The following is a 57,671-nucleotide window of genomic DNA, read 5'->3' on the forward strand; positions in this document are numbered from 1 at the left end:
CTCCTGGGCATCGCCACCACCAAAGGCCCAATCTCCTACGATATGTTGATCGCGCCGGAAGCAAAGGGATAAGCCTTCACCATTTTTCGTAACGATTCTTACAAAAGTTTTTCCCGAGAATGCCAAAAGGATTGCCATTCCGCCCATTGAGAACCCAAGAATGCTCGGAATCGCGTTTAGTGCGACTGGCACCCATAAGGGCTGTCCATTGTCGTACACAGCCCAATGATCACCTGACACAAGCGCTACAATCACAGCCCCCCAGAAAAAAGGAGATGAAAACAAAGAATTAAGACCACCATATACTTGCCAGTATATATACCAGCTTTTTTTCCGAATATTGTTCATGAAACTTCCTTCGCGACTCTTAGAATCTCAGTAGTGCTCAACTCCCCCTTTTCGACCTCAGCTTCTCTTATTAAAGGATAATCGGAAGTAGCCCCACGAAATCTTTCGCCTTCTTTATTCCGCCCGCTCACTTTAACAAATCCATTATTTTGCGCTACCCTTGCTCTTTTCATATTTTTTTCATTTATTCTTATAGTTTCGCTTTCTTTTGAGCGCTTCATATCTGTTTGTAGTTTCTGAAGCCCCTGTTCATCAAGCTCTTCCATTATTTCATGTATCTCGTCATCAATGCCATCACTCGGATTAGGCCGCTCCAAATGAATTTCAACGCTATCGATTTGAGGCATAGCAAGCAGGCGGTCCAACGTATCTTTTTCCGGGACTATTGAAACGTTTATCTCGTATATAAAACCGGCTTCCTCATTAAAATTATCAAATAGCCGCATAAGAGCTTTCCTGAGAAGATTGGGTGACAATTTTTTTCCATGTTGGTTTTTTCTCTCGTAATAAAGTCTATGAGTTTTTGGATCAAACAGAAACAAAAAAACTCGACCATTGTAAAGATGGGTCTTTGATAACCTTGCGTCTTCAGCGCTAGCCTCGGATGTAGTGTAGTCTGACCTATCAACAACAGGATCCCTTAGGTCTATCTCAGTTCCTAATACGATACTCGATTGGAGGAACCCGTCTCTTCTTTTTCTTATCTTTCGAATAGCGGCATTGGAATCTCCCCAATAATTTGCTTCTTTTTGAGAAACTTTCTCAAAAAGCTCCGCATATATATCTTCGCTATGCGGATGTGAAACCACGTTTAGCACACCAATTTCAATTGTGATTGGATTCGGCATATCAGACCTCCTGCTTCAATCGAATGTTCTTGCATTCGCTACCAGGAGTCAATAAGTGGCGGTCGGTGCGTTCGCACCTGCTTAGCGGTCTCCAAACGCACCAACCAACCAGAATACTAAGTCATGTTGAAGATGATGGTCTTCTTGTGGGTGAAGTGCTCCAGCATGGACTCCAGCGAGGCCTCCTTGCCCAGCCCCGAGGCCTTGACGCCGCCGTAGGACAGGTTCGGCTGCACGACCAGGTTCTGGTTGACCTGGACGAAGCCCGCCTCCAGCCGCTGGGTGGCATTCATGGCGGTGCGCAGATCGCGGGTCCAGATGGTGGCGGCGAGGCCGTATTCGCTGGTGTTGGCCTCCTCGATCACGGCGTCGTAGTCGCTGAACCTGAAGATGCAGGCGACGGGGCCGAAGACCTCCTCCTTGGCGGGCGGCGCGTCCGGGGCAATGTCGGTGAAGATGACCGGCTGCGCGAACAGGCCCTTCTTCAGGGCCGGGTCCTCCGGCAGCTTCGAGCAGGCGATGGCGGTGCCGCCGGCCGTCTTGCCGGCCTCGATGTAGCCCTGGACCTTCTCGAACTGCTGCGGCGAGATGATGGTGCCGATGTCGGTGGCCTCGTCCAGCGGGTCGCCCATGACCATGGCATCGACGCGCGCGCGCACTTTCTCGACGAAGGCGTCATGCACGGCCTCGTGCACATAGATGCGGGACGACGCGGTGCAGCTCTGCCCCTGGCGGGTGAAGCGCATGCCGGTGATGGCGCCCTCCACCGCGCGGTCCAGGTCGGCGTCGTCCATGACGATCATGGGGCTCTTGCCGCCCAGCTCCAGCGTGACCGGGATCAGCCGGTCGGCGGCGGCGCGGGAGACGATGCGGCCGGTCTCGACCGAGCCGGTGAAGCTGACCTTGGCGACCTTGGGGTGGGCGACCAGCGGCCCGCCGCACTCCGGGCCGAAGCCGGACAGCATGTTGAAGCAGCCGGCCGGCAGGATCTCGTTCATGATCTGGCACACGCGCAGCACGGTCAGCGGCGCTTCTTCCGCCGACTTCACAACCACCGTGTTGCCGGCGACCAGGGCCGGGGCGATCTTCATCGCCATCAGCAGCAGGGGCACGTTCCACGGGATGATCGCCCCGACCACGCCCACGGGCTCGCGCACGGTCACGGTCATCATGTCCGGGTTGAAGGGCACGGTCTCGCCCTTCAGCTCGGAGCCCAGACCGCCGAAGAACACGAACATGTCGGCGAGCACCCCCGCCTCGACCCGGCTTTCCGTGCGCAGGGCCTTGCCGGTCTCCAGCGCGATCAGGCGGCCCAGTTCGTCGGCGTGCTGCGCCAGACGGGCGCCGCACTCGGCCACCAGCTTGCCGCGCTGGCGCGCCGGCATCCGCTTCCAGTCCGCCTGGGCGCGGGCGGCGGCCTGGACGGCGCGGTCCACGTCCGTGGCGTCACCCTCGGCGGCCTGTCCGATGACGGCGCCGGTCGCCGGGTTGACCACGTCGAAGCTGCGGCCGGAGGCGGCGGCGACAAAGGCCCCGTCGATCAGGTGCTGACCACTCAGCGCCTGGGCGAGCGCGAACGGGTCGGTCTGCGGCGTGGTGTCGAGGGGCATGGTCTGGATCCTCCCATCAGGCCGGCCGTTGCGCGGCCGCGCCCTGTTGAATTGTTGTGCAGGCTGGCAGTCATGCCATGCGGGCGGGCGTCGTTCAAGCGCCCACCGCCGGCGCTCTCCCCAGCGCTCTCCCCAGCGCTCTTCAATGGATCCGGCGGAGCGCCTGTGGTTCGATGACGGGGCGACATCCGCGACAGGGAGAGGCGACCATGACCCGCACCGACGAGACCGGCGCCACGGCCCGTCATGTCCTCTGCGCCCGGCCCGAGGGCCTGAAGCGCATGGTCTATCGGGAATGGGGACCGCCAGCCACGAGTCCAGACCCCGCCTTGCCGCCGGTCCTTTGCGTCCACGGGCTGTCGCGCAACAGCCACGATTTCGATGAGCTCGGCCAGACCCTGGCGGAGGCCGGCGGGCGTCACACCCTGGCCTGCGACGTGCTGGGGCGCGGCCAGAGCGACTGGCTGGCCGACTCCAGCGGCTATCAGGTGCCGAACTATGTCGGCGACATGTCCGCGCTGATCGCCCGCGCGGGCACCGATCAGGTGGACTGGGTGGGCACCTCCATGGGCGGGCTGATTGCGCTGGTGATCGCCGCCAGCCCGCTGTCGCCGATCCGCCGGCTGGTGCTGAACGACGTCGGTCCCTTCGTGCCCAGGGCCGCGCTGGCCCGGATCGCGGACTACACCACGGCGCCGCCGCCCACCTTCGCGTCGCTGGACGAGGCCGAGGCCCACTTCCGCGACATCCACGCCGACTTCGGCCCCATGACCGATGACGACTGGCAGGCGTTCACGCGCAACTCGACGGTGCTGCTGGACGACGGGTCGGGCTGGGGGCGTCACCAGGACCCCGCCATCGGTGATCCCATGCGCGGGGTCGAACCGGCCGACATGGACCTGTGGATGCTGTGGGACATGATCCGCTGCCCGGTGCTGGTGCTGCGGGGCGCCCGGTCGGACCTGCTGCTGCCCGAGACGGTCGCGGAGATGAAGACCCGAGGCCCGGGCTGCACGGTGTACGAGGTCGCCGAGGCCGGGCACGCGCCCATGTTCACCACCGACGCCCTGACCGGCGTCGTGGCCGACTTCCTGGCGGGATGATCCCGGCCGAGGTCCGAGGGGCGAGGTTCAAGGGATCGGTCTTCCGGGCCTTTGCAAGGGGTTGGGACCTCATGCTCGAGATCCTTCAGCCGCGTCGCGGCTTCAGGATGACATCCTGTCATTCTATTGTGTCATCCCGCGTGAGCGAAGCGAGACGAGGGATCTCGGGAGGAACGCGCTGACCGCGAGGAAAGTGCTGTCATGGTCACCGGAGCCGTCGCCTGTTCCGGTCAGGTGTTCCGCTCAGGGCGGGTCTGGCGTGGGCGCGATCCTGTGATAAGCTGCCCGCCCCGCCCCGGATCCTTCAGACGAGCCCGCCCGATGCCGCCCCTGCCCCGTTTCCGCCTGCCCGTTCCGGCTCCGGCCGTGGCGCGCGCCCTGTGCGTGCTGATCCCCGCCGGCATGACGCTGGCCGCCTGTGGCGGCGGCCCGTCGTCGGGGGAGGTCCAGGATCACATGGAACTGTTCTGCCAGACCCACCGCTGTCTGTGCGTGGAGGACGGCCTGCGCCCCTTCGGCACGGCAGACAAGCAGGAGCCGGACTGGGCCCTGACCGGCGAGCCCAGTTGCCCGCCGGGCTACACCCTGGAAGAGGTGGACGACTGATCCCGACCGCGGCGCTCCGTCGTGCCGGACCGCCTGGGCCGGCGCCCTCGGCGCCGCATCGCGGCGCCTGTCCAAAGATGGCCGCTCAAGGGGCGGCCGGGGCGGCGGCGGCGACGACCCGGACATGTCCGGGGCGTCGCCGATCAGGATCAATCAATGACCCCCACAGCAGCCGTGACCGTGGTCATGGTCATGATCGTGGTTGGGGCCTTGGCCGTGCCCATGCCCATGCCCATGACCCTTCCCCTGACCGTGCCCACCGCCGCAGGAAACGGCCGTCGGCTGGCTGATGTCGATGCGCCCTTCGGCGATGCCGCGCAGCACGCTGGCGGGGTCGGTGTCCTCCGGGCTGGTCACGACGATCACGCCGCGCGCGCCCATGCGGCGCAGGAATCCCGCGCCGCATTCCTTCGTCACCAGCACATCCAGAGCGTCGATCGGATGCGGGCCCTGCCCATGGAATTCGTGCAGGGTCATCTCGGGCGGCAGGTCGATGGGCTCCAGCGGGGTCGCCGCGCCGTCCGCCGCCAGATCGTAGACCAGAAACCGGCGGGTCCGTCCGGCATGGGCGGTGATGGTCTTCAGGTTCTGACTGGTGAATCCGATCCGCATGATGGCTCCTGAGGCTTGGGACGGGCGGGGACATGGTCCACCCCCCGCTTTACGCGTCCGCGCCTCAAGGGCGAATAACAATTCTCAATCGCAGCGAAATAAAGTCCGCCCGGCTGTCGCACCACCCGGCCCATGGCTATTGTCCTGACGGGTCAGGACAATAGCCGGCCAGACCTACGTCCCCCACTCGCGCACCAGCACGATCAGCACGGAGCGCGCCACACGCGCAAACAGGCTGCGGGCCTCGCCGGCGATGTGGACCCGGCCCACCTGCTGCAGGTCCGGCGGCGGCCCGTCCAGCGCCACCCGCACACGGTAGACCGCCTGCTCGGGCACGAGGCCGCCCTCCGCCCGGCGCGTCGCCAGCGGCCCGCCATGGACCGAGCCGAGCACCGCATCGGGTCGCGGCAGCGGCCGCGCCGGCGATGCGGAAACGGCCACGACCCGTCCGGCGCGGGACGGGGCTTCGGTCCCGACGGGATGGAACACGGCCTCCGCCCCCACCGCGAACCGAGCCAGATCGCCCTCCTCCACATAGGCGTCCACCACCGGCGGTGCGTCCGCCCGCACCAGCGCCAGCCGGGTGCGCGGCGACAGCCACAGGCCCGGGCGCAGGTCGGGCAGCGGATCCAGCACCGTGCCCGCCAGGGGCGCGACCAGGGTCAGGCGCGCCGCCTGCTCCGCCAGGGCGCGGACCTCGGCCTCGGCCTGGGCGAGGCGCTCGCGGATCTCGCCGGTCGCCGCCCGCACCACCGGGTCGAGGGCGGCGATCCGCAGTTCCCGGCGGGCGGTGGCCCGGCGCGCCTCAGCCTCGGCCAGCCCCAGCGTGATGTCGGGCGCCGCGAACACGTAGAGCACATCCCCGGCGGCCACACGGTCGCCGCGCGCCGCCGCCACCCGCTCCAGGCGGGCGGGAAACGGCAGGTACAGCGCGGCCGTCTCGGCCCCCTTCAGCACCGCCGGCGCGGCGATGCGCGTGGTCCAGGGCACCAGACCGGCCACCACCAGCCCCGCCAGCACCGCGCCGGTGACCGCCGTCCGCCGCCGCCGCAGGATGCGGCGGCGCAGCCGGCCCCAGACCCGAAGCTCCCGCCAGATGGGCAGCAGGATCAGCCACACGATCTCGGCCACGAACAGCACCACGCCCAGCGCCTTGAAGGCGAAGGTGTAGACCAGCAGCGCGATGCCCAGGAACACCACCAGCCGATAGAGCCACGTGGCGATGCCGAAGGCGATCAGGAACCGACGCCGCCCGGGCGCCAACGGCTCCGGCGGCGGATCGCCCAGGCCGAACAGCCGCTCGCGCAGCCACCACCTGGCCAGCGCGAACGCGCGGGCGTGCAGGTTCGGCATCTCCAGCGCGTCCATGAGCAGGAAATAGCCGTCGAAGCGCATGAACGGGGAGGCGTTGATGGCCAGCGACGACACCCAGGTGACCGCCGCCAGCACGAACGCCGCCTGCCGCGCCGGACCCTCGGGCAGCAGGCTCCAGGCCAGCGTGGCCCAGGCCGCCACGGTCAGTTCAGCCCGCATGCCCGCCGCGCCCACCAGCAGCCGCCGCCGCCGCTCGCGCAGGGTCCAGGCCGCGTTGACGTCGGTGTACAGCATGGGCAGCAGCACCATGAAGGCGACCCCCATGGCCGGGACGCGACAGCCGAACGTCTTGGCGGTGTAGGCGTGGCCCAACTCGTGGACGGCTTTCACGGCCACCAGCGCGACCGCGAAGGCGACCAGCCCGGCCGGGGTGAAGGCCCGTTCGAACGCCGCCACGAACAGGTCCCCCTGCCGCACGATCATCACCAGCCCCAGCAGCAGCGCCGCCACGGTCGCCCCCAGGAACGTCCGCGAGCCCAGCCAGGCCACCGCCCCCCGGGTGGCGGACAGAAACCCGTCCGGCCGCACCAGCGGCACCCGGAAGAACAGGTAGCGGTGGACCAGCCACGCCCCCGGCGAGGGCCGCGCCGCGCGCGCCGCCTCGGCGAGGCGCCGGGTCCCGGCCGGGCTGGCGTCCTCGGTCAGTTGCTGGTCGCGCAGGAACACGGCCAGCGCGGCCACGTCATCCGGCGCCAGCCGCAACGTGGTCTCGCCCGAGACGGCGGCGGCCACCGCCGCAGGGCGCCCCAGATCCCAGCGCACGAGCATTTCGAACGCCGGCCAGTCGATGCGGACATAGCGGTTGCGGGCCGGGTCGCCGATGGTCCAGGTGGGCGCGCCGTCCAGGGCCGGCGGCCCGGAATGAAGGGTCAGGTCGGCGCGCAATGGCGGCAGAGCGGCGGTGGTCATGGCCTACCACCCAAACGTCCGGCGGGCGACCGCCAGTGGCTTGCGCAACAGCCAGTAGCCCAGGGGAACCGTCTCGCCGTCCAGGCGCGCTGTGCCCTTCAGACCCAGACGCGGCGGGGCTCCCTCTCCCTCCCCCGCCCCCTCCTCTTCCGCCACGATCGCCGCCCGCGCCCGATGGGCGAACAGGCCGTTGGGTTGCTCCGCCGCCGCATAGGACAGCGTGCGCAGGCGCGCCGGTACGGGCCGGACCGGATCCACGTTCAGGAACAGGGTCACGGGCGCGCCGGGATCCAGCGGGATCATGTCATCCGGCGAGACCCAGGCCTCCACCTCCACATCCGCCGGATCGGCGACGGACAGCACGCGCTCGCCGGTGGCCACCGGCCGGCCGATCCAGGTCGAAGGATCGTCGAGCACCGCCGTTCCAGCGCGCGGCGCGGTGACGGTGGCGCGATCGAGTTGGTCCTGCAGGCGAGCGACCTCGGCCCGGCGCTCCTCGATGCGGCTTTGCAGCACCGCCAGATCGGCCTTGGCGCGGGCATCGGCGAAGGCCTGCTGGGTGGCCCGCTCAAGCCGGGCCTGCTCGGTCGCGAGCGCCGTCTGCGATACCGCGAGTTGCCCGGCGAGCCGGGTCCGGTCCAGCTCGAACAGCACCTGGCCCTGGGCCACGGCCTCGTTGGGCTCCACCAGCACGCGGCGCACCACGCCGTCGAGCGGGGCGCGCACCACCGCCGGGTCGCGGGCCACCACCTCGGCCGGGGCGAGCACGGACAGGCGCACGGGCACGGCCATCACGGCGGCCACCAGCACCAGCGCCAGCAGACGCCAGCGCGGCACCCGCCGCAGACCCCGCCGGAAACGCGTCCAGAGGCCCGGCCGCCGCCGCCACGCCCAGGCCAGCCCATAGATCGCAGCCAGCCGGCGCAGCAGGTCCACGTGGGAGTCCCGCCACACCCCGTCGCGCACGAACAGCAGGGCCCCCAGCGGCCCGCCATCCGGGTCGCGCAGCGGCACGAACAGCCCGGCGCCGGGCATCCATTCGTCCCAGCCGGGGCGGAGTTTCTCAGGCAGGCCGGCGGTCTCCAGCGGGCCGGCATCCCGGTCCCCCAGGTGCCGGAACAGGGCCGCCAGCCACTGCGCGAACGGCCCGGTCCGGTCCGGGTCGGAGACCCCGGAGACCGCCACCAGCCCCTGATCGCGGGTGAACAGCGCGGCCTGACGGTAGCGCACCAGGGCGCGGCTCTCGTTGACCATCACGAAGCCCAGTTCGGCGGCCGTGGCCGCCGTGCGCGCCCGCGCCTCCAGGGTCAGCAGGGCCGCGAGCGCCGGTTCGGGGGCTGGCGCAGGGGCGGCGTCCGTCATTCGGCCCCGAGCCTGATCCGGCCCGTCATGCCGGCCAGCAGACCCCCGGTCTCCCCCTCGACGGTTGCCACCGCATCCAGCGAGTGACTGACCGGATCGACGCGCGCGCCCAGCCGGGTGATGGTGGCCGGATGGGTGCGGCCGGTCTCGTCCACGGTCAGGCGGACCCGCTGGCCGATGGCGACCCGATCGACCCAGTGGGACGGCAGGATGAACTCGGCCTCCAGCGCGCGGTCGTCCAGGATGTCCAGCACCGGCTGGCCGGCCTTCACGTACTCGTGCGGCCGGGCGAGGCGTTTCACCACGCGGCCGGCGAAGGGCGCGGCCACGGCGCACTTGGCGGCGACGGTGCGCGCGGATTGCAGTTTGGCGCGGGCCTGCGCCGCCTCGGCGACGGCGAGTTCCGTTTCCAGGGTGCTGGCGGAGTTCAGGTCCCGCAGCCGCCTGTGAACCGCGCTGGCGGTGTCCGCGGCGTGGCTGGCGGCGCGGGCCTCGTCCACCCGGGCGTCGTGGATGGCGCAGTCGATGCCGATCAGCACGTCGCCCTCGGCGAAGCGGTCGCCCAGCCGGACCGGCAGCCGGTCGATGCGGCCGGCGATCTCCACCGACAGCACGGTCTGACGCGCGGCCACGAGCTGCGCCGGCAGCGGCGTGTCCGCCGTCTCCCGCGCTCCCGACTGGGCCCACACGCCGGACGCGCCGACCAAGACCAGCGCGACGGCGGCAAGGCAGGGGGCGAGGATCCGCACCGGCTCAGCGCGGCGCAGGGGGCGGCCCCGCGTCATCCATGAGCAGGGCCACGGGCGCACCCTCGGCCGGGGTTTCGTCGGTCGCCTCTGCCTCCTCCGCCTCGGGGTCCGCCACCGCCGTCACGGGCGGGCGCGCCCAGTCCTCGCCGCGCGCCAGGGCGTCCAGACGCACCCGGATGGCCTCGGCCAGATCCGGCAGCGCGTGGCCGTCCACGGTCTCCGGAACGGGATCGACGCCCACCGTAGCCATCAGCCGGCCATAGGCCATCTGGGCCTCGGCGAAGGTCTGATAGCGCCGCAGTTCCGCGCCGATGGCGGCGGTTTCCGCCGTGATGCGGTCCACGGGATCGCCGGCCCCGCCCGTCTGGCGCCGCCCGGTGGCCTCGGCCAGCCGGGTCTCGATCCGCCACAGGCGGTCGGCCCGGTCGAACTGACGGGTGGCGCTGGCCAACTGATGCGAGACCACATGCACCTGCGCCAGCACCGCCATGCGCAGCGCGAGCCGGCGCGCGTCCGCCACCTCCTCGGCGGTCTCCGCATGGGCGATGCGGTCGGGGGCGGACACGATGTTCACCAGGTTCCAGGTGATCATCGCGCCCCAGTGGTTCCAGTGATTGTTCGCCAGGAAAGAGTTGCTGTTGTATTCGCGGCTGAAATCCAGGGTGATGCCCGGCAGCAGCTTGAGAATCTCCTTGCGGGTCTCGCCCGTGGCGATGCGGCCCAGATAGACCTGTTCGCGCAGGTCCGGGTTGTTCACCAGGGCGGCCAGTTCCAGGTCCTGGATGGGTACGGGCACACCCGGCACCGCCATGGTCTCCGGATCGGGCACGGCGATGGTGAACGGGCGGCCGGGCGGCAGGTTGACCAGCGCCGCCAGTTCCGCGCGGGCGGCCACCATCTCGCGCTCGATGCGCTCCAGTTGGCGGATGGTTTCCAGCAGGGTCTTCTGCCGCTGCAGCACCTGGGTGGGCGGGGCGAGACGCTCCCGCTCCACCTGCTCCAGGTCGGCGAGCGCGCCATCGGCCTGCCGGATCGCGTCGGCCACCCGGTCGCCCAGCACCTGGGCGGCGGCCGCGCGCCAGAAGGCGTAGCGCACCTCCTGCACCAGATTGGCGACCGCCTTGCGGCGGCGCTCGCTGGCGATCAGGGCGCGGTCGGCGTTCTGCTTGGCGGCGTACCAACTCACCCCGAAATCCAGGATGTTCCAGGTCGCGCCCAGGTTCGCCGTGAACAGGTCTCTGTCCGTCGAGGTGGTGGGGTTCGCGTCCGACAGCCGCCCGGTGATGATGTCCCGGCTGGTCGAGGCATTCTCGTTGCTGCGGCTGGTATAGCCGGCCCCGGCCGCCAGTTCGGGCAGCAGGTCGAAGCGGTCCACATCCAGTTGGCCGAGCGCGAGCGCCTCTTCCATCACCCGGGCGCGGCGGTCCAGGTTGAAGCGCAGCACGCGGGCCAAAGCCTCGTTCAGGGTCAGGGGACCGTCCAGGGCCGGCTGGTCGGCGAACATGGCGGCGCGGTCCTCGGCCGCGCGGGCCTCGAACTCCGCCTGGGTGAAGGGGTCGGGCGTCATGGCGCAGGCCGCCATGAGCGCGCAAGCGGAGACGGCCGACACGACCCGGACGAGAACGCGCCCGGCGGCAGGCGGACGCGGCCCCTGGAAAGGCCGCCCTGATGGCAACGAAACAACACCGCGACTGTCGGTCATGTTGGACTGCCCCTATCACAAAGACGGGAGATGCTATCATGCCTCTCGTATTGGGTCACATCCTTCTCTAGCGCCACCGATCAGCCTCCCGCGCCAGGGCTTCCAGTGCCGCCGCCTGCCGCACCGCCTGACCGGCCCGCGCCTCGCGCAGGTCGGCCATGAAGCCGGCCCGCCCTGTGGGCCGCGCCTCGGCCGGGTCGGCGTCGTTGGCGGCGTCGGGCAGACCGGAGACCCCCGCGAGCATGACGGGCGCTCCCTCGATCACCGGGACAGCCTCGGCCTGGGTTCCGGCGCGACTCAGATCGATGCGCACCAGCACGGCGGCCTCGCGGCCGGCCTGATCGCGGGCGATCACCCGCACCACGATCTCTCCCGTGGCCCCGGCCGGAACCTCGCCCACGAAGGTGCCGGTGGCCGGATCGAACGTCAGCCAGTCGGGCAGAGCCTCGCCGTCGGCCAGGGTCGCCGTGAGCCCGATCAGCGCGCCCGCGTCGGTGTGCGCGAACGCATTCGGCGGCAGCGCGTAGGAGAACCCGCCCTGCGCATTGACCGAAGGGGCCTCCACCACCGGCCGGGTGGCGAACAATCCATCGCCCGGACCATCCGCGCCACCAATCACGACCACGGGGAAACTGCCGCCGGCGGTGGACGTGGTGCCGATGATGGGTCCGGGCAGCGCGCCCGCTCCGACGCCGGCGGGGACCGGGACAGGCGCCGGCGCGGGCGGCGCCGGTCCGGTCGCGCCATCGCCATCGCCATCGCCATCGCCATCGCCCGCGCCGAACGCGCCGCTGCCCCCACCCGTCGGACGGATGACGGTGACGATCCCCGGAGCCGGGGGCGGGACTGGTGGTGGGTCCGGCGGAGCCGGGGGCGCCGCCACCGGGGTCGGAGGCGGAGGCGGCGGTGGTGGCGGCGCGTCAGTCCCGCCCTCCGCCGGGGTCGTTTCATCCACATCGGTCACGGAGACCGACAGCACGGTGTCCGTGGTGTTCCCCGCCGCGTCCGAGGCCCGCACGGTGATGTCGTGGGCGGTCCCGCTTTCGTGGTCCAGCAGGGTCCCGTTGGCCACGGTCACCACGCCCGTCGCGCTGATGGCGAAGCGGCCGTCGGCGTCGTCCGCCAGCGCGTAGGTGCTGGCGCCGGAGGCACTCACCGTGCCCACCTGGGTGCCGTTGGCGGCATTCTCGGCCACGCTCAACGCACCGGCGGTGGCGCCGGGCGGCTCGCCGTCCACCACCAGGGCGGCATTGGCCCCCAGGGAGCCCGCCGCGCCGGGCGTTGCGAGCGTCAGGGTGGCGTCGTTGCCGGCCGCGTCCTTGATGGTGCCGCCGTTCAGCGCCAGCGCGCCGGTGCCGGTGTAGTCCAGGTCCGCCGCCGTATCGCCCGCCTGCACCGTGTAGGTGAACGACAGGGTGTCGGTGCCGCTGCCGCTGGCATAGGTCGCGGGCCGATCCGTCGCGCCGGTCTCCAGCGTCAGGGTAGGCGTGCCGCCCGTGGTGTTGACCGTCACCGCTTCGTCGAACTGCACGGTCACCGTCACCGTGTCGCCGATGCCGTAGGCCCCGTCGGCGGTCGAGGACGCCACCCCGGCCACCGTGGGCGCCGTCAGGTCCACGATGGCGATGTCCTTGCTAGCGCCCAGCGATCCGGCCGCGCCGGGGCTCGGCAGGGTCAGCGTGGCATCGTTGCCGGCCGCGTCCTTGATCGTGCCGCCGGACAGAGCCAGCGCGCCGGTGGAGACATAGTCCAGGTCGGCGGCCAGATCCCCCGCCTGCACCGTGTAGCTGAACGACAGCGTGGTGGTGCCGCTGCCGCTGGCATAGGTGGCGGCGCGGTCGGTCGCGCCGGTCTCCAGCGTCAGGGCGGGCGTGCCGGTCACGGTCACGGTCTCGTCGAAGGTCACGGTCACCGTGATCGTGGAACCGGCCCCGTAGGACCCGTCGGCCGTGGTCGCCGAGACCCCCGTCACCGCCGGCGCGGTGCCGTCGATCGCCAGTGCCGCGTTGGCCCCCAGCGAGCCCGCCGCGCCGGGCGTTGCGAGGGTCAGGGTGGCGTCGTTGCCGGCGCCGTCCTTGATGGTGCCGCCGTTCAGCGCCAGCGCCGTGGTGCCGGTGTAGTCCAGGTCGGCCGCCGTGTCCCCCGCCTGCACGGTGTAGGTGAACGACAGCGTGTCCGTGCCGCTGCCGCTGGCGTAGGTCGCCGTTCGGTCCGTTGTGCCGGTCTCCAGCGTCAGGGTCGGCGTGCCGCCCGTGGTGGTGACCGTCACCGCCTCGTCGAACTGCACGGTCACCGTCACGGTGTCGCCGATGCCGTAAGCGCCGTCCGCCGTGGACGACGCCACCCCGGCCACCGTGGGCGCGGTCAGGTCGGTGATGACGATATCCGCGTTCGCCCCCAGCGACCCCGCCGCGCCGGGGCTCGGCAGGGTCAGGGCGGCGTCGTTGCCGGCCGCGTCCTTGATGGTCCCGCCGGCCAGGGACAGCGCCGCCGTGGAGACATAATCCAGGTCGGCGGCCAGATCGCCGCCTTGCACCGTGTAATTGAAGGTCAGCGTGGTGGTGCCGCTGCCGCTGGCGTAGGTGGCCGCCCGGTCGGTCGCGCCGGTCTCCAGCGTCAGGGTGGGCGTGCCGGTTACCGTCACGGCCTCGTCGAAGGTCACGGTCACCGCGATGGTGGACCCGGCGCCGTACGCGCCGTTCCCGGTGGTGGAGGCCACGCCGGATACCGTCGGGGCGGTGCCGTCGATCGCGACGGCCGCGTTGTCGCCCAGGGATCCGGCGGCCCCCGGGCTCGCCAGCGTCAGGGTGGCGTCGTTGCCGGTGCCGTCCTTGATGGTGCCCCCGTTGAGGGCCAGCGCGCCCGTCCCGGTGTAGTCCAGGTCGGCGGCCGTATCGCCCGCCTGCACGGTGTAGCTGAACGACAGCGTGTCCGTGCCGCTGCCGCTGGCGTAGGTCGCCGTCCGGTCGGTCGTGCCGGTCTCCAGCGTCAGGGTGGGCGTGCCCGTCACGATGACCGCTTCGTCGAACTGCACCGTCACGGTGACCGAATCGCCGATCTTGTAGGTCCCGTCCGCCGTGGACGTGTCCACCGCCGCCACGGTGGGTGCGGTCAGGTCGGTGATGACCAGATCCTTGTTCGCGCCCAGGGATCCGGCCGCCCCGGGCGTCGGCAGGGTCAGGGTGGCGTCATTGCCGGCCTGGTCCCGGATCGTGCCCCCGGCCAGGGCCAGCGCGCCGGTGGAGACGTAGTCCAGGTCGGCGCTCGCGTCGCCCGCCTGCACGGTGTAGCTGAACGACAGCGTGTTGGTCCCGGAGCCCGACGCGTAGGTCGCGGCGCGGTCCGTGGTGCCGGTCTCCAGCGTCAGGGTGGGCGTGCCGGTCACGGTCACGGCCTCGCTGAACTGGACGGTCACAGTGATCGCCTCGCCGGCCTCGTAGGAGCCGTTCGCCTTTGTCGAGGAGACATCCGAGACCGTGGGCGCGGTGCCGTCGATCACCAGCGCCTTGTTGGCGCCCAGGGACTCGGCATCGCCCGGGTTGGCCAGGGTCAGGGTGGCGTCGTTGCCGGCCGCATCCTTGATCGTGCCGCCGGCCAGGGCCAGCGCGGCGGAAGAGACATAATCCAGGTCCGCCGATGTGTCGCCCGCCTGCACCGTGTAGGTGAACGACAGGGTGTTGGTGCCGCTGCCCGAGGCATAGGCGGCCGTCCGGTCCGTGGCGCCGGTCTCCAGCGTCAGCGTGGGTGTGCCGGTCACGGTGACCGCTTCGTCGAACTGCACCGTGACGGTCACCGTGTCGCCCACGCCGTATGACCCATTGGCCGTGGTCGCCGACACGGTCGAGACCGTGGGCACGGTGCCGTCGATCACCAGCGCGGCGTTGGCGCCCAACGAGCCGGCGGCTCCCGGGGTCGGCAGGGTCAGGGTGGCGTCGTTGCCGGCGGCGTCCTTGATGGTGCCGCCGTTCAGCGCCAGCGCGGCGGTGGACACATAGTCCAGGTCGGCAGCCGTGTCGCCGGCCTGCACGGTGTAGGTGAACGACAGCGTGTCGGTCCCGCTCCCGCTGGCATAGGTGGCGGCACGGTCGGTGGCGCCGGTCTCCAGCGTCAGCGTCGGCGTGCCGGTCACGGTCACTGCTTCGTTCAAGGTGACCGTCAGCGTGAGGGTGTCGCCGGCCTTGTAGGCGCCGTTCCCGGTCGAGGATGAGACCGACGACACCGTGGGGGCCACGTCGTCGGTGACGTTGACCGTCACGGACACATCGGAATTCGTGGTGCCGTCGCCGGCCCGGATGCCGAGCGTGTAGCTTGGGATCGCGCTGGCATCCAATTGAGTGGTGTCGTTGACGGTGATCTGCCCGGTGCCGGCATTGATGGCGAAGGCGTTGCCGGTATTGCCCGACTGGATGGAGAAGGTCACCGAATCGTCGTCGCCGGTGGTGGCGACCGTCCCCAGCGCCGTGGTGTTGGCGTCCGATTCGTTGGCGGCGAAGCTCTGTCCGCCGGTGATGGTGGGCGCGACATCGGTGACCGAGATCGTCACGTCGTTCGTGGCCGTGCCGCCGCCGTCATCGGCCTGGATGGTCAGGGTGTAGGAGGACGTGGTTTCGAAATCCAGGTCATCGGCATCGTTGACGGTGACCGCGCCGGTGCCGGCATTGATGGCGAAAGCCAGATTGCCATCCCCGTCGCCGTTCAGGTTGCCGGCGGTGATGGAATAGGTGATGCCCACATCCGACCCGCCGCCGTCGCCGTCGTTGGCCTCCACATCGCCGTCGGCCAGCACGGTCGTGCCGTTGGTCGCGGTCTCGGAGACGCTGCCGTTGTTCGCGGTCGTGAACACCGGATCATTGGACGGCGTCTGGAGATTGGCCAGCACAAGCTCGTCGATCTCGAAGTTATTGGCCGCACCGTCTTGCGCGTTGATGTAAAGCTTCGAGATCCCCGTAAAACCTGTCAGATTGACCGTTACGGTTCCGTCGCCACCAACGGCGCTGGTCGTGTGCGTATCGCCCTTGTCGGATGTGATAATGAAGGTTTCGCTTGAGCTGTCCCAGTTCGTGATGCTGAAGCCGGAGATATCAAACGTCTTGCCGCCCTGGAAATAGAGGGTCCCCTGTGTCTCTCCGTTGGCGCCCCCGCCGAAGTTCACATACCCGTCGTAATCGGGGGTAATGTACGTGCTGTTCGTCTGGCCGTCCGCAACCAGAGTGTAATTGCCGCCGTCAAATGCGTACGTGGCGTTCGTGCCGCCCGCGCCACTGTCGAAGGCCCCTGAGACGGTCGCACTGCCAAAGGTCAGGGTGCCGTTGAACGCCAGCAGCCCGCCGAAGGCGCCCATGTCGCCCCGGCCGCTGCCCAGGGCGGCGGTCTCGATGACGCCCTCGCGCGCTTCCAGATCCCAGTCGCCGCCAAGACCCGCCGCGCCGGTGGCATCGTCGGAGGCGGCCACGTCGGCCCCCGTGCGAATGGCCAGGGAGTCGATGAAATCGCGGCCCGCGTCGCCCTCGCCCACCTCGCAGCCGTACAGCAGCAGGTCGCCGTCCGGCGCAAGGCTGCCCGACAGGATCGCCAGCAGATCGCCGGCCTGGTCCAGCGTGTCCGACGACAGCACCTCGTTGCCGATCCGCACCGCGCCGACGTCGCCGTGGGACAGGATGTGCAGGCCGTCGATGCCCGACCGCCCGTCCAATGCCCGGGCGACCGCGCCGAACCCGTCGTCCTCGCCCGCGACGACGATCACCTCCAGCCCGGCGGCCTCGGCGGCGGCGGCCAGGGCCTCGTGCCCCTCGACGCTGGAATCCACGAGGGCGACATCCGTCCGGCCGTCCCTGGTCGGCGCCGGGCCGGAGTCGCCTTCCGAATCGCCCCCCGAATCGCCCCCCGAATCGCCCCCCGAATCGCCCACGGCCTCGCCGGCGGTGGCCACGGCCGCGCCGTCGAACATCAGGCGCGGTTCAAGGGCAAGGGCATACGGCCGGCGCGACGCGGCCGGGGCGCGGTCGATGATCCCCATGGAACCTTCCTCCATCGTTGCGCCGGGGGCCCGCCCCGGCTCTCGGGCGCTAGCCGTTCTGATGCGCCACAGGGCGTACCGGGGCGCCGTCGCGGTGGGCGGCGATCACGTTCGCGCGACTTCCGGTCACGTCGTGCCAGAAATCCATGTCCCTGTATTTCCGGAACAGATCGGGCGGCAGGATGGTCCGCCGCTCCTCGAAGCTCACCCGGGGCCGCACCTGATGCAGGCCGCGCAGCCCCAGCGCCTCGTCGAAGGCCGGCGCGTCGAATGTGACATGCTCGACATCGTGGCCGTCGTACCAGGGTTCGTCCAGGAACCCGTAAACCAGCCGCAGCACCTGTTCGGGGGCGCGGCACAGATATTCGTAGTCCACCACCAGAAGGCGGTCGGCCTGGTCGCCGTAGAACGCCTCCTTGAGCGCGGCCCAGGGATACCCCACCAGCCGGTTCGGCCGGGTCAGGGTCTCCACCCGGCCGTAGACGGTGTTGCCGCCCCCATCGGTGCCGAACAGCAGCGTATTCTCGTACGGGTCGCGGCGGATCAGCCGCTCCAGGCTGTCCAGCACCCAGGAGACATCGCGGACACAGGCGATCACCCGCGCCCGGGGGAACAGGTCGGCGAGCAGGGGCAGACGCGCGCTCCAGGCCCGATTGGTGTCGAAGATCACCGGGCGGTCGGTCACGCCCTCGTAATACGACTCGAACAAGGCGCGCAGGATGCGGGGGCGCTGCTCCGGCTGTACCAGCAGCGAAGTCTCGCTGCCCGCGCTCATGAGCTGGAGGTTCGCCGACACCAGCGCGTGCAGACCGCTGGACATCGAGGCATGAAAGCGCGGGTTCTGGCGCAGCAGGGCGGCCAGCAGCGTCGAGCCCGACCGTGGCAGGCCCGAGATGAAATGCCGTGTGATGCCCGGTGTGCCCACGGACGCCCACTCCGAACGCTTCCACGCAAACAAATTGTGCGGGAAGCCCCGCTTGAAATCCCCCCTTGATAGCATGTGGCCGCGCGTTCGTCACCCCTTGCGGGCGCACCGCGAAGCGGCGCGCCCTTGGCCTGAGAGAATGGTCAGGGGTCAGGGCAGGGCTCCGAACCCGGATGACCGTTCTGTGACCCTGATGGGGTCGACCCCGCCTCTCGAGATCCCTCGTCTCGCTTCGCTCGCTCGGGATGACAAGATACAACTAATGGTTGTATTCCTGAAGCCGCGAAGCGGCTGAAGGATCTCGAGCTTGGGTCTCCGAACCGCTGCAAAGACCCGCAAGAGGGATGCCGTTAACCTGAGCCCGTCGCCCTGGGCGCACCGCGAGCCGGTGCGCCCAGGGCCTGCAGGATCAGTCAGGGACGGGGCGGATAGATCCCGTCGTGGGCAATGCAGGGCGTCAGCGCGAGTTGCGGCGGAATGTTGTAGTGCGGCTGCCCCCCACCGGCCGGCCCAGCCTGCAGCTCGGACGTATCGAGCGTCACGCCCCCGACCTGGGCCGGATTGCTGCCGGGGGTGGCGGGCGTATAAGGTCCCTCAAGGTTGCGCCCCGCCATTCCCCCGAGAAAATAGCCTGTCCCGGCGACCGGCTCGGTCACGCTGCCGCTGGCGGGCCCGCCAGGCACCACATCGATGGTCCCTTGCCCCGTGCCGCTCCCCGAGTCGGCGATGGGGTGGGTGTGGGTCGGCATCGTGCTCACATCGAGTGGCACGGTCTCCACGCCACGCTTGTCACCGAGCCTCACCGGGTTCAGCCCCGGCGCCGTGCCCGCGCCGATCATGGACCGGCCGCGCAGGTCCGGCAGTTGGAACGTTGTGGTGCCGTTGCCGCCGTACGTGGTGCCCAGCAGGGAGAACAGGGCCTGAAATTGCGAGATCTGGACCATGCCGCCGGTCGCCGACAGGTAGACCCCGTCGGGGCAGAACGTGGCGGCGGTAAAGCAGATCGACCCGATGAACGGGTCCGACGAACAGGCCTGGGCCGCGCGCGGGGTCAGGGCCACGGCGGCCAGGCCGACGGCGGCACCGGCGACGGCCAGCGTCAGGGGTTTGCGCAAGGTCATGGGGCGTCCTCCCGGTCCGGGGAGCGCGCGGGCACCGCACCCGCGCGCGGGGCCGTTCGATCCCGACCGGGGTGCCGCACCTCGGGCACGCCCAATCCGAACACCGAACGCCCTTTTATACCGGAAGACGCAGATTTTTGCACGTCTTTGATGTGTTGAAAAGACTCCGATAGGAATGACCGCAACACCGGGGGACCCGCAGTCCGCCTGACGTCCTCGCGTCAGGGGTCCTCGGGATCGAGCGGATCGAGCGGCTCGGCCGCCGCGTCGTCCGGTCCGTCGGGGTCGGGCAGCACACCGTGATCGGCCGCGCGCGCGCCATAGGCCGCGATGGCCGGCCGGGCATCCAGCAGGCCGGCGGCCTTCATCTCCTCCACCCCCGGCAGGTCCTTCAGGCTCTCCAGCCCGAAGTGGTCCAGAAACGCGTCGGTGGTGCCCCAGGTGAGCGGCCGCCCGGGCGACTGCCGCCGACCCCGGGGGCGGATCCAGCCGGCCTCCAGAAGCACGTCGAGCGTCCCCTTGGACACGGCCACGCCCCGGATCTCCTCGATCTCGGCGCGGGTGACGGGCTGGTGATAGGCGACGATGGCCATGGTCTCGACCGCCGCCCGGGAGAGCTTCTTCTGCTCCACGGACTCGACAGTCAGCACCGCGGCCAGATCGGGCGCGGTGCGGAAGGCCCAGGTGGCGCCCCGCCGCACCAGCCGCACCCCACGCCGGTCGTAGTGCGCCGCCAGCTCGGCCAGCAGCCCTGAAACGTCCGTCCCACCGGGCAGGCGCGCCGCCAGCGCCTTTTCGGTCATGGGCTCGGCGGCGGCGAACAGGATCGCCTCCACCATGCGCAGAAGCTGGAACGGCTCCGTCTCCGCCGATGGCCCCTCCGCCTCGGTCCGGTCCTCGGGCTCATCCGTCATGATCGTCCCCCGGCTCGCGACGGCGCACGTACAGCGGCGAGAACGGACCGCCGTCCTGGCGCACCTCCGCCCGGCCCTGGCGCGCCAGTTCCAGGGTGGCCACGAAGGTGGCCCCGATGGCCGAGCGCCGGTGCAGGTCGTCGGTCAGGTCCTCGGGCAGGAAGCGCATCAGCGCCGTCCACTCCAGGGTCGTGCCCAGCAGCGCGTTCAGCCGCGACAGGGCCTGTTCCACCGAGTACAGGTCGAAGGGCTCCACGGACAGCGCGGTGGCCTGGGTGCGCCGCTGAAGGTCGGCATAGGCCCGCAGCAGGTCGTGAAGGGTCAGGTCGAAGACCGCGTGATGAACGATGGAGACCGCTTCGGGCGCCCCCCGGGCCAGGGTCTCCCGGCCCAGGCGCGGGCGCTCGAACAGGGTGCGTCCGGCGGTGCGCATGGCCTCCAGCCGCTGCAACTGGAACTGCAGGGCGGCGGCCATCTCGGCGCCGCTGGGCTCGTCGTCGGCCTGGGGCACGGGCAGCAACAGGCGCGACTTCAGGAACGCCAGCCACGCCGCCATGACCAGATAGTCCGCCGCCAGATCCAGGTGCCGCTGACGGACGGCCTTGACGAAGGCCAGGTACTGTTCGGCCAGATGCAGGATGGAGATGCGGGCCAGGTCCACCTTCTGGTCCCGCGCCAGCGCCAGCAGCACATCCAGCGGCCCATCGAAGCCGTCCAGGTTCACCACCAGGGCATCGGGCACGGCCGGCGCCGCGCCCTCGACATCGTCGGCGAAGGGCGGCGCCCCCGTGGCGGCAGCGCCGCCGTCGTCTCTCGGGGGACCGCTCATGGCCGCGTCCTCCCTGCGGGGCCCTAGAGAAACGCCAGGGTCACGATCAGGTCGTTGACCCACGCCATGACGGGCAGCAGCACCGCCCGGAAGGGATCGAAGCCGATCCCGAACTCCGCCAGCAGGAACGGCAGCACCAGCAGCCCGCCGATCAGGATCAGCAGCCCGAAGCGCTCCAGCCGCGCCAGCCGCACGGCCAGGGGCCGGGGCAGCAGGCCCACGGCCACCCGGCCGCCGTCCAGCGGCGGCAGCGGGATCATGTTCACCACGGCCAGCAGCACGTTCAGCAGGATCATGTTGCTGAGCGTGCGCCACATCCACTCGCTCATCACATCCGGCGTGAAGGCGACCAGATGCAGCGACAGCGCCGCGGCGAAGGCCATGACCAGATTGCTCGCCGGCCCGGCGGCGGCCACCAGCACCATGTCGCGGCGCGGATTGCCCAGGCCGGCGAAGTTGACCGGCACGGGCTTGGCCCAGCCGAACAGGAACGGCGCCCCGGACAGGAACAGCATGCCGGGCAGCACCACGGTGCCGATGGGATCCACGTGCCGGATCGGATTGGCCGAGACCCGCCCCAGGCTGTACGCGGTGGAATCGCCCAGTTTCCAGGCGGCCCAGCCATGCGCGGCCTCGTGCAGGGTGATGGCCAGCAGCACCGGCAGGATCCAGGTGGTGGCCGTAACGATGAGTTCGGGCGTCATGACGCGAGCAGTGTCTCCAGTTGGGCGCGCGCGGCCCCGGCGTCGAAAGACGCCGGTGGCGTCAGCGCGGCCCGCGCGCGATCGGCCCGGGCCTGCCCCGCCGCATCCAGCGGCCGGCAGCCCGAAACCACGGCCCGCATCTCGTCCCAGTCCCCATTGCAGTGAAGCACCACGTCGCACCCGGCCGCGAGAGAGTCGCGCGCCCGATCGGCGAAGTCGCCATCAAGGGCCTTCATGGAGATGTCGTCGGTCATCAACAGGCCGTCAAACCCGATATGGGACCGAATGACCCCCTCCACCACATCCGGCGACAGGGTGGCGGGCCGGTCCGGGTCGATGGCGGTATAGACCACGTGGGCGGTCATGCCCATGGCGGCGTCGGCCAGGGCGCGGAACGGGGCGAAATCCACGGCCTCCAGATCGGCGCGACCGGCCGTCACCACGGGCAGGCTCTCGTGCGAGTCCGCGCGCGCCCGGCCGTGCCCCGGCAGATGCTTGACGACCGGCAGCACACCCCCGGCCAGCAGGCCCTCGCAGCACACCCGGCCCAGATCGGCCACGGACTCCGGATCCGCGCCGTAGGCCCGGTCACCGATGATGTCGTGCCCGGCCGGGTCCAGCACATCGAGCAGCGGCAGACAGTCCACATCGATGCCCAGCGCCGCCAGATCATGGGCGATCAGCCGGGCGTTCAGACGCACGGCCTCGCGCCCGCGCTCGGGGTCCCGGGCGTAGAGCGGGCGGAACGCCCCCTGCGGCGGATAGGCCGGCCAGTGCGGCGGCCCCAGGCGGCGCACACGGCCGCCCTCCTGGTCGATCAGCACGAAGGCATCGGGCCGTCCCGCGCAGGCGCGCAGTTCGGCCACCAGATCGGCGACCTGGCCCGGCGACTCCACGTTGCGGCTGAACAGGATGAACCCCAGCGGACGGACATCGGCGAAAAGGGCCCGCTCTTCCCGGGTCGGACGCAGTCCGGCGCAGCCCAGGAAAGCGGCCAGCGGCGCCTCACTCACGGACAATCAGACACTCCACGTCGCGTTGCTTCAGGGATTCGCACAGGGTCCGGGCCGCGTCGTCGCTGCCCAGCGGGCCGGCGCGCAAGCGGTAGAACTGCCCCCGGTCGCCCAGGTCGGCGAACACGATCACGTGCGGCACGTCGCCCAGCAGGTCGGGGTGGGCGGCGCTGACCCGCTCCCAGTGGCGCTCGGCCAGGGCGCGTTCGCGGAAGGCGGCAAGCTGCACCTGCGGCCCGTCCTGGACGGCGGCGACGACGTTTTCCGGCGCAGTGGCCGTCGGGACCTCGGGGGCGGGCGCGGGTTCGGCGGCCGGACCGGGCGGCGCTTCCGGCACCGGGGCCGGCTCGGGCGCGGCGGGCTCGGACGCGGATGCGGTCTCCTCCGCGTCAGCGCCCTCGGTTTCGGGGACGGGCGGCGCGGCGTCGGAGAACGGCGCGGGAATGCCGTCATCGGCGGCCGCGTCCGCTGTCGCGGGACCCGCATCGGCCGCCGGCTCGGGTGCGGTGGCGGGCTGTTCGGCCGGGGGCGTCACGGGGGGTTCGGGCGCCGGCTCGGGCACGGGCGGGGCCATCGGGCGCGCGGGCTCGGGCAGAAGCTGTTCCACCTCGGGCCCGCCGTCGGCCGGATCGCCGTCTTCCAGGCGGCCATAGATGAGCTTGTCCTGATCCTCGACGGTCTGGCCGCCGGGGTCCTCGGGACGCACCTTGTAGGGCTCCTCCTCCGCGCGGACCACGGGCAGGTCCGGCGCGGGCGCGGGCGCGGGGGCCGCCGGCGCGGGCGCGGCGGAGTCGGCCATCCCGGGCCCGCCGTCCGCGGACGGCGCGGCCTCGTCCGGCGCGGCGGGGGCGAGTACGGCGACAGAGGGGCCGGACCCGGCCTGCGGGGCCTCATCCGAGGGCGAAAAGATGACCCACAGACCGCCGCCCACCACGACCAGCGCGCCCAGCCCGGCCGCCATCAGCCACAGCGGCGGCCCGCGCCGCCGCGCGGGCGGCGGCTCGGCCACCAGATCGTCGTCGTCGTCATCCAGATCGAACGTGAACCCGCGCCCGGACGGATCCGTCCGGGCGTCCTCTCCCGACTCGGACGTCCCGTAGTCCAGGCCGTCATCCGGCAGGATCCGGAACATCTGATCGTCAAGAGCAACGGGTTCGTCCCGACCGCCCTGGCCGGGTTTCCTGACCCCTGGCATCAGCGAAGTTCCTCGACGGGCTGAACCCCAAACACCTGAAGGCCCGACGCTATCACCGTCGCAACACCCTGGACAAGCGCCAGACGCGCCAGCGACCGGGTTTCATCCTCGGGGATCAGGAAGCGCAACTCCGTATCGTCCTTGCCCTTGGTCCACAACCCGTGGAAGGCCCCGGCGACCTCGGCCATGTAATAGGCGACGCGGTGCGGCTCGTGCGCCTCGGCCGCGCTTTCCACCAGGCGCGGCCAGCCGGCCAGCACGCGGACCACCTCCAGGTCCTCGGGCGCGTCCAGCACCTCCAGCGGCCCATCGGCCAGCGCGGCCGGGCTGAGATCACGGCCCGGGAACACCTCGCCGGCGTGGCGCAGCACGGAACAGGCCCGGGCGTGGGCGTACTGCACGTACCACACCGGGTTGTCGCGGCTCTGCTCGGTCACCTTGGCGAAGTCGAAGTCCAGCGACGCGTCGTTCTTGCGGGTCAGCATGATGAAGCGGACCACGTCCTTGCCGACCCGGTCCACGACGTCGCGCAGGGTGACGAAGGTCCCCGCGCGCTTGGACATCTTCACCGGCTCGCCCCGGTCCAGCAGCTTGACGAGTTGGCACAGCTTGACGTCCAGCGTCGCGCGGCCGTCGCTGACCGCCTTCACCACCGCCTGCAGGCGCTTGACGTAGCCGCCGTGATCCGCGCCGAAGACGTTGATGAGTTCCTCGAAACCGCGCTCCACCTTGTCGCGGTGATAGGCCATGTCGCCGGCGAAGTAGGTCCATGACCCATCCGATTTCCTCACCGGGCGGTCCACGTCGTCGCCGTAGTCGGTGGCCCGGAACAGGGTCTGCGGGCGCGGCTCCCAGTCCTCCGGGGCCTTGCCCTTGGGCGGTTCCAGAACGCCGGTGTAGATGAGGCCCTGTTCCTCCAGCCAGGCAAGCGTACCGTCCACGCGGCCGGCCGCCACCAGCCCGCGTTCGCTGGTGAACACATCGAACCGCACCCCCAGGGCATCCAGATCGTCGCGGATCCTGTCCAGCATCATCTCCACGGCGAGGTCCCGGACGGGTTCCAGCCACTGGGCCTCGGGCGCGTCGGCGTATTGATCCTCCACCCGCTCGGCCAGCGCTTGCCCGACCGGCACCAGATAGTCGCCGCCGTACTCCAGGTCCTTGCGCGCGAGCATGCCCGCGAGGTCATCGTCGGACAGACGCCCCAGGGCCTGGAGATACCGGGCGTGCGCGGCGCGGGCCAGGGCGTCCACCTGCGCGCCGGCGTCGTTGATGTAGTACTCGCGGGTCACCCGGAACCCGGCCTTTTCCAGCAGGGCGGCGAGCACATCGCCCACCACGGCGCCCCGGGCGTGGCCCACGTGCATGGGGCCGGTGGGGTTGGCCGAGACGAACTCGACGTTCACCTTGCGCCGGTTGCCCATGCGGCTGTCGCCGTAGCCCGGGCCGGCGCGCAGACAATCGCGCAGGCAGCCGATCCAGATCGCCGCGGACAGGCGCAGGTTGATGAAGCCCGGCCCGGCCACCTCGGCCGCCGTCACGCCGGAAATCGTGGCCAGCCGCGCCGCCAGCCGCTCGGCCAGATCGCGCGGCTTCAGCCCGGCCGGCTTGGCCAGCACCATGGCGGCGTTGGTGGCCATGTCCCCGTGAGACGGGTCGCGGGGGGGCTCCACCGTCAGGCGGCCGGTGTCCAGCCCGTCGGGGAGGCTGCCTTCCGAAACCAGGGCGGCGACCTGCGCCAGGACGAGATCCTTGTAGACGGCGAAAATGTTCATGGGGTCGGGTGTCCGGCAAAAAGACCAGGAAGGGTGTCAGGGCTTGACCACGGGATCGAACAGGCGGGCGTGTTCGTCAAGGGCGAAGCGGTCGGTCATGCCCGCGATGTAATCCGCCACCACCCGCGCGCGCCGGGAGTCGTCGCCGCCGGCGGCCCGGGCGCGGGTGGACCAGTCCCCCGGCAGAAGGGCCGGTTCCGCCAGCAGCAGGTCGAACAGGTCGCGCACCACGCGGCGCGCCTTGCTGGTCATGCGATTGACCCGGTGGTGGCGGTACATGTTGGGGAACAGGAAGTCCTTGAACGCGCGATCGTGGGCCGTCATGGCGTCGGAGAACGCCACCAGCGGCCGGCCCAGGGCGCGCACGTCCTCCACGCTCTCCGGCCGGTCCTCGGCGAAGCGGCGGCCGGTCTCGGCGCACAGGTCCGAGACCATGGCGTCGATGATCCGGCGCACGGACTCGTGGATCAGGCGGCTGCGCTCCAGGCCCGGATGGGCGTCGGCGACGGCGGCGAACACCGGACCGGCCAGCGGCACGTCGCGCAGGTCGGACTCGGTGAACAGGCCGGCGCGCAACCCGTCGTCGATGTCGTGGGCGTTGTAGGCCACATCGTCCGCCACGGCGGCCACCTGCGCTTCCGGCCCCGCATGGGTGTGCAGCTCCAGGTCATGCGTCTCGGCATACTCCTGGATGGCCAGCGGCAGCGGCTCCGTGCGCCCGGGTCCGGTCAGGGGGCCGTTGTGCTTGACCAAGCCTTCCAGGCTCTCCCAGGTCAGGTTGAGTCCGTCGAAGGCGGCGTAGCGGTGCTCCAGCTTGGTGACGATGCGCAGGCTCTGGGCATTGTGGTCGAAGCCCCGATAGGGCGCCATGCAGTCCTTGAGCGCCCGTTCGCCGGCATGACCGAAGCACGTGTGGCCCAGATCGTGGGCCAGCGCCAGGGCCTCGGCCAGATCCTCGTTCAGGCCGAGCACGCGGGCGAGCGAGCGGGCGATCTGCGCCACCTCCAGGCTGTGGGTCAGCCGGGTGCGGTAGTTCTCGCCCTCGTGATAGACGAAAACCTGCGTCTTGTACTGGAGGCGACGGAACGCGCCGGAATGAATGATCCGGTCGCGGTCGCGCTGGAAAGGCGTGCGGGTGGCGGACTCAGGCTCGGCCACCAGCCGGCCCCGGGTCCGCGCCGGATCACTGGCGCAGCGGGACAGGACCCCCGGCACAGGCGCGGGCGGCGACAACGAGGCCGGAGGCGAAACCGGGGCGGCGACAGGTGTGGACGGCATCATGGCCGCACCCTACCCCCCGCCCGGTCCGGAGGCAACGTCCGGCGTCGGCCGCGCCCGCCCCTCCGGCCCGCGCCGAAGGGACGAGAGGACGGCCCGCGCGGCGCCGGATCAGGCCTGCAGGGTCTCGAACTTGGCCTGAAGCTGCGCCGGGGTCTCGGCGTGCGCCGGATCCTTGACGATGCACTCGACGGGGCACACGGCCACGCACTGCGGCTCGTCGAAGTGGCCGACGCACTCGGTGCAGCGGGCCGGATCGATCTCGTAGATGATGGCGCCGGCCGTGATGGCTTCGTTCGGGCACTCGGCGGGGCAGGCATCGCAGTTGATGCACTGATCGGTGATCTTGAGGGCCATGAATTCAGTGTCCTGGTTGAAGGTGGCTCGGGTCCGCGCGGGCGCGGTCGACCGGCGGCGGCCGTGAGGGCGCCCGATCCCCGCCACGCTATGCCAAAACCGCGCCCCGGACGCAACCGAATGGCTCGGCCCGGTGCGCCAACGGCGGCGGCGGGAGCGGCCGTGCGTATCCGGAATACCGCAAGGCTGCATTGATCCGGGTCAATGGGGGACGGGCCACGAGTCCATTGAGGCGTCGCCAGAATGGCGCTATACCCCGAGGCTTCATGGCCGGGCGGAGCGCCGTCCGGTGGACGGGCGGCGGGCGCGACACGCCGCGACCTGAACAAGCGGGAGCAGGACAGATGGCGCTCTCTTCGGTCTCCATCGCCATGACCGGCAGTGGCGGTGCGGGCGTGATGACCGCCGGCCAGATCCTTCTGGATGCGGCCGCGAAGGCTGGCTACTACGGGCTGATGGGTCGCACCCTGGGCCCCCAGATCCGCGGCGGCGAGTCCGCGGCCCTGTTGCGGCTCAGCACCGAGCCGGTGCAGAGCCCCGACGACGGGTTCGACATCCTGGTCGCCTTCGACTGGGGCAACATCGAGCGCTTCCGCGAGGAACTGCCCATGAATCCGGGCGGCCTCATCATCGCCGACCCGCATGCCGGCGATGTCCCGGCGCTGATGCTGGACGCGGAACGGCGCATCGAATACGTGCCGTTCCACGCCATGTCCAAGGACATTCACGGCGGCCGCGTCAACATGGTCGCCCTCGGCCTGATCGCGGAACTGGTCGGGCTGGACCATGACTGCCTGGTCGAGCGCGTGACCACGCAGTTGTCCGGCAAGGGGCAGACCGCGCTGGACTCCAGCCGGGCCGGCCTGGACGCCGGGGCCGAGGCCGTGGTCGGCGTCAAGGGCGTGCCCCGGCTCGACCGGCCCAAGCCGCGCACCGGCGACCGCTGGTCCATCACCGGCAACGACGCCGCCGGCCTGGGCGCCATCCAGGGCGGCGTGCGGTTCTGCGCGGCCTACCCCATCACCCCGGCCACCGACATCCTGGAGTGGCTGGCGCCCAATCTGCCCAAGGTGGGCGGCACCCTGGTCCAGTGCGAGGATGAACTGGCCTCGGTCAACATGATCCTGGGCGGCAGCTACGGCGGCGTGCCCTCCGTCACCGCCACGTCCGGCCCCGGCCTCGCGCTGATGACGGAGAGCATCGGGCTCGCCGTCGCCTCCGAAACCCCGGTGGTCATCATCGACGTGCAGCGCGGCGGCCCCTCCACCGGCATTCCCACCAAGTCCGAACAGGTGGACCTGAACATCGCGGTGAACGGGCTGCACGGCGACGCCCCGCACGTGGTCACGGCGCCCCTGTCCATCGGGGACTGCCTGTTCACCACCCAGTGGAGCGTGCATCTGGCCGAGGCCATGCAGACCGCCGTCATCGTGCTGTCGGACCAGACGGTGGGACAGTCGCGCACCATCATCGACAAGCCCGCCGAGATCGCCTTCATCGGCCGCCGCAAGGTCGCCGAGACCGTGCCGGGCGAGCGCTACCTGCGCTATGCGCTGACCGCCGACGGGGTGTCGCCCATGAGCCTGCCGGGGACGGACGGCGGCGCCTACATCGCCGAGGGGCTGGAGCACGACGAGACCGGCCGCCCCTCGACCCAGGGCGCCCATCACACCGAGCAGCTCGCCAAGCGCCAACGCAAGATCACGGACTTCGACTACGGCGACCACTGGGCGCTGGTGGACGGCGATCCCGACGCCGAGGTGGCGGTGCTGACCTGGGGGTCCACCGCCGAGGTGGCGCGCGAGGCCGTCAACCGCGCCCGCGCCCGGGGCGTCAAGGCGCGTCTGGTGGCGGTCCGCCTGATCGACCCGGTTCCGGCCGACCGGCTGCGCTACGCGCTGGCCGGGGTGTCGCGCACCGTCGTGGTGGAGCAGAACCACGGCGGCCAGTACCTGCGCCACCTGCGCGCCCACATGGACCTGCCCGGCCGCGTCGAGGCGTTCCATCGCCCGGGGCCGCTGGGTCTGCGTCCCGGGGAAATCCTCGCCCACATCCTGAGTCAGTAAGGAGCGCGCCGCCATGGATGCCGTCGTTGCGAAGCCCCAGGACTACAAGTCGGACCTCAAGCCGATCTGGTGCCCGGGCTGCGGGGACTTCTCCGTGCTGGCCGCGATCACGCGGGGCCTGGCCGAGCTGAACCTGCCGCCGAAGGACGTGGCCCTGGTCTCGGGCATCGGGTGCTCGTCGCGCCTGCCGGCCTATTCCACCCTCTACGGGTTCCACAGCGTGCACGGCCGCGCGCTGCCGGTGGCCAGCGGCCTGAAGCTGGCCCGGCCCGACCTGACCGTGCTGTCCGTGGGCGGCGACGGCGACGGGTTCTCGATCGGTGGCAACCACTTCGTCCACGCCTGCCGGCGCAATGTGGACCTGACCTACATCGTCATGGACAACAGCGTCTATGGCATGACCAAGGGGCAGGCCTCGCCGACCACGCAGGCGGACTGGACCGGCTCCAAGCTCACGCCGGAGGGGCCGGGCGTCGCCCCGTTCCGCCCGCTGGAAATGGCGCTGTCGTCCGGCGCGACGTTCATTTCGCGCGCCTTTTCGGGTGATCCCATGGAGCTGACCCGGCAGGTCTGCGCCGCCGTGCAGCACAAGGGCTTCTCGTTCGTCCATGTGCTCAGCCCCTGCGTGACCTACCGGCCCGAGCAGAAGGGCTGGCGCGAGCTGGTCCACGGCGACTTCACCGAGCCGTATACGGATCGGCGGGACGCCTTCCTGCGCCTGCTGGACGACGACGGATTCACGACCGGCATCCTCTACCAGGGCGCCGCCGCGCCGTTCCAGCCCATGCCGCGCGCCACCCAGTCCGTGGCGGACCTGGGCGACCAGTTCGTCATCTGACGAGGCGGCCCCGCCTCCCGTCTTCTTCTGCCGCGAGATCAAGGATGACCATGGACAGCCTCGAAGAGTTCATCGCCCATGCCGTGGCCCTGGAGGAGGACTCGGCCGTCCGGTTCGACGACATGGCGGACTCGCTCGACGTCCACCAGAACCACGAGGTCACGGACCTGTTCCGCAAGATGGCCCATTACTCCCGCCTGCATCTGGCCGAAGCCCAGAAGCTGGCGGAGGGGATGACGCTGCCGCACATCAAGCCCTGGGAGTACAAGTGGCCCGACAAGGAGCCGCCGGAAACGCCGGGGATGGACGCGACCCACTACCTGATGACCCCGCACCACGCCCTTGTCATGGCCCTGGACAGCGAGAAGCGCGGCCACGACTTCTATGCCGCCCTCGCGGCCACGCACGAGAACCCGCGCATCCGCGAGCTGGCGCAGGAGTTCGCCGAGGAAGAGGCCGAACACGTCGCCCTGTTGCAGGCCATGCTGCTGCGCTATCCGGCCCCGCCGCCGGACTGGGACGAGGACATGGACCCGCCGGTGAGCGTGGATTGAGCAAGCCCGATCGCCCACCCTGAAAGGACCTGCCTCATGACCGACATCCCGGAGACCATGCGCGGCGTCTGGCTGACCGCGCACGGCGACCTGGACTGCCTGGACTATCGCACCGACATCCCCACGCCCCGGCCCGGACCGGGCGACGTGCTGATCCGGGTCACCGCCGCCGGGGTCAACAACACCGACATCAACACGCGGGTCGGCTGGTACTCCAAAAAGGGCAACGCGGCCGAGGATGCGTCGTGGTCGGGGTCACCGCTGTCCCTGCCCCGCATCCAGGGCATCGACGCCTGCGGCCGCATCGTGGCCGTCGGCCCGGGCGTGGATGCGGCGCGGATCGGCGAGCGGGTGCTGGTGGAACCCTGCCTGCGCGAGGCCGGCGGCCGGACGCTGGATCAGCCCTGGTACTTCGGGTCCGAGTGCGACGGCGCCTTCGCGGACTATACCGTGGTCGCCGGCCGCCACGCCCACCGCATCGACAGCCCGCTGGACGACGTGGCGCTGGCCTCGTTCCCCTGCTCCTACTCGACGGCCGAGAACCTGCTGACCCGCGCCGGTGTGGCCGCCGGCGAGCGCGTGCTGGTCACCGGCGCGTCCGGCGGCGTGGGCTCGGCGGCCGTGCAGCTCGCCCGGGTCCGCGATGCCGAGGTGATCGCCGTCACCAGCCCCGCCAAGGCCGAAACCCTGCGCGGCCTGGGCGCCGCCCGCTGCCTGTCCCGCGACGACGACGTGGTGGAGACGCTGGGCAAGGACAGCGTGGATGTGGTCGTGGATCTGGTGGGCGGGCCGCGCTGGCCGGCGCTGCTGGACGCGCTGCGCCCCGGCGGACGCTACGCCGCGTCGGGCGCCATCGCCGGGCCGATGGTGACCCTGGACCTGCGCACCCTGTACCTGAAGGACCTTACCCTGTTCGGCGGCACGGCCTTGACGCCCGACATCTTCCCGGCCCTGATCGCCGCCATCGAGAGCGGCCGGGTCCGGCCCCTGGTCGCCGAGACCTATCCCCTGGCCCGCATCCGCGAGGCCCAGACCGCCTTCCTGGCCAAGGGCTTCGTGGGCAAGATCGTGTTGACGCTGGACGCCTGACGCCGTCACAGTCGCGGAACCCGAGCGATCCCCCCGCCCACCCGCTGCGCGAGGACCTGCCCATGACCGATGCCGCGCCGCTCGACGGCCCCGCCGCGCCGCCCGCCTCAGGCGGCCCGGCCCGCCGCCTGATCCTGCTGCTGCACGGCTACGGGGCCGACGGCACTGACCTGATCGCGCTCGCCCCGGTGCTGGCCCCGCTGTTTCCCGACGCCGCCTTTCATGCCCCGCACGCGCCCGAGCCGTGCGAGGTCATGCCGTTCGGTCGGCAGTGGTTCAGCTTCACCCGGCACGACCCGGAGATGTGGCGGCGCGATGCCGCCAATCTGGAACCGGCGCTGGAGATGATGACGGAGGGCGCCGCCAGTGCCGCCCCGAGCCTCAACGCCACCATCGACAGCCTGATGTCGCGGTACGGCGTCGGGCCGGCGTCCACCGCCCTGGTCGGGTTTTCCCAGGGCACCATGATGGCGTTGCACGTGGCGGTGCGCCGCCCGGCCCCGCTGGCCGCCGTGGTCGGCTTCTCGGGCGCGCTGACCGGGGCGGCCCGCCTCGCGGACGAGATCACCGCGCGCCCCCCCGTCACCCTGGTCCACGGCGAAGCCGACCCGGTGGTGCCCTTCCCCGCCCTGGCGCACGCCGAGGCCGCGCTGCGGGCCGCCGGCGTGCCGGTCGCTGCGCACGGCCGGCCGGGCCTGGAACACGGCATCGACGAGGCCGGGCTGGAGATCGCCGCCGCCGCGCTGGAGGCGGCGTTCGCCGCGGCCGACGTCCAGTAAATCCGACCATTCTTCTCGGAAATGGCAGGCCGACATGAGGCCGCCACCCGGTCGCAGTGAGACTGGGCGGCGCCGCCTTCAGTGCGCTCAAGCACACACGGCCCCTGTCCTTTTTGCGGATATTTGGGTAGCATGGGCTCAACCTCTCTTGGGCACCCGCACGACCCCGTGCCAGACTTGCCCGCGCATCGGCGTGTTTGAACCTCCACTCGGATGATGGCGTGGCGGGGCCGACACGCCCCGACCCAGAGGCGCCCCCGCCGCGCCCAACCGGAGCGTACGCGATGACGATCCTGGCCCGTCTCGTCCTGGCCCTGTGCGGTCTCGCCATGGTGACCGCGATCCTGATCTCGCTGATGTTCACGCAGGTGCTGGAGCGCCTGACCCTCCAGGCCGAGGAGGACCAGCTTGCCGGGCTGTTCGAGAACCTGAAGGCCGATCTGTCGGCGGAGGGCTACCGGGCCCTGACGCTGGCCACCCTGGTGGCCAGGAACCCGGTGGCCACGGCCGCCTTCGCCGCCGGCGACCGCGACGCCCTGCTGGCCATGTACCGCGACGGGTTCGAAACTCTGTCCGCCGAGTTCGGCGTGCGCCAGTTCCAGTTCCACGCGCCGCCCGCCGTCTCCTTCGTCCGCATCCACAAGCCGGAAAAGTTCGGCGACGACCTGTCCGGCTTCCGCAAGACCGTGATCGCCGCCAACCGGGTGCGGGCCACCATCCAGGGGTTGGAACGCGGCGTGGCCGGTCTGGGCATGCGCGGCGTCACGCCGGTCTCGCACGAGGGCGAGCATATCGGCTCGGTCGAGTTCGGCCTGTCCTTCGGCCAGCCGTTCTTCGAGTCCTTCGCCGAGACCTACGGGGTTGAGGTGGCGCTGTACCTGCGCACCGACGCGGGCGGGTTCGAGCCGTTCGCCAACACGCACGAGGGCGTCCAGTTCATCCCGGAGGACCGGCTTGCCACGGCGCTGAGCGACGGCCAGGTGATCCAGGACTACGAAGCCGAAGACCTGAACCTCGCCGTCATGGCCCAGCCCATCCACGACTACGAGGGCCGCTCCATCGGCGTGGCCACCATCGCGCTGGACGCGGCCCCCTATCACGCCCGGATCGCCTCCGCCCGCTGGCTGGCCGTGATCGCGACGGGGGTCACCCTGGTGGTGGCCCTGATCGCCGGCTATCTGATCGCGCGCGGCATCGCCGGGCCGGTCAAGCTGGTGACCGAAGCGCTGACCCGGCTGTCGGCGCGGGACTTCTCCATGGACCTGCCGGACCGCAAGGGTCAGGGCGAGATCGCCCGCATGCTGGTCGCGCTGCGGGCCTTCCGCGATCAGGCCATGAAGGTGGACGCGGCGGAGCGAGAGCAGCACGCCCGTCTGGCGCAGGTGGAGGCCGCCCAGACCCGCCTTGGCGAGCAGGCCCGGCAGAACCTGCGCGGCGTGGTCCAGGCGGCCATGCAGGCCAACGAGGCCATCGTGGTCCTGGCCTACATGATGCGCGACGTGAACCGCACCAACGCCCAGGCCCAGAGCATGGCCTCGGCCGTGGAGGAAATGGTCACCTCGACGCGCGAGATCTCGGAATCGTCCGACACCGCCGCCGAAGACGCGGAAGGGGCGCGCGGCGCCGCCGACGAGGGGGTCTCCAGCGCCAACCGGGCGGTGTCGTCCATGCAGAGCATCCACGCCGCGGTCACCCGCGCCGGCGAGCGCGTGGACGTGCTCGCCCAGGCCTCCGCCCAGATCGGCGAGATCGTCAAGCAGATCGAGGACATCGCCGCCCAGACCAACCTGCTCGCCCTGAACGCCACCATCGAGGCCGCGCGCGCCGGCGAGGCCGGCAAGGGCTTCGCCGTCGTCGCCAACGAGGTCAAGGGTCTCGCCAATCAGACCGCCCGCGCGACCGAGGACATCCGCGGCCGCATCGAGACCCTGCGCGCCGAGATGACCGACATCATCGACGCCATGGGCAGCGGCGCCACCGCCGTGGAGGACGGTCGCGAGGTGGTCACCGGCCTGGGCGGCCAGCTCGGCACCATCGCCGAGACCGTCGCCCACGTCACCGAGAAGATGCGCGACATCGCCTCGATCCTGAGCGAGCAGACGCTGGCCGCCGGTCAGGTGTCGGAGGGCACGACCGCCATCGCCGAGCTCGCCCGCATGAACACGGAGGAGATCGAGCAGGCCATGCATGCCATGGACGAGGCCACGGGGGAGTTGAACCAGCAGGTCAGCATGTTCGCGAACATGGGCGGCATTCAGGTGCTCATCGAGGTCGCCAAGAACGACCACGTCACGTTCAAGAAGCGGATCGTTGACTCCGTGATCGGCCGCATGCGCTGGGCGGAACAGGACATCCCGGACCACACCACCTGCCGTCTGGGCAAGTGGGCGGCCGGGGTCGATGACCCGGCGCTGCGCGACCACCCGGCCTTCCGCGCCCTCGAACAGCCGCACAAGGACGTCCACCGGCTGGGCAAGGACGCCGCCCGCAAGGCCGCCAACGGCGATATCGACGGCGCCATCGAGATGATGGGCGACCTGAACGACGCGAGCCACCGCGTGATCGAGGCCCTCAACGCCCTGGGCCGCGCCGTGGAGGGGATGGAGAAGCAGTAGGGGGGAGCAGAGGGGGTCGTATGCCGCTGGTTCTCTACTCGGCGTCAAGGGTCTGCCGTCCTGGTCGTGCTGAGTGTCGGGGTCGCAGGAGGGGTCCCCCATCTGGTTGAGGCGGCGGGGATTGCCAGACGAGACGCGAAGGCGTAGGCGTGCACGGCGCCGGTATCACAGGGCGCCCGCATCGCCCCCTTGGGAGACCCCCGCCGTGTCCTCCGTATCCCCGAACCCTCCGGCCTCCGCCGCCGGACCGGGTCTGCCCGACCCCCTGGCCGCCGCCCGCCGGATCCGGGCCGGCTATGCCGCCGCCATCGGCGCCTATGTGTATTGGGGCCTGTCGCCGGTCTTGTACCACCTGCTGGGGCATCTGCCGCCGCTGGAGGTGATGGCGCACCGCATCGTCTGGGGGCTGGTGTTCGCGTTGCCGCTGGTGGCTTGGTTCGGCCAGACCGAGGCGCTGCTGCGGATCCTGCGGCGGCCCCGCCTGCTGGCCGTGTTCCTGGGCAGCGGCGTGGCGATCGCGGTCAACTGGCTGACGTTCATCTACGCCACCGGCAGCGGCCAGAAGCTGGACGCCAGCATGGGCTATTACATCTTCCCGCTTGCCAGCGTGATGCTCGGCGCGATCTTCCTGCGCGAGCGGCCGAGCCGCTGGCAGTGGGCGGCGGTCGGACTGGCGGTTGCCGGCGTGACGGTCATGCTGGTGGGGCTGGGGCGGCTGCCCTGGATCGCCCTGGTGCTCGCCGCCAGCTTCGGCACCTATGGCCTGCTGCGCAAGATCGCCCCGGCGGAGTCGCTGGTCGGCTTCACGCTGGAGGTGCTGCTTCTCGCTCCCGTCGCGGTGCTGTGGCTGGTCTGGCTGGGCTGGACTGGCGCCGGCAGCATGCCGCACGGCGGCGGCCTGGACATGGCGCTGCTGCTGATCTCCGGCCCGTTCACGGCCGTGCCGCTGCTGCTGTTCGCCATCGGCGCGCGCCGCCTGCCGCTGGGCACGGTGGGGATGCTGCAGTACATCAACCCGACGATCCAGTTCGGCATGGCGGTGGCGGTCTACGGCGAGACCTTCACGCCGGGCCACGCCGCCAGCTTCGCCCTGATCTGGACGGCCGTGGCCATCTTCGCCCTGGAGCCGATGCTGCGGCGGCGGCGGTTGACAAAGGCTCGTTTATAGACGAATTTTGTGTCGGATGTTGGAGCGCTTTTCCGATGTCCCCATGCAATTCAACCAAAGCCAAAGTCTTGTTGGGATCTGGCGTCGGTCGCGCTTTAAGGTTAGGGTCCGTGGCTTTTTGTTCGAATGGGTGTGGGGAGAGGACAGCGTGATCGCACCGCAAGGCGGGTGCTCCTATGCGATCCGCCACTACCTGACGCCGGGCGACGGCCGGGATCTGTTCGCGAACTGGCTGGCGAAACTCCGGGACCGGACGTCGAAGCTGGCCATCCTGAGGCGGGTCAACCGGCTCGAACAGGGCCAGTTCGGCGACTGCAAGCCCTGTCGCGATGGCGTGTGGGAACTGCGGGTGGATGTCGGCCCCGGCTACCGGGTGTATTATGCGCTGGCGGGCGAGACCGTGGTTCTGCTGCTATGCGGCGGCACCAAGAAAACCCAGGACCGCGATATCGCGCGGGCCGTTTCCTGCTGGCGCGACTGGTGCCGGCGAGATGATGACGAAAGGTGATCGGCGGTGAAGGACCGAGCGCACGATGAGGCCGTAGCCGATCTGTATCGATCCGATCCGGCCCTTGCTGTGGACATGCTGAACGCCATTCTGGAGGATGGCGATCAGGCGGAATTGCTCATCGCCCTTCGCCAGATGACGAGGGCTTTCGGGGGTGTGCCCCGGGTGGCCGAAGAGGCCGGCCTCAACCCGACCCAGTTGTACCGGACCCTGTCGGAGGCCGGGAATCCCGAGTTGCGGGGATTCCAGGCTATTTTGCGGGCAATGGGTCTCAGGCTGGCCGTGCGCCCCCTCGACAAGGCCTCCTGACCCTGGTGCCTCCTTTACGCCGCCTGCGGCCGTTCTGCCTGCCCCGGAGCGTCCGTCTCCGCCGTCCGGCCGTCCTGAACCGCGCGCAGGAACGCGGCCACCTGCCGACGCAACGCGGCCGTCTGGGCGGCGACGCTTTCCGATGTCTCGGCGATGACCCGCGCGGTGGTGTCGGAGCGTTCCGCCGCCGTGCGCACATCGTCGATGGAGGCCGACACACCCTGGGTGCCGGTCGCGGCCTCCTGGACGTTGCGGGCAATCTCCTGGGTCGCGGACCCCTGCTGTTCCACGGCAGCCGAGATCGACGAGGAGATGGCCCCGATCTCGCGGATCACGGCGGTGATGCCGGCGATGGAATCCACCGCGTCCCGGGTCGAGGCCTGGATGCGGCCGATCTGCGTGCCGATCTCGTCGGTGGCCCGCGCAGTCTGCGCGGCCAGATCCTTGACCTCGGTGGCGACGACGGCGAAGCCCTTGCCGGCCTCGCCGGCGCGCGCCGCCTCGATGGTCGCGTTCAACGCGAGAAGGTTGGTCTGGCTGGCGATGTCGTTGATGAGGGCGACGATCTCGCTGATGGTGCCCACGTTCTCCTGCAGCACGCGGATGCTCTCCGAGGTCCGGTCGGCCTGCGTGTTGGCCTGTCCCGAAACGCCTGTCGCCTGCGAGACCTGACGGGCGATCTCGCGGATCGACGACGACAACTCGTCGGCCGCGCTGGCCACGGTTTCCACGTTCGCCGTCGCCTGATCGGCGGCGCTGGCCACACTGACCGCCTCGGTGCGGGTGTGCTCGGCGTTTTCGCGAACGTCGCGCGAGGCGGCGCGCATCTCCTCCTCGGCCTGTTGCAGCCGCTCGAACACCGCCATCACGGCGCCGTCGAAGTCCGCGATCAGGGTCCGGACCCGCTCGGTCTCGCGCGCCTTGCGGGCCTCTTCCTCGCGCTGTTCGGCGGCCATGCGCTCGGATCGCACGAGGCCGTCCTTGAACACCGCCACCGCCTGCGCCATGTGGCCGACCTCGTCCCGACGCTCCAGGGCGGGCACGTCCGTGGTCAGGTCGCCGGCGGCCAGGGCGTCCATGGCGGCGGTCATGCCTTTGATCGGGCGGATCACGGTGCGGCCAACGAACACGATCAGGGCGATGGTGCCGGCGATGACGGCGATGGTCAGCGCCATCATGATCGCCTGGGCCTGGGTCACGACCGAGGTGGCGGCGGCATCGGCGGCCGCCCCGCGCGCCTCGGCGCTGGCGACGACGGTGGACAGCGCCGCCGCGACGGCGTCGCCCTGCCGGTCGAGCAGGGCGGCGGCGTCCCGCGCCTCCTGGCGGGCCCTCAGCATGGCCTGCACCGTCTCGAACAGGTTGCCGTCGCCGGAGGCGGCCAGCGTCCATGTGTTGAAGGTCTCCCGGACGGCCGCGATCTCGGCTTCGTCCGCGTCAGTCTCGGCATGACGGGTGAGAACCTTGAAGGGCCGGGCGGACTCCGCCGCCAGGGCCTCGAATTCGGTCACCAGCGGCGTCAGGTGCTCCCGGTGGTCTTCCGCCATGAAGGCGCCCACGATGCCCTGCATCTCCAGGATGATGGCCTGCAGCCGCTGCGAGGCGGCATAGACCGGGAAGTCATCCTCGAACAACTGGCGCATCAGCTTGTTGATGTGCTGGGCCGTGGCGGCGGCGCTCATCATCATCATGTTGGCGTCGCGCTTGGCCTGGGCCATGTCGGCCTCGCTGTCGGAGGCCAGATCGTCCAGCATGTCGAACAGCACCCGCCCGGTCTCATCGAACGCGGCGTGCATGGCCTCGACGCTCTCGAAGGCCTCCAAGGCGGCGCGGCGGCGCGCGATGGCGATGTCCTGCTGTTCGACGAACTGGTCGTGGCCCGCATGGGCGTCGGCCAGCGCGTCGGCCGTCTCCGCGCTGTCCACCAGGCCCGTCAAGGTTTGGTAAGACTGCTCGAACCCGTCATTGAGGGTATCCAGGTGTTGCGACACTCGTGTGATTTGTTCGGGATCGACCTCTGAAAGAATGCCATGCGAAACGTTCGTCGAGATCAGAGTATTATTGACAAGGTCGTCTGCCGTGTTCGTGGCTGGGCTGGCGATCTCTGTAATCTGTTTGATTTTTCCTTGGATCTCGACAATGTAATATATGCCGGCAATGGCAATGAACACTGACATGACGGCAACAGCGATCAAGCCCATCATGATTTTTCTGGACATGCTGAGGCCAACTTTATTGGAATGATTTGAGTTAAAGAGATTGCCAGTGCTCATGGCGCGGAGTCCTTCTGCGTTTGGCCTGGACCCAAGCTCTTTCCGTCTTGGGTGTGACTGCGAACCTATTTAAAATGCCGCGAAAATCCCTGGATTTGCGCGGGCGTGATTATATCGAGTCTTTTGCGATACGGTGAGAAAAAATGAGGCCATTGTGATGGGTGACCATTTTTTATGCGCATGACACAGGGGGCCGTCCGGCAGGGCTCCGAATCCGGATGACAGGGGTGTCTTGGTTCGTGCCCCATCACGAGATTCTTCGCGCCCTAAGGGCGCTCCGGATGACACTCTCTATTAAAAGTGTGTCGTCCTGAGGGAGCCCCCGCGACCATCGTTCCGATGGTCGCGCTCCTTTGCGGCGACGCGACGCGTCGCCGGGGGCGACCGAAGGACCTCGTGAGGCGGGTTCGACCCCATCCGTGTCACAGAACGGCAATCCGGGTTCGAAGCCCTGGCCGTCCGGTGCGCGAATTGACTCCGCCCCGGCGGACGCGGTATTCCCGCCATCCCGTCGCCTCGGAACCGTCGCCCCGTGCTCAAACGTCAAATCGAGAAGGCCCTGCACGAGACCAGGGGCCGCGTCACCCTGGCCGGCATGCCGGAGGGCCAGGACGCCCATGTGCTCGTCGCCCTGGCCCGCGCCCGCAAGGGCCGCCCGCTGCTGCATGTGGCGCGCGACGACGTGCGCCTTGCCACGCTGGTCGAGCTGGCCCGCTTCATGGCCCCGGACCTGCGGGTGCTGGACCTGCCGGCGTGGGACTGCATGCCCTATGACCGGGTCTCGCCGCACGCCGACATCCTGGCCCGGCGGATCGACACCCTGGCCGCGCTGGCCGCCCTGCCGCCGGAGGGACCGGGCCCCGAGCCGCTGCTGGTGGTCACCACCGTCAACGCCATCACCCAGCGCGTGCCGCCGCGCGACTCCCTGGCCGGAGCCTCGTTCCCCATCCGCAAGGGCGAGAGCCTGGACATGGAGGCGCTGCTCGCCTTCCTGGGCCGGACCGGCTATGTCCGCGCGGAACAGGTCATGGAGCCGGGCGAGTACGCCGTGCGGGGCGGTCTGGTGGACCTGTTCCCGCCCGGCCTGTCCGATCCCCTGCGCCTGGACCTGTTCGGCGACGAGGTGGACGCCATCCGCGTGTTCGATGCCGTCAGCCAGCGCACCACGGGCGACGCCGACGGCGTCATCCTGAAGCCCATGAGCGAGCTGACGCTGGACGACGAGTCCATCGCCCGGTTCCGCACCGGCTATCGCGAGCTGTTCGGCGCGCCCCGGCGGGACGACCTGCTGTACGAGAGCGTCTCCGCGGGCCAGGCCATGCCGGGCATGGAACACTGGCTGCCGCTGTTCCACGCGGGCATGGACACGCTGCTGGCCTATCTGCCCGAGGCCGCGATCACCCTGGACGCGGACACCGAGGCCGCCCGCGTCTCCCGCTGGGAGCAGATCGAGGAATACCACGCCGCCCGGCGCGACATCGCCCAGTCCGGGTCGGGCGAGGGCGGCATGATCTATAACCCCATCCCGCCCGACCGGCTGTACCTGACCGAAGAGGACTGGGCGCGGATGCTGGCGGCGGCGCTGCGCGTGTTCGACCTGTCGCCCTATGCGCCGGCGGAGGTCGCACCCAACACCCTGGACATGGAAGGCCGGCCGGGCCGCGACTTCGCCGACGTGCGCGCGCGCACCGGCGAAAACGTGTTCGAGGCCGTCGCCACCCATGCCGCCGACCGCATGGCGCAGGGCAAGCGGGTGGCGCTGGCGGCGTACTCGCTGGGCTCGCGGGATCGTCTGGGCGGGCTGATCCGCGACCACGCGGGCCAGGGCGGGGGGGCCGCCCGGCTGGAGACCGTCGAGTCCTGGGCCGATCTGGCCACGGCGCCCAAGGAGGCGCTGGCCCTGGTGGCGCTGGGCCTGGACCGGGGCTTCGAGACGCCGGACCTGGCCGTCATCGCCGAACAGGACGTGCTCGGCGACCGCCTCGCCCGGCCGCAGAAAAAGAAGCGCAAGGCCGACTCCTTCATCCAGGATGCCTCGACCCTGGTCGAGGGCGATCTGGTCGTGCATGTGGACCACGGTATCGGCCGCTATGACGGGCTGGAGACCCTGCAGGTCGGCGGTGCGCCGCACGACTGCATCCGCGTGACCTATGCCGGCGAGGACAAGCTGTTCGTGCCGGTCGAGAATATCGAGGTCCTGTCGCGCTATGGCTCGGAAACCGCCGGCGTGCAGCTCGACAAGCTGGGCGGCGTGGGCTGGCAGGCGCGCAAGGCCAAGCTGAAGAACCGCATCCGCGACATGGCGGACAAGCTGATTCAGGTCGCCGCCGCCCGCCATCTGCGCAAGGCCGAGAGCTACGCCCCGCCGGAGGGCCTGTACGACGAGTTCGCCGCCCGCTTCCCCTACGCCGAGACCGACGACCAGCTCCGCGCCATCGGCGAGACCATCGAGGACCTGAGCAGCGGGCGGCCCATGGACCGCCTGATCTGCGGCGACGTGGGCTTCGGCAAGACCGAGGTGGCGCTGCGCGCCGCCTTCGTCGCCGCCCTGTCCGGCCAGCAGGTGGCGGTGGTGGTGCCCACGACCCTGCTCGCCCGCCAGCACTACAAGGTGTTCAGCGAGCGGTTCGCGGGGCTGCCGGTGCGGGTCGGCCACCTGTCGCGGCTGGTCACCGGCAAGGCCGCCACGGCCACCAAGAAGGAACTGGCCGACGGCACCCTGGACATCATCGTCGGCACGCATGCGCTGCTCGCCAAGAGCATTTCGTTCAAGAATCTCGGCCTGCTCATCATCGACGAGGAGCAGCACTTCGGTGTCGCCCACAAGGAGCGGCTGAAACAGCTCAAGAGCGACGTGCATGTGCTGACGCTGTCGGCGACGCCGATCCCCCGCACCCTGCAACTGGCGCTGACCGGCGTGCGGGAAATGAGCCTGATCGCCACCCCGCCCGTGGACCGGCTGGCGGTGCGCACCTTCGTCCTGCCGTTCGACCCGGTGGTGATCCGCGAGGCCATCCTGCGCGAGCGCTATCGGGGCGGGCAGTGCTTCTATGTCTGCCCGCGCCTGAAGGACATCGACGAGGTGGCCGAGCGCCTGGAGGCCCTGGTCCCCGAGGTCAAGGTGGCCATCGCGCACGGCCAGATGGCGGCCCGGCAGCTTGAAGACGTCATGACCGCCTTCGCGGACGGGCAATACGACATCCTGCTGGCGACCAACATCATCGAGTCCGGCCTGGACATGCCGCGCGTCAACACGATCATCATCCACCGCGCCGACATGTTCGGGCTGGGGCAGTTGTACCAGTTGCGCGGCCGCGTGGGCCGGGCCAAGGCGCGCGGTTATGCCTATCTGACCATCCGGCCGAACCGGACGCTGTCCAAGGCCGCCGAAAAGCGTCTGGACGTCATGCAGACGCTGGACACCCTGGGCGCCGGGTTCACCCTGGCCAGCCACGACCTGGATATCCGGGGCGCGGGCAACCTGCTGGGCGACGAGCAGTCCGGCCACATCAAGGAAGTCGGGATCGAGCTGTACCAGCACCTGTTGGAAGAGGCCGTGGCCGCCGCCCGCGCCGGCGAGGGCATGGAGGCGCTGGACGATGCGTGGTCGCCCCAGATCACCCTGGGCTCGCCGATCCTGATCCCCGAAGGCTACGTGCCCGACCTGGGAGTGCGGCTGTCGCTCTATCGCCGCATCGGCGACGTGACGGCGGACGACGAGATCGAGACCCTGGCCGCCGAGATGATCGACCGCTTCGGCCCGCTGCCGACCGAGGTGGAGAACCTGCTCAAGGTGATCCGCATCAAGGTTCTGTGCCGCGCGGCCAACGCCGAGAAGATCGACGCCGGGCCGAAGGGCGCCGTGATCGCGTTCCGCAACAACGACTTCCCGAACCCGGCCGGGCTGGTGCAGTTCATCGGCAAGAACACGGCGACGGTCAAGCTGCGCCCCGACCACAAGCTGGTCGCGAAACGCGACTGGGACGACCCCGCCCGCCGGCTGCAGGGCCTGCACCGGCTGATGAAGGATCTGGCGGCGGTGGCTGGCGGGGCCTCGTGATCAGCGGTTCATACGGCCGACGGAGAGGTTCATCCTTTTCGTTGGCCGGCCGGCCCGCCGCTGGCATCGCTGTGCGATGCCGGTTTTGAACAGGACTGGGGGTCGGCGCCCTCGGCGCCCTCGGCGCCATATTGGGGCGCCGGTCCACAGATGGCCGCCCCTGGGCGGCCGGGGCGGCGGAGGCGATGAGCCGGATCAGTCCGGTTCATCGCCGATCAGGATAAGAGAGCAGACCGGACGTGGCGGTGCGGCATCCCGCCTAGGGATAGCGGCCCCCGCTCCCCCGTTTCGCGAAATAGGCCACCACCTGCATCTCGATGTCCGCGGCCAGGATCTGGGCCATGTCGGCCTCGGTCTTGGCGCGGTTGCGATCGGTCGCGTATTGATTGTCCAGCACGTTGTAGACGGCGGACGACCGCGTCGAACCGTCGGCCACGCCAAGCGGACGCCCGTCCTCTCTCCGGGCCGCCAGCGACCAGTTGGCCCTCGCGTTCAGGTTGGCCAGGGTCGCTTCGTCATCGCGGCGAATGCCCAGATTGCCGGTTGTCACCGTCACCGTCACCTGCAGTTCGTACCGCGGGTTCGGCCCGGTTTGCAGACGGTGCAGCAGCGCATTGCGCAGAAGCTGCCCGACCCGTTCGGAAATCGGCCCCACGGCCACGGACGGCAGTTGGGGCCCGCCGCGGCCCCGCGTTCCGTACACCGGACGGAAGCCGCAGCCCGCCAGGGCAAGCAACGGTCCCGCCGCCAGAACCGCGCGGCGGGCGATGGCGGCGGGCCGGCTCATCCCGCCACGACGATGTTGACGATGCGATTCGGCACCACCACCACCTTGCGGATGGTCTTGCCGTCGGTGTGGGCGCGCACGTTCTCGACCGCCAGCGCGGCCGCCTCGGCGTCCTCCTTGGGGCAGTCCTTGGGCACCTCGATGTTGCCGCGCAGCTTGCCGTTGACCTGTACGGCCAGGGTCACCGTGTCATCCACGCACAGGGCGGGATCGGCCTCGGGCCAGTCGCTTTCGGCCAGAATCCCGTCGTGACCCAGCACGGCCCAGGCGGCCTCGGTCACGTGCGGCACCATGGGATTGAGCAGCCGCACCGCCGTTTCCAGCGCGAACCGGCAGACCGCGCCCGCGCCCTCGGTCTCCGCCTTGAGATCGGGGATGGCGTTGGTCAGCTCGCGGATCCGGGCGACCGCCGTGTTGAACCGGAACCGCTCCAGATCCTCGGTCACGCCGGCGATGGTCTTGTGCGTCCGCTTCAGCAGGTCCAGGGCCGGGCGGTCCAGGGCGGCCGCCGCCGGGACCGGCGCGCCCACCGGGGGCAGGTCCACGGGCGGTCGCGCCACCAGACGCCAGACGCGGTTGATGTAGCGCCACGCCCCTTCCAGGCCGGCGTCGGACCACTCCATGTCGCCGTCGGGCGGGTTGTCCGAGACGATGAACAGCCGCGCCGCATCCGCGCCGTAGGTTTCCAGGATCCGTTCCGGATCGACCGTGTTGCGCTTGGACTTGGACATCTTCTCGGCCCGACCCACGGTCACGGGCGCGCCGTCCGACAGCCGCCGCGCGGTGCCGTCCTGGCCGATCTCCACCTCGCCGGGCTCCAGCCAGTCGCCTTCAGGACCCTTGTAGACCTCGTGCAACACCATGCCCTGGGTGAACAGGCCCGCGAAGGGCTCGGCCAGACCCACATACCCGCAATCCCGCAGCGCCCGCGTGAAAAAGCGCGAGTACAGCAGATGCAGCACGGCATGTTCGACGCCGCCGATGTACTGGTCCACCGGCAGCCAGTAGTCCACGGCCGCGCGGTCGAACGCCTCGGACTCGCTCCAGGGCGCGCAGAACCGGGCGAAGTACCACGACGATTCCATGAAGGTGTCGAACGTGTCGGTCTCGCGCCGCGCGGGCTTGCCGCAGGTGGGGCAGTCCACATGCTTCCAGGTGGGGTGCCGGTCGAGCGGATTGCCCGGCGCCTCGAAGTCCACGTCCTCGGGCAGGGTCACCGGCAACTGATCCTCGGGCACCGGAACGATGCCGCAGGATTCGCAGTGGATCACCGGGATCGGGCAGCCCCAGTAGCGCTGGCGGGAGACCCCCCAGTCGCGCAGGCGGAACTGCACGGTGCCCTCGCCCCGGCCCAGGCTCTCCACCTTCTCGATCGCGGCGCGCTTGGCGTCGGTGACGGAGAGCCCGTCCAGGAACCCGGAGTTGACGGCCACACCGTCGCCCACGAACGCCTCGTCCCCGGCGGCCAGATCGGCCGAGAACCGGGCCACATCGGCGTCCTTGGGCGCGACCACGGTCAGGATCGGCAGGCCGTACTTCTTGGCGAAATCAAAGTCGCGCTGGTCGTGCGCCGGACAGCCGAAGATCGCGCCCGTGCCGTATTCCATCAGCACGAAGTTCGCCACGTAGATCGGCACCGTCCACGACGGATCGAACGGATGCACGGCCTTCAGGCCGGTGTCGTAGCCCTTCTTCTCGGCGGTCTCGATGGCCTCTTCGCTGGTGCCGATGCGGGCGCACTCGGCGACGAAGGCCTTCAGGGCCGGGTCGCGCTCGGCCAGTTCCAGGGTCAGCGGATGGTTCGGCGACAGGGCGCAGAACGACGCCCCGTACAGCGTGTCCGGCCGGGTCGTGAAGACCTCCAGGCCCGCGTCGCGGCCCTCGATGTCCCAGCGCAGACGGGCGCCCTCGGACCGGCCGATCCAGTTGGTCTGCATGGTGCGGACCTTGTCCGGCCAGCGCTCCAGGTCGCCGATGGCCTGAAGCAGGTCGTCGGCATACCGGGTGATTCGGAACGACCACTGGGCCAGCTTGCGCCGCTCCACCACGGCGCCCGAGCGCCAGCCCTTGCCGTCGATGACCTGTTCGTTGGCGAGCACGGTGTGCTCGACCGGGTCCCAGTTCACCCAGGCTTCCGTGCGATAGGCCAGCCCCGCCTTGTAGAAGTCCAGGAACATCTTCTGTTCATGGCGGTAGTATTTCGGCTCGCAGGTCGAGATTTCGCGCGTCCAGTCGATGGACAGGCCCATGGGCTTGAACTGCTCGCGCATGGCCGCGATGTTCTCGCGGGTCCACTTCGCCGGATGCACGCCGCGCTGGATGGCCGCGTTTTCCGCCGGCAGCCCGAAGGCGTCCCACCCCATCGGATGCAGCACGTTGAAGCCGCGCGCCCGACGGAAGCGGGCCACCAGATCGCCCATGGTGTAGTTGCGCAGGTGGCCCATGTGGATGCGCCCCGACGGATACGGGAACATCTCCAGCACGTAGTACTTCTCGCGGGACGGGTCCTCGACGGCGCGGAAGCAGTCGCGCTCGGCCCACACCTTCTGCCAGTGGGCCTCGGTCTCCTTGACGGAATAGCGTTCGGGGACGGAATAGCGTTCGGGGGCGGCCATGTGCCAACGGTCCTTGTGGTTCTGTCGTCTGCCGGTCTCGGGAGGGAACGGGATGGCGCGAGCGCCTTATACCAACGGCATCTGACGATGACCGTCGGAGTCCTTCGCCGGCCCTCTCCCCCACCCGGCCACCCAACGCCAGTATCCTGTGGGTGGCCGGGTGGGGGAGAGGGCCGGTGCCGCTCGGCGGGTGAGTCACACTCACCCGCCTCTGGTATTACTGCCCGCGCAGGGCCGCCATGCGAAGCTGACGGGCGCGGGTCAGGATGGCGTCCTCCAGGTCGGTGCCCACCTGCTCGTCCACCGGCACGTCGGTCCAGGCCTCGCCGGGCACGCTGTCGTCGCCGGTCATGCGCTCCTGCTTGAACACCGACACCTCGATGCCGTCCGCGCGCAGGGCCTTGGCCAGGATGTAGACGTTGACCTTGAAGCGCTCGGCCGGGGTTTCCGGCGGCGTGTACCAGTCCGTGATGATGACGCCGCCGAACGGATCGGCCGAGGTCAGCGGCATGAACGCGATGGTGTCGAGCGAGGCCCGCCACAAAAAGCTGTTCACGCCGATGCCGGGGCCGCCCTGGGACGGGCGGTTGTCGTCGCCGCCGCCGAACAGTTCGATGCCGCCGGGGCCGAACACGGTGTTGCGCTGATAGGGCTTGCTGAGGTCCCGGCGAACCGTCGTGTCCGACCCGGGCGGGCGATCGGGATAGATCGGATCGGCATACTGGCAGGCGCCCAGCACGCCCGCCATCGCCACCGCCACACAGACAGATCTCGTCAGTCCCATGCCATCCCCTTCCGACCGGACACCGGATCAGCACGGCGTTCCGCGCCGCCGCCGCTAGTTCCGGTCCTTTCTTATAAGAGGCGCGGCCCCCAAGCAACAGGGCCCGCGCGAAAGCCGGACCCCGGACACACGAACGCCGCGCCCGCCCCCTGGAGGGCCGGCGCGGCGTCGCGGGTCGGGACCCGGCCTATTCGGCGCGCAGGTTCACGGCCGAGGACTTGCCGCGACGGCGGTCCACCTCGATCTCGTAACTGACACGCTGGCCTTCATTGAGGGTGCCCATGCCAGCGCGCTCAACGGCACTGATGTGAACAAACACGTCCGCACCACCCTCGTCCGGGGCGATGAAGCCGTAACCCTTGGTGCTGTTGAACCACTTCACGGATCCGCTGCTCATGGGAGTCTCCTTTTCTTGAGCGTCAGCGTTTCTGGGGAAATGCCGGTCGCGGGGTCATGCCCCACGCCGGGCAACGGAACGATCGCGCTAATCAGGCGTCGGCGGCGGCGGCGACGCGGGGGCGACCCGAATGGGTGCCTCCGCCCCGACCGCCATTGCCGCCCCGGCGCGAGCGCTTGGGGCGGGATGCCCCGGGGCTCTCGGTGCCGGCGATCATGCGGGTGAGCCCGTCGGTCGGGGTCTCGGCGCCCGGCCGGGCCTCGCCATGCCGCGTGGCGGCGGCGGGCTTGGCCGGACGATGAGACGCAGCGGCGGGACGGGCTTCGTTGGCGGGGCGCTGGCGCCCGCCGCCGGACGGCCGGCGGCGGCCCTCCTTGCGGGCCGGGGCCGGCTCGTCGGGGGTGCCGTCCGGCGCATCGATGGACCGCCCGATCAGGCGTTCGATATCGCGCAGCAGGCCGCGTTCCTCGCGGTCGCACAGCGAGATGGCCGTGCCGCTCTTGCCGGCGCGGGCCGTGCGCCCGATGCGGTGCACGTAGGATTCGGGCACGTTGGGCAGTTCGAAGTTCACGACGTGCGAGACGTCGTCGATATCGATGCCGCGCGCCGCGATGTCCGTGGCCACCAGGACCGAGACGCCCCCTTTGCGGAACGCGGCCAGGGTCCGCTCGCGCTGGCTCTGGCTCTTGTTGCCGTGGATGGCGTCGGCGGCCAAGCCGGCCTTCTGCAGGTGCTGACTCACGCGGTCCGCGCCCCGCTTGGTGCGGGTGAAGACGATGGCGCGTTCCACCTCGGGCACGGCCAGCAGGTCCACCAGAATCTCGCGCTTGGCGGCGCCGTCCACATGGACCACCGTCTGCGCGATGCGCTCGATGGGCCGGGCGGCCGGAGCCACGCTGATTTCCGCCGGATCGGTCAGGAAGTCGGCGGCCAGGGCGCGGATGGGCTTCGGCATGGTCGCGGACAGCAGCACGGTGCGGCGCTCTTTCGGCAGCGCCGCCATGACGCGGCGGATGGCCGGCATGAAGCCCAGGTCGAGCATCTGATCGGCCTCGTCCAGCACCACGGTGTCCGTGGCGTCCAGCGAGACCGCGCCCGTGCTCATGTGGTCGAGCAGCCGGCCCGGCGTGGCGATGACGAGGTCAACGCCGCCCGCCAGGGCGCGGATCTGCGGCCCGGGGCGGGCCCCGCCGATGACGACGGCGACGGACGGACGGGTGTGACGGCCATAGGCGCGCACGCTGTCGGCCACCTGGCCGGCGAGTTCGCGCGTCGGCACCAGCACCAGGGCATGGCAGCGACGGGCGGCCGGACGTCGGGTGCGCGCCGCGACGGCCTGCAGCAGCGGCAGCACGAAGGCGGCCGTCTTGCCGGTCCCGGTCTGGGCGATGCCGACCACGTCGCGGCCCGCCAGCAAGGCAGGGATCACCTGGGCCTGAATGGGAGTGGGATGGGTGTAGCCTTCGGCCTTCACGGCGCGAAGGAGGGGCTCGGCAAGGCCGAGGTCGTCGAAGAGGGTCAAACGGGAACTTTCGTCTGTCGTCGCAGGCCCTGGAATGCTTCAAGCGCGTTCGGGCGCGACGGCGGTGTTCTGTGGGGCGCTCTCGCGGATCGGTCGCCTGCGTCGTCGAGGGCGTTCAGCCCCCGGTCTCTCGGCAACGATCGGGGTCGATGGCTGCCCGGACAAGGCGCCGCCTGGACCGAGGGGTCGGTCTCCGCGCGGGGCGCCGTCCCTGTTGAAAGACCACGTTTCGGCGCCCTTGGCAACACTTTTCGTGGGCTGGACGCGCGGCGTGTGCCGCCGTCGGGTTTATGCTTGCGCCGGGCCGCCGCCACACGCGAAGATTTTGGCGACGGGCATTGGGGAGGTGAACGACCATGGACCGAGGGCGGGCGCCGGACACCGGGCGTCACCATGGTCGGACCGCCCGGGCGCTGGCCCGCCGGGCGCGGCTGGCGCGCATCCGCACCGGCGCGCTCGGCTGGGCCGGCGAGGCCCTGGGCCCGCTCTGGCCCCTGCTGGTCTATCTGACCCTGGTCGCCGGGGGCGCCCTGCCCCGGCCCGAGACCATGGCCCCGCTGGCCTATGCCGCGCTCGGGTACTGGACCTGGAGCCTGATGGTGGATGCCGCCCTCGCTCCGGCGCGGGGGCTCGCCGCGCACCGTCAGCCCGGCACCGCGCCGGAGGCCGCCATGCTGGCGGGCGGGCTGGACGCCGCAACCCGGGCCGGCTGGCGCGCGGTCGTGCTCGGGCCGCTGGCCGTGCTGGCGACGGGCGGAGCGCTCGACCCGGTGGGGCTGCTCGTCGCCCTGGCCCTGATCCCCGCCGCCCTGGCATTGCCCCTGGGCGCTGGTCTGATCCTGGCCCTATGGGCCGCGCCGTGGCCGGACGTCCCTGCCGGCGCCACCACCGCCCTACGCTTGAGCCTGCTGCCGAGTCTGGTGCTGTTCCCCTTGCCCGAGGCCGCCTGGGCCTGGGCCGCCACGGTGCTGAATCCGCTCGCCCTGTGGACCGACAGCCTGCGCGCGCTGGCGGGGACCGGCGCCCTGCCCCACCCGGTCGCGGTCGTGGCCTGGACTCTCGCGGGCGGGACCCTGCTCGCCCTGGGCCTGCGCGGCCTGCGGCACCTGTCGCCCCGGCTGCGGGATGCGATGGCATGACCCCCGTCCTGACCCTGGCCGGCGTCAGCAAGCGGTTCGCCGCCAGGCCCGGCGCCGGCCGCCGGGCCTGGACCCGCGCGGTCTGGGACGCCCTGCGCGGCCGCGATCCGGACCCGGGCGCACTCGGCCGGGACGGCGGGCCGGTGGTCCCGGCGCTGGCGGATGTCTCGCTGACCATACGCCGGGGCGAGGCGGTCGGCGTCGTCGGCCTGAACGGCGCCGGCAAGACCACCCTGCTTCGGCTGGCGGCCGGACACCTGATCCCGGATGCCGGCACGGTCACGTGCTCCGGGCGAGTCGGCACCCTGATGGACTTGACGGCCGGCTTCTCGCCCGCCCTGACGGGCCGTGAAACCATCCCGCTGGCGGCCGCGCTGGCGGGCCGGACAGCCGCCGAGATCGCGGCGGCCACCCCACACATTGAAGCCTTCTGCGGCCTCGGCCCCGCGCTCGACCGGCCGGTGGGCGGCTATTCCAGCGGCATGGCCCTGCGCCTGGGCTTCGCCATCGCCGCCCATGCGGACCCCGACCTGCTGCTGGTGGACGAGGTCTTGTCGGTGGGCGACTTCCCGTTCCGGCAGCACTGCCTCGCCCGCATGATGGTCCTGAAGGAGCGGGCGGCGGTGCTGCTCGTCTCCCACAATCTGGCCGAGGTCGCGCGCTTCTGCGACCGGGTCATTGTGCTGCACGGGGGCCGGATCGCCTTCGACGGCCCGACCGAGGCCGGTCTCGCCGTCTATCGCCGCCTCGCCGAGGGCGCGGCGGCTCCATGTCAGGATCCCGGCCTGGAGACGGCGGACACGCCCGCGTTCCTGGCGCCGCTGTTCCGCGATGCCGAGCGGGTCGGCCCCCTGGACCTCGCATGGCTGGACGCGGCGGGCCGCCCCGTCTCCGCCGTGCCCTTCGGCGCGCCCCTGACGCTGCGCCTGCGGGCCACCCTGACCGCGCCCGCCCGCGCCCTGTTCGTGGGCGTGCCCCTGTATGCGCCGGACGGGACCCGCGTGACGGGCCTCGCCAGCGATCTGGCCGCGCCACCCCTGGCCGCGGCGGCCGGCGAAACCATCACGGTCACCCTCTCCCTGCCCGCGCCCTGCCTCAACCCCGGCCCCTGGCGCGGCGTGGCGGTGCTGCACGACGGCCCCGGCACGCTGGCCCGCCAGCCGCTGCCGCCCCTGACGGTGACCGGCGGCCCCTCGCGCCACTGGGGGCACTGGACGCCCGACGCCCGCTGGAGCCTGTCCGGGTCCCGAACGATCCCGCGCGAGGGGGGATGCCAAGCCGCCCGCGAGATGGCACAGTAGGGGCCGGATCCACCACACGGGACCCCCATCGTGACCGACGACACGATCGACTGGGACGCCTTCTTCACCCTGCACCACGAGATGCCGCGCGAAGGCCCCGGCAGCGATGCCATGACCGAGGCCGTCGCCCGCTCCCTGCCGCCGCTGCCGGACGGCGCGATCATGGACCTGGGCTGCGGCCCGGGTCGCCAGACCCTGGTGCTGGCCCGCACCCTGCGGCACTCGGTCATCGCCATCGACACCCACCGCCCCTATCTGGAGCGGCTGGCCATGGCAGCCGACGACGCCGGGCTGTCCAGCCTGATCGAGACCCGCCAACAGTCGTTCTTCAACCTGGCCGAAGAACCGGACGGCGTCGGCCTGATCTGGGCCGAGGGCAGCATCTATATCCCCGGCTTCGTGGGCGGCCTGCGGCTGTGGCGCTCGCTGCTGGTGCCCGGCGGGCTGCTGGTGGCCAGCGACATCGCCTGGGTGGTGGACGACCCGCCGGCCGAGGCCAAGGCGTTCTGGGACGCCGACGGGGCCGGCATCGAACCCATGGAGGACAAGGTCCGCGAGGCCGCCGAGGCGGGATACGAGTTGCTGTCGGCGCACCTGCTGCCGAAGGAGGCCTGGTGGACCGAGTACTACCAGCCGCTGGCCGCGCGCAGCGCCCGCCTGCGCCCGGATGCCGGTCCGGCGCTGACCCAGGTGCTGGACGACACCGACCGGGAAATCGACATCTGGCAACGCTTCGGCGACAGCTTCGCCTATGTGTTCTTCGTGCTGCGGAAGATGGATGACGATGCCGGGTGACGTCGCGGCGCCCGCCGATCCGCGCGAGCGGCACGCGGCGCGGGCCTTCTCGACGCGCCGGGTCCAGGCGATCATGCTGCGGCACTGGTACCTGATGCGGGGGTCCGTGCCGCGCCTGCTGGAACTGGCCTACTGGCCCATCATGCAGATCATCACCTGGGGCTTCATCACCCAGTTCCTGGCCAGCGAGTCGAGCCTCATCGCCCAGGCGGCGGGCATCTTCATCGCGGCCGTGCTGCTGTGGGACGTGATGTTCCGCGGCAATCTGGGCCTGTGCCTGTCCTTCATGGAGGAGATGTGGGCCCGCAACCTGGGCCACCTGTTCGTCAGTCCGCTGCGGCCGCTGGAACTGATCGCCGCGCTGATGGCCATGAGCGTCATCCGCACCCTGATCGGCATCCTGCCGGCGACGGCGCTCGCGTACCTGTTCTATGCCTACAACATCTATGACATGGGCCTGCCGCTGCTGGCGTTCTTCATCAACATGCTGGCCATGGGCTGGGTCATCGGGCTGCTGGTCAGTTCGCTGGTGCTGCGCATCGGGCTGGGGGCGGAAAGCCTGCCGTGGATCCTGATCTTCGCCTTCTGGCCGATCAGCGGCATCTACTACCCCATGGACGTGCTGCCGGTCTGGCTTCAGGTGGTCGGCTACAGCTTCCCGCCCGCGCATGTGTTCGAGGGCATGCGCCACGTGCTGTTCGAGGGCGGCATGCACTGGGGGCATCTGGCGGCGGCGGTGGCCCTGAACGTGTTCTACCTGTTGCTCGCCGTCGGCTTCTTCCTGCGCGTGTTTCGGATTGCACGCATCAAGGGCCTGCTGTTGAATATCGGCGAGTAGCGGCTGTAACCCTGCCGAAGACCGGCGGCACGAGGTTTTGACCGTCAGGACAGGTGCCACACCACCAAAAAGAGGGGGTCATCCCGAGGGCGCGGAGCGACCGAAGGATCTCGGGCCGGGGCGTGCATCTCCCGGCCCGGAGTCACCCGTCCTCCCGAGATCCTTCGCCGCCTTCCGCGGCTCAGGATGACACGAAGGAGGCCGCGAGAGTCGGACCCTTTCACCGCTGGTATACAACTGGACCCGTGGAGCATCATGTTTGAAGATATTCTGACCGCCATCGGCCTCGTGCTGGTGATCGAGGGCCTGCTGTACGCCGTGTTCCTCGGCCCCATGCGGGCCATGATCCGCGCCGCCCTCGACATGTCCGAAAACCAGTTGCGCATCAGCGGGCTGGTGACGATGGCGGCGGGCGTGCTCGTGGTCTGGCTGGCGCGGCTGTAGGGGCGGGGACCGCCCGCCCCGGATAGCGGGACGGACGGTCCCCGGCGGATCAGTTCGACGCGGTGACACCCTCCGGCTGGCCCACCACCACGGTGGTCAGCGCCTGCGGGTCCATCAGGCGATCGGCGATGCGGCGCGCGTCCTCCAGGGTGACGGCCTCGATGTAGGTGTTGCGGTCATCCAGGTACGAGATCGGCAACCCCTCCTTCTGCATGGCCACCAGGATGCGCGCGATCGCCCCGGTCGAGGTGAATCGCAGCGGCCACGCCCCCGTCAGGTAGGTCTTGGCGTCGGCCAGTTCCGCCTCGCCCGGCCCGTTCTCGGCCATGCGCGCCCATTCCGCCCGGATCAGGTCCAGGCTCTCGCCCATGCGGGCGTTGTTGGTGGCCACGCCGCCGATCCAGACCGGCGCATGGTCATAAGGCATGAGATAGCTGTAGACGGAATAGGCCAGCCCGCGTTCCTCGCGCACCTCCTCCACCAGCCGCGACGAGAAGCCGCCGCCGCCCAGGATGTAGTTGACCACATAGGCGGTGTACCAGTCCGGGTCGGACCGGGCGATGCCGGGCTGTCCGAACATGGCGACACTCTGCGGCACGGCCTGCTCGATCACCACCGTGCGGCCGTCGGCGGCGGGCGCGGCTTCGGGCACGGCCGGCAGGTCCGAGGCTCCGGGCAGCGCGCCGAAGGCGGTGTCCAGCATGGGCCCCAGCACCTCGGCCGACACATCGCCGGACACCCCGATCGTGAGGCGATCCCGGGTCAGGTGCCGACGGGCGAAGGTCTTCAGGTCGTCCACGGTGATGGCGGCCACGCTGTCCGCCGTGCCCTCGACGGCGTGGCGATAGGGATGGTCGGGGAACATCGCCTGGAACCAGGCCCGCGAGGCGATCTCCTGCGGGTCGTTCTGGGCGTAGCGCAGGCCGGCCAGCACCTGCCCCCGGATGCGCTCGACGGCGTCCGGGTCGAAGCGCGGTTCGCTCAGGGCGACTCGCAGCAGCCCCAGGGCTTCGTCCAGGTGCTCGGTCAGGGTCTTCACCGTGCCGCCGAAGGAATCCCGCCCGGCGTCGAAGTCCAGTTCGATGGCCAGCGCCGCAAGCCGCCGCTGGAAGGTGCGGGAGTCCATGTCCCCCGCGCCCTCGTCCAGCAGGCCGCTGACCATGTAGGCGAGGCCGGCCTTGCCGTCCGGATCGAGCGCGGCCCCGCCGTCAAACGCGAACTCGATGGTGACCATGGGGTTGGCGGTGTCCTGGACCAGCCAGGCGGTCAGGCCGCCCGGGGTCTGCAGGGTCTCGACCTCGATGGCCCGGGCCTGGGGCGGGGCGACCAGCAGCACGAGCGCGACGAGGCCGGCCATCGCCCCCGCGATCCGGGTGGAGACGGGCTTGAGCATGGGAGCGCTCCTCTAGCTGGTGGACTCGGGTTTCAGGATGGCGGTGGCGCTGGAGGCCCCGACGAACACGGCGCGGGCGGCGTCCATCACGTCCTCGGCGGAGACGGCGGCGACGGCCTCGGGCCAGCCCTCGATGTCCTCCAGCGTGGCGCCCGTGGCCATGGCCGCGCCAACGATGCGGGCGGCGCCGAACATGCTGTCGCGGGCATAGACCACCGAGGCCTTCAGCCGGGTCTTGGCCCCTTCCACCTCGGCCTCGGTCACGCCCTCGTCCAGCAGGCGGACGATCTCCGCCTCGACGGCCGCGCCCACGTCGGCGGGCGTCCGCCCGGCGGCGGGGGTGGCGTACAGGCTGAACGTGCCGAAGTCCACGGCGCGGCCGCTGTAGCCGGCCCCGGCGGAGACGGCGACCTTCTGCTCCATCACCAGGCTGTCATAGAGGCGGCTGACCGGGCCGCCGCCCAGCAGTTCGGCGAGCACCTGAAGGGGCGCGTACAGCTCGGCCTGTTCGGTGTTGTGGCTGGGGGCGATGATGCGGCGCCACCAGCTCGCCTGGGCGACGCGGGGGTGGGTCATGGTCACGGTCACGTCCACCGGGGGCGGCAGGTCGCGCACCCGCGCGCGTTCCGGCGCGGCATGGTCCGCCGGCACCGTGCCGTAGGTGCGTTCGGCCAGGGGACGCAACTCATCGGCGGTGATGTCGCCGGCGACCACGACCACGGCGTTGTTGGGCGCGTAGAAGCGGTCATAGAAGTCCAGCGCGTCCTGGCGGGTCAGCGCCTCCAGTTCGTGCGCCCAGCCGATGATCGGGTTCTTGTAGGGATGCACGGACCACAGCGCCTGATCCAGGCGCTCGCCCAGCAGGGCCGACGGCTCGTTCTCGGTGCGGCTCAGGCGCTCCTCAATGACCACATCGCGCTCGGTCTGGAAGTCCTCTTCCGCGAGGCGCAGGTTGGCCATGCGGTCGGCCTCCATCTCCATCACCGTTTCCAGGCGGTCGCGGGCGATGTTCTGGTAGTAGCCGGTGAAGTCGCTGCTGGTGAACGCGTTGTCCCGGCCGCCGTTGCGCGCCACGATCTTCGAGAACTGGCCCGGGGGAATGCTGTCCGTGCCCTTGAACATCATGTGTTCCAGCACGTGGGCGAGGCCCGACTTGCCGGGCGGCTCGTCGGCCGCGCCGACCCGGTACCAGACCATGTGCGTCACCACGGGCACCCGGTGATTGGGCAGCACCACCACCTGAAGGCCGTTGTCGAGGGTGAAGCTGTCCGGCTCGAACAACTGCGCCCGCGCCTGGCCGGGCGCCAGCACCAGCAGGGCGAGCAGCGTCAGCGCCAGCAGCAGGCCGCCGCCGGTCATCCACAGGCGGGCGCGGGCCTGGGCCTGGGCCTCGGCCTCGCGGCGGGCGACCGCGATGGCGACGGCGCGGGATCGGGCGGGGGGACGCGAAACGGGACGGGACATGGACGGGCCCTCGTGTGCGGGAATGTCTGACGGGATCGGTTGGCCTTTATATGGGCGGCGGAGCGGTTCGGCTCAACGCCGGCTCACATTTCCACAACGGGCAAGCGGGCGCCGGGTTCCGGAGGGCGAAACCCTCTTGACGCCCTCCGATTTTCCTCCAAACTCTTGGGTATGACATGAAGCGATCCGTCAGGAGTGGCGCATCATGACCAAGGCACGGGTTCAGTTCGATCTCACACCGGAGCGGTTGGAAGAGCTCGACCGCCTGATGGCGGTTTGCGGGTTCGAGACCCGCAAGGAGTTGTTCAACAACGCGCTGTCGTTCTTCGAGGCGGCGGTGGACGAGGTCCAGCGGGGCAACGACATCGCCGCCGTGAACATGGACGAAAAGACGTACAGCCGGCTCGTATTGCCAGCGCTTGTGCGGGTCGCCCAGGTCGCCAAGCGCGACCACGCGGCGGCGGAATAGGGCGCGCGGCCGGACCATGGCGGAGCCGACCCGATTATTGCCCGACCTGCTGCGCGCGGTCCGGGAAACGCCGATTTCGCCGAAGGATTTCGTGGCGCTGGAAACGCACCGCGT

General features: G+C 70.2%; 46 protein-coding genes (1 of these 46 running past the window's edge). 19 read left to right on the forward strand and 27 right to left on the reverse strand.

Annotation, left to right across the window (positions count from 1 at the left end; translation table 11 throughout):
- The 3 genes from GHC57_RS03575 to GHC57_RS03585 form a co-directional block, all read right to left on the reverse strand.
- Positions 1–348 (reverse strand): hypothetical protein (locus GHC57_RS03575; RefSeq protein WP_211369112.1); only part of this gene is annotated, 348 nt, incomplete at its 3' end.
- On the reverse strand, positions 345–1,196 hold the full coding sequence (locus GHC57_RS03580; protein ID WP_153341254.1) for a DUF4747 family protein: 852 nt from the start codon (positions 1,194–1,196) through the stop codon (positions 345–347). The genes GHC57_RS03580 and GHC57_RS03575, both read right to left, overlap by 4 nt.
- Positions 1,197–1,312: 116 nt before the next feature.
- Positions 1,313–2,806: an aldehyde dehydrogenase family protein gene (locus GHC57_RS03585; RefSeq protein ID WP_153341256.1), complete on the reverse strand. Its 1,494-nt coding sequence runs from the start codon at positions 2,804–2,806 to the stop codon at positions 1,313–1,315.
- Between the two features lie 209 nt (positions 2,807–3,015).
- Here GHC57_RS03585 and GHC57_RS03590 point away from each other — a divergent pair, with 209 nt between their 5' ends.
- Together GHC57_RS03590 and GHC57_RS03595 are read left to right on the forward strand one after the other, a co-directional pair.
- Positions 3,016–3,909, forward strand: coding sequence for an alpha/beta fold hydrolase (locus GHC57_RS03590; protein ID WP_153341258.1), 894 nt, complete (start codon positions 3,016–3,018; stop codon positions 3,907–3,909).
- 321 nt (positions 3,910–4,230) lie between these two features.
- Positions 4,231–4,515: a hypothetical protein gene (locus tag GHC57_RS03595; RefSeq protein WP_153341260.1), complete on the forward strand. Its 285-nt coding sequence runs from the start codon at positions 4,231–4,233 to the stop codon at positions 4,513–4,515.
- A gap of 153 nt (positions 4,516–4,668) precedes the next feature.
- On the opposite strand, the gene GHC57_RS19465 is transcribed toward GHC57_RS03595, so the two are convergent.
- The 16 genes from GHC57_RS19465 to GHC57_RS03675 form a co-directional block, all read right to left on the reverse strand.
- Positions 4,669–5,127, reverse strand: coding sequence for a NifB/NifX family molybdenum-iron cluster-binding protein (locus tag GHC57_RS19465; RefSeq protein WP_153341262.1), 459 nt, complete (start codon positions 5,125–5,127; stop codon positions 4,669–4,671).
- A 174-nt stretch (positions 5,128–5,301) separates the two neighbouring features.
- Entirely contained in the window at positions 5,302–7,410 is a 2,109-nt protein-coding gene (locus GHC57_RS03605) for an efflux RND transporter periplasmic adaptor subunit (protein WP_153341264.1), read from the reverse strand.
- A gap of 3 nt (positions 7,411–7,413) precedes the next feature.
- Positions 7,414–8,772, reverse strand: coding sequence for an efflux RND transporter periplasmic adaptor subunit (locus GHC57_RS03610; RefSeq protein ID WP_153341266.1), 1,359 nt, complete (start codon positions 8,770–8,772; stop codon positions 7,414–7,416).
- Positions 8,769–9,557 carry an efflux RND transporter periplasmic adaptor subunit gene (locus GHC57_RS03615; protein WP_153341269.1) on the reverse strand — a complete coding sequence of 263 codons (789 nt, stop codon included), beginning with the start codon at positions 9,555–9,557 and terminating at the stop codon, positions 8,769–8,771. The genes GHC57_RS03610 and GHC57_RS03615 overlap by 4 nt, the downstream gene beginning before the upstream one ends.
- Positions 9,526–11,088, reverse strand: coding sequence for a TolC family protein (locus GHC57_RS03620; protein WP_246152111.1), 1,563 nt, complete (start codon positions 11,086–11,088; stop codon positions 9,526–9,528). The genes GHC57_RS03615 and GHC57_RS03620 overlap by 32 nt, the downstream gene beginning before the upstream one ends.
- A 202-nt stretch (positions 11,089–11,290) precedes the next feature.
- Positions 11,291–17,239 carry a DUF4347 domain-containing protein gene (locus GHC57_RS03625; protein WP_170294662.1) on the reverse strand — a complete coding sequence of 1,983 codons (5,949 nt, stop codon included), beginning with the start codon at positions 17,237–17,239 and terminating at the stop codon, positions 11,291–11,293.
- Positions 17,240–17,288: 49 nt separating this feature from the next.
- Positions 17,289–18,164, reverse strand: a complete 876-nt coding sequence (locus GHC57_RS03630) for a sulfotransferase family protein (RefSeq protein WP_343031093.1) — start codon at positions 18,162–18,164, stop codon at positions 17,289–17,291.
- 413 nt (positions 18,165–18,577) lie between these two features.
- On the reverse strand, positions 18,578–19,285 hold the full coding sequence (locus tag GHC57_RS03635; RefSeq protein WP_153341275.1) for a phage tail protein: 708 nt from the start codon (positions 19,283–19,285) through the stop codon (positions 18,578–18,580).
- Between the two features lie 221 nt (positions 19,286–19,506).
- Complete coding sequence (gene scpB, locus GHC57_RS03640; RefSeq protein ID WP_153341277.1) at positions 19,507–20,199, reverse strand: SMC-Scp complex subunit ScpB; 693 nt, start codon at positions 20,197–20,199, stop codon at positions 19,507–19,509.
- Positions 20,189–21,028 carry a segregation and condensation protein A gene (locus GHC57_RS03645; protein ID WP_153341279.1) on the reverse strand — a complete coding sequence of 280 codons (840 nt, stop codon included), beginning with the start codon at positions 21,026–21,028 and terminating at the stop codon, positions 20,189–20,191. The genes scpB and GHC57_RS03645 overlap by 11 nt, the downstream gene beginning before the upstream one ends.
- A gap of 23 nt (positions 21,029–21,051) precedes the next feature.
- Complete coding sequence (locus GHC57_RS03650) at positions 21,052–21,732, reverse strand: site-2 protease family protein (RefSeq protein WP_153341281.1); 681 nt, start codon at positions 21,730–21,732, stop codon at positions 21,052–21,054.
- Positions 21,729–22,745, reverse strand: a complete 1,017-nt coding sequence (gene nagZ, locus GHC57_RS03655) for a beta-N-acetylhexosaminidase (RefSeq protein ID WP_343031099.1) — start codon at positions 22,743–22,745, stop codon at positions 21,729–21,731. The genes GHC57_RS03650 and nagZ overlap by 4 nt, the downstream gene beginning before the upstream one ends.
- Positions 22,738–23,940 carry an SPOR domain-containing protein gene (locus GHC57_RS03660; protein ID WP_153341285.1) on the reverse strand — a complete coding sequence of 401 codons (1,203 nt, stop codon included), beginning with the start codon at positions 23,938–23,940 and terminating at the stop codon, positions 22,738–22,740. Before GHC57_RS03660 ends, nagZ begins: the two co-directional genes overlap by 8 nt.
- Positions 23,940–25,715, reverse strand: a complete 1,776-nt coding sequence (argS, locus tag GHC57_RS03665) for an arginine--tRNA ligase (RefSeq protein ID WP_153341287.1) — start codon at positions 25,713–25,715, stop codon at positions 23,940–23,942. The genes GHC57_RS03660 and argS overlap by 1 nt, the downstream gene beginning before the upstream one ends.
- A 36-nt stretch (positions 25,716–25,751) precedes the next feature.
- Entirely contained in the window at positions 25,752–26,993 is a 1,242-nt protein-coding gene (locus GHC57_RS03670) for a deoxyguanosinetriphosphate triphosphohydrolase (RefSeq protein WP_153341289.1), read from the reverse strand.
- A 111-nt stretch (positions 26,994–27,104) separates the two neighbouring features.
- Entirely contained in the window at positions 27,105–27,350 is a 246-nt protein-coding gene (locus GHC57_RS03675) for a YfhL family 4Fe-4S dicluster ferredoxin (RefSeq protein WP_153341291.1), read from the reverse strand.
- 344 nt (positions 27,351–27,694) lie between these two features.
- On the opposite strand from GHC57_RS03675, the gene GHC57_RS03680 reads away from it, so the two are divergent.
- From GHC57_RS03680 to GHC57_RS03720, 9 genes are all read left to right on the forward strand, one after another.
- Positions 27,695–29,416 carry a 2-oxoacid:acceptor oxidoreductase subunit alpha gene (locus GHC57_RS03680; RefSeq protein WP_153341293.1) on the forward strand — a complete coding sequence of 574 codons (1,722 nt, stop codon included), beginning with the start codon at positions 27,695–27,697 and terminating at the stop codon, positions 29,414–29,416.
- 13 nt (positions 29,417–29,429) lie between these two features.
- A complete protein-coding gene (locus GHC57_RS03685) occupies positions 29,430–30,254 on the forward strand; it encodes a 2-oxoacid:ferredoxin oxidoreductase subunit beta (protein ID WP_153341295.1) in 825 nt (274 codons plus the stop codon).
- A 50-nt stretch (positions 30,255–30,304) separates the two neighbouring features.
- Complete coding sequence (locus tag GHC57_RS03690; RefSeq protein WP_153341297.1) at positions 30,305–30,808, forward strand: ferritin-like domain-containing protein; 504 nt, start codon at positions 30,305–30,307, stop codon at positions 30,806–30,808.
- A 36-nt stretch (positions 30,809–30,844) separates the two neighbouring features.
- A complete protein-coding gene (locus tag GHC57_RS03695; protein WP_153341299.1) occupies positions 30,845–31,897 on the forward strand; it encodes an alcohol dehydrogenase family protein in 1,053 nt (350 codons plus the stop codon).
- A 62-nt stretch (positions 31,898–31,959) separates the two neighbouring features.
- Positions 31,960–32,676: an alpha/beta hydrolase gene (locus GHC57_RS03700; RefSeq protein WP_153341301.1), complete on the forward strand. Its 717-nt coding sequence runs from the start codon at positions 31,960–31,962 to the stop codon at positions 32,674–32,676.
- A gap of 284 nt (positions 32,677–32,960) precedes the next feature.
- The gene (locus GHC57_RS03705; protein ID WP_153341303.1) at positions 32,961–35,291 is read left to right on the forward strand and encodes a methyl-accepting chemotaxis protein; all 2,331 of its coding nucleotides are present in this window, start codon (positions 32,961–32,963) and stop codon (positions 35,289–35,291) included.
- Between the two features lie 205 nt (positions 35,292–35,496).
- Positions 35,497–36,459, forward strand: a complete 963-nt coding sequence (rarD, locus tag GHC57_RS03710) for an EamA family transporter RarD (protein WP_343031094.1) — start codon at positions 35,497–35,499, stop codon at positions 36,457–36,459.
- 148 nt (positions 36,460–36,607) lie between these two features.
- Entirely contained in the window at positions 36,608–36,967 is a 360-nt protein-coding gene (locus GHC57_RS03715) for a type II toxin-antitoxin system RelE/ParE family toxin (RefSeq protein ID WP_343031095.1), read from the forward strand.
- 6 nt (positions 36,968–36,973) lie between these two features.
- Positions 36,974–37,276: an addiction module antidote protein gene (locus tag GHC57_RS03720; RefSeq protein WP_170294664.1), complete on the forward strand. Its 303-nt coding sequence runs from the start codon at positions 36,974–36,976 to the stop codon at positions 37,274–37,276.
- A gap of 14 nt (positions 37,277–37,290) precedes the next feature.
- Here the strand turns inward: GHC57_RS03720 and GHC57_RS03725 are convergent, their stop codons facing one another.
- Positions 37,291–39,213 carry a methyl-accepting chemotaxis protein gene (locus tag GHC57_RS03725; RefSeq protein WP_153341307.1) on the reverse strand — a complete coding sequence of 641 codons (1,923 nt, stop codon included), beginning with the start codon at positions 39,211–39,213 and terminating at the stop codon, positions 37,291–37,293.
- A 931-nt stretch (positions 39,214–40,144) separates the two neighbouring features.
- Here GHC57_RS03725 and mfd point away from each other — a divergent pair.
- On the forward strand, positions 40,145–43,609 hold the full coding sequence (gene mfd, locus GHC57_RS03730) for a transcription-repair coupling factor (protein ID WP_153341405.1): 3,465 nt from the start codon (positions 40,145–40,147) through the stop codon (positions 43,607–43,609).
- A 259-nt stretch (positions 43,610–43,868) separates the two neighbouring features.
- Here the strand turns inward: mfd and lptE are convergent, their stop codons facing one another.
- From lptE to GHC57_RS03755, 5 genes are all read right to left on the reverse strand, one after another.
- Positions 43,869–44,396, reverse strand: coding sequence for an LPS assembly lipoprotein LptE (gene lptE / locus GHC57_RS03735; protein WP_153341309.1), 528 nt, complete (start codon positions 44,394–44,396; stop codon positions 43,869–43,871).
- On the reverse strand, positions 44,393–47,011 hold the full coding sequence (gene leuS, locus GHC57_RS03740; protein ID WP_153341311.1) for a leucine--tRNA ligase: 2,619 nt from the start codon (positions 47,009–47,011) through the stop codon (positions 44,393–44,395). Before leuS ends, lptE begins: the two co-directional genes overlap by 4 nt.
- Positions 47,012–47,228: 217 nt before the next feature.
- Positions 47,229–47,795, reverse strand: a complete 567-nt coding sequence (locus GHC57_RS03745) for a DUF3576 domain-containing protein (protein ID WP_153341313.1) — start codon at positions 47,793–47,795, stop codon at positions 47,229–47,231.
- A 187-nt stretch (positions 47,796–47,982) separates the two neighbouring features.
- A complete protein-coding gene (locus tag GHC57_RS03750; protein WP_153341315.1) occupies positions 47,983–48,192 on the reverse strand; it encodes a cold-shock protein in 210 nt (69 codons plus the stop codon).
- 91 nt (positions 48,193–48,283) lie between these two features.
- The gene (locus tag GHC57_RS03755) at positions 48,284–49,714 is read right to left on the reverse strand and encodes a DEAD/DEAH box helicase (RefSeq protein ID WP_153341317.1); all 1,431 of its coding nucleotides are present in this window, start codon (positions 49,712–49,714) and stop codon (positions 48,284–48,286) included.
- Positions 49,715–50,070: 356 nt separating this feature from the next.
- Between GHC57_RS03755 and GHC57_RS03760 the strand changes: the two genes are divergently transcribed.
- From GHC57_RS03760 to GHC57_RS03780, 5 genes are all read left to right on the forward strand, one after another.
- Positions 50,071–50,853, forward strand: coding sequence for a hypothetical protein (locus tag GHC57_RS03760; RefSeq protein WP_153341319.1), 783 nt, complete (start codon positions 50,071–50,073; stop codon positions 50,851–50,853).
- On the forward strand, positions 50,850–52,154 hold the full coding sequence (locus tag GHC57_RS19470; RefSeq protein WP_153341320.1) for an ABC transporter ATP-binding protein: 1,305 nt from the start codon (positions 50,850–50,852) through the stop codon (positions 52,152–52,154). The genes GHC57_RS03760 and GHC57_RS19470 overlap by 4 nt, the downstream gene beginning before the upstream one ends.
- A 30-nt stretch (positions 52,155–52,184) precedes the next feature.
- Positions 52,185–52,949, forward strand: coding sequence for a methyltransferase domain-containing protein (locus GHC57_RS03770; protein ID WP_153341322.1), 765 nt, complete (start codon positions 52,185–52,187; stop codon positions 52,947–52,949).
- Positions 52,939–53,787, forward strand: coding sequence for an ABC transporter permease (locus GHC57_RS03775; RefSeq protein ID WP_246152113.1), 849 nt, complete (start codon positions 52,939–52,941; stop codon positions 53,785–53,787). Before GHC57_RS03770 ends, GHC57_RS03775 begins: the two co-directional genes overlap by 11 nt.
- 255 nt (positions 53,788–54,042) lie before the next feature.
- A complete protein-coding gene (locus GHC57_RS03780; RefSeq protein WP_153341326.1) occupies positions 54,043–54,231 on the forward strand; it encodes a DUF2065 domain-containing protein in 189 nt (62 codons plus the stop codon).
- Between the two features lie 49 nt (positions 54,232–54,280).
- Here GHC57_RS03780 and GHC57_RS03785 read toward each other — a convergent pair whose 3' ends face one another.
- Positions 54,281–55,624, reverse strand: coding sequence for a M16 family metallopeptidase (locus GHC57_RS03785; protein ID WP_211369114.1), 1,344 nt, complete (start codon positions 55,622–55,624; stop codon positions 54,281–54,283).
- A gap of 12 nt (positions 55,625–55,636) precedes the next feature.
- Positions 55,637–57,088 carry a M16 family metallopeptidase gene (locus GHC57_RS03790; RefSeq protein WP_246152114.1) on the reverse strand — a complete coding sequence of 484 codons (1,452 nt, stop codon included), beginning with the start codon at positions 57,086–57,088 and terminating at the stop codon, positions 55,637–55,639.
- Positions 57,089–57,293: 205 nt separating this feature from the next.
- Between GHC57_RS03790 and GHC57_RS03795 the strand changes: the two genes are divergently transcribed.
- Both GHC57_RS03795 and GHC57_RS03800 read left to right on the forward strand, forming a co-directional pair.
- Positions 57,294–57,557, forward strand: coding sequence for a hypothetical protein (locus GHC57_RS03795; protein WP_153341328.1), 264 nt, complete (start codon positions 57,294–57,296; stop codon positions 57,555–57,557).
- Positions 57,558–57,573: 16 nt separating this feature from the next.
- A protein-coding gene (locus GHC57_RS03800; RefSeq protein ID WP_153341330.1) for a hypothetical protein crosses the window boundary here: on the forward strand, positions 57,574–57,671 show its start. It continues 301 nt past the right edge of the window; only the first 98 of its 399 coding nucleotides appear in the window; the start codon lies at positions 57,574–57,576; its stop codon lies beyond the right edge, outside the window.

The organism is Roseospira navarrensis (assembly GCF_009601025.1).
Taxonomy (GTDB): domain Bacteria; phylum Pseudomonadota; class Alphaproteobacteria; order Rhodospirillales; family Rhodospirillaceae; genus Rhodospira; species Rhodospira navarrensis.

Bases quoted from the DNA above. Each gene is read 5' to 3' on its own strand.
- GHC57_RS03760 (WP_153341319.1), top strand. From the start codon at position 50,071: ATGGACCGAGGGCGGGCGCCGGACACCGGGCGTCACCATGGTCGGACC.
- GHC57_RS03590 (WP_153341258.1), top strand. From the start codon at position 3,016: ATGACCCGCACCGACGAGACCGGCGCCACGGCCCGTCATGTCCTCTGC.
- GHC57_RS03685 (WP_153341295.1), top strand. From the start codon at position 29,430: ATGGATGCCGTCGTTGCGAAGCCCCAGGACTACAAGTCGGACCTCAAG.
- GHC57_RS03620 (WP_246152111.1), bottom strand. From the start codon at position 11,088: ATGACGCCCGACCCCTTCACCCAGGCGGAGTTCGAGGCCCGCGCGGCC.
- GHC57_RS03650 (WP_153341281.1), bottom strand. From the start codon at position 21,732: ATGACGCCCGAACTCATCGTTACGGCCACCACCTGGATCCTGCCGGTG.
- GHC57_RS03635 (WP_153341275.1), bottom strand. From the start codon at position 19,285: ATGACCTTGCGCAAACCCCTGACGCTGGCCGTCGCCGGTGCCGCCGTC.
- GHC57_RS03750 (WP_153341315.1), bottom strand. From the start codon at position 48,192: ATGAGCAGCGGATCCGTGAAGTGGTTCAACAGCACCAAGGGTTACGGC.
- GHC57_RS19465 (WP_153341262.1), bottom strand. From the start codon at position 5,127: ATGCGGATCGGATTCACCAGTCAGAACCTGAAGACCATCACCGCCCAT.
- GHC57_RS03695 (WP_153341299.1), top strand. From the start codon at position 30,845: ATGACCGACATCCCGGAGACCATGCGCGGCGTCTGGCTGACCGCGCAC.
- GHC57_RS03625 (WP_170294662.1), bottom strand. From the start codon at position 17,239: ATGGGGATCATCGACCGCGCCCCGGCCGCGTCGCGCCGGCCGTATGCC.
- GHC57_RS03615 (WP_153341269.1), bottom strand. From the start codon at position 9,557: ATGACGCGGGGCCGCCCCCTGCGCCGCGCTGAGCCGGTGCGGATCCTC.
- GHC57_RS03780 (WP_153341326.1), top strand. From the start codon at position 54,043: ATGTTTGAAGATATTCTGACCGCCATCGGCCTCGTGCTGGTGATCGAG.
- GHC57_RS03705 (WP_153341303.1), top strand. From the start codon at position 32,961: ATGACGATCCTGGCCCGTCTCGTCCTGGCCCTGTGCGGTCTCGCCATG.
- GHC57_RS03745 (WP_153341313.1), bottom strand. From the start codon at position 47,795: ATGGGACTGACGAGATCTGTCTGTGTGGCGGTGGCGATGGCGGGCGTG.
- GHC57_RS03790 (WP_246152114.1), bottom strand. From the start codon at position 57,088: ATGTCCCGTCCCGTTTCGCGTCCCCCCGCCCGATCCCGCGCCGTCGCC.
- GHC57_RS03785 (WP_211369114.1), bottom strand. From the start codon at position 55,624: ATGCTCAAGCCCGTCTCCACCCGGATCGCGGGGGCGATGGCCGGCCTC.
- GHC57_RS19470 (WP_153341320.1), top strand. From the start codon at position 50,850: ATGACCCCCGTCCTGACCCTGGCCGGCGTCAGCAAGCGGTTCGCCGCC.
- GHC57_RS03670 (WP_153341289.1), bottom strand. From the start codon at position 26,993: ATGCCGTCCACACCTGTCGCCGCCCCGGTTTCGCCTCCGGCCTCGTTG.
- scpB (WP_153341277.1), bottom strand. From the start codon at position 20,199: ATGACGGATGAGCCCGAGGACCGGACCGAGGCGGAGGGGCCATCGGCG.
- GHC57_RS03675 (WP_153341291.1), bottom strand. From the start codon at position 27,350: ATGGCCCTCAAGATCACCGATCAGTGCATCAACTGCGATGCCTGCCCC.
- GHC57_RS03690 (WP_153341297.1), top strand. From the start codon at position 30,305: ATGGACAGCCTCGAAGAGTTCATCGCCCATGCCGTGGCCCTGGAGGAG.
- GHC57_RS03645 (WP_153341279.1), bottom strand. From the start codon at position 21,028: ATGAGCGGTCCCCCGAGAGACGACGGCGGCGCTGCCGCCACGGGGGCG.
- GHC57_RS03605 (WP_153341264.1), bottom strand. From the start codon at position 7,410: ATGACCACCGCCGCTCTGCCGCCATTGCGCGCCGACCTGACCCTTCAT.
- GHC57_RS03680 (WP_153341293.1), top strand. From the start codon at position 27,695: ATGGCGCTCTCTTCGGTCTCCATCGCCATGACCGGCAGTGGCGGTGCG.
- leuS (WP_153341311.1), bottom strand. From the start codon at position 47,011: ATGGCCGCCCCCGAACGCTATTCCGTCCCCGAACGCTATTCCGTCAAG.
- GHC57_RS03580 (WP_153341254.1), bottom strand. From the start codon at position 1,196: ATGCCGAATCCAATCACAATTGAAATTGGTGTGCTAAACGTGGTTTCA.
- mfd (WP_153341405.1), top strand. From the start codon at position 40,145: ATGCCGGAGGGCCAGGACGCCCATGTGCTCGTCGCCCTGGCCCGCGCC.
- GHC57_RS03585 (WP_153341256.1), bottom strand. From the start codon at position 2,806: ATGCCCCTCGACACCACGCCGCAGACCGACCCGTTCGCGCTCGCCCAG.
- GHC57_RS03775 (WP_246152113.1), top strand. From the start codon at position 52,939: ATGCCGGGTGACGTCGCGGCGCCCGCCGATCCGCGCGAGCGGCACGCG.
- GHC57_RS03595 (WP_153341260.1), top strand. From the start codon at position 4,231: ATGCCGCCCCTGCCCCGTTTCCGCCTGCCCGTTCCGGCTCCGGCCGTG.
- lptE (WP_153341309.1), bottom strand. From the start codon at position 44,396: ATGAGCCGGCCCGCCGCCATCGCCCGCCGCGCGGTTCTGGCGGCGGGA.
- GHC57_RS03795 (WP_153341328.1), top strand. From the start codon at position 57,294: ATGACCAAGGCACGGGTTCAGTTCGATCTCACACCGGAGCGGTTGGAA.
- GHC57_RS03610 (WP_153341266.1), bottom strand. From the start codon at position 8,772: ATGACGGACGCCGCCCCTGCGCCAGCCCCCGAACCGGCGCTCGCGGCC.
- argS (WP_153341287.1), bottom strand. From the start codon at position 25,715: ATGAACATTTTCGCCGTCTACAAGGATCTCGTCCTGGCGCAGGTCGCC.
- GHC57_RS03660 (WP_153341285.1), bottom strand. From the start codon at position 23,940: ATGCCAGGGGTCAGGAAACCCGGCCAGGGCGGTCGGGACGAACCCGTT.
- GHC57_RS03700 (WP_153341301.1), top strand. From the start codon at position 31,960: ATGACCGATGCCGCGCCGCTCGACGGCCCCGCCGCGCCGCCCGCCTCA.